The 57,671-nt window shown below is 54.0% G+C and carries 48 protein-coding genes (2 of these 48 cut by a window edge); 17 read left to right on the top strand and 31 right to left on the bottom strand.

Going from position 1 to position 57,671, the window contains the following annotated elements:
• The 5 genes from ACQKLP_RS25205 to rlmD all read right to left on the bottom strand — a co-directional run.
• Positions 1 to 891, bottom strand: partial view of an endonuclease/exonuclease/phosphatase family protein gene (locus ACQKLP_RS25205; protein WP_427325866.1) — the 5' portion only. It extends 231 nt beyond the left edge of the window; the window shows 891 of its 1,122 coding nt (coding positions 1–891); its start codon is at positions 889 to 891; its stop codon lies off the left edge, out of view.
• A gap of 125 nt (positions 892 to 1,016) precedes the next feature.
• Complete coding sequence (locus ACQKLP_RS25200; RefSeq protein WP_427325864.1) at positions 1,017 to 2,087, bottom strand: endonuclease/exonuclease/phosphatase family protein; 1,071 nt, start codon at positions 2,085 to 2,087, stop codon at positions 1,017 to 1,019.
• 73 nt (positions 2,088 to 2,160) lie between these two features.
• Positions 2,161 to 3,105 carry a rhomboid family intramembrane serine protease gene (locus ACQKLP_RS25195; RefSeq protein WP_427325863.1) on the bottom strand — a complete coding sequence of 315 codons (945 nt, stop codon included), beginning with the start codon at positions 3,103 to 3,105 and terminating at the stop codon, positions 2,161 to 2,163.
• Positions 3,106 to 3,150: 45 nt separating this feature from the next.
• Entirely contained in the window at positions 3,151 to 3,921 is a 771-nt protein-coding gene (locus tag ACQKLP_RS25190) for a rhomboid family intramembrane serine protease (protein ID WP_427325862.1), read from the bottom strand.
• Between the two features lie 113 nt (positions 3,922 to 4,034).
• Complete coding sequence (gene rlmD / locus ACQKLP_RS25185) at positions 4,035 to 5,441, bottom strand: 23S rRNA (uracil(1939)-C(5))-methyltransferase RlmD (RefSeq protein ID WP_427325860.1); 1,407 nt, start codon at positions 5,439 to 5,441, stop codon at positions 4,035 to 4,037.
• A 42-nt stretch (positions 5,442 to 5,483) separates the two neighbouring features.
• Here rlmD and ACQKLP_RS25180 point away from each other — a divergent pair, with 42 nt between their 5' ends.
• The 4 genes from ACQKLP_RS25180 (at position 5,484) to ACQKLP_RS25165 (ending at position 9,403) form a co-directional block, all read left to right on the top strand.
• Positions 5,484 to 6,887: a redoxin domain-containing protein gene (locus tag ACQKLP_RS25180; protein WP_427325859.1), complete on the top strand. Its 1,404-nt coding sequence runs from the start codon at positions 5,484 to 5,486 to the stop codon at positions 6,885 to 6,887.
• A 97-nt stretch (positions 6,888 to 6,984) separates the two neighbouring features.
• Positions 6,985 to 7,683 carry a porin family protein gene (locus tag ACQKLP_RS25175; protein ID WP_427325857.1) on the top strand — a complete coding sequence of 233 codons (699 nt, stop codon included), beginning with the start codon at positions 6,985 to 6,987 and terminating at the stop codon, positions 7,681 to 7,683.
• An 81-nt stretch (positions 7,684 to 7,764) separates the two neighbouring features.
• Positions 7,765 to 8,379, top strand: coding sequence for a porin family protein (locus ACQKLP_RS25170; protein ID WP_341841985.1), 615 nt, complete (start codon positions 7,765 to 7,767; stop codon positions 8,377 to 8,379).
• A gap of 322 nt (positions 8,380 to 8,701) precedes the next feature.
• Positions 8,702 to 9,403, top strand: a complete 702-nt coding sequence (locus ACQKLP_RS25165) for a porin family protein (RefSeq protein WP_427325855.1) — start codon at positions 8,702 to 8,704, stop codon at positions 9,401 to 9,403.
• A gap of 202 nt (positions 9,404 to 9,605) precedes the next feature.
• On the opposite strand, the gene metF is transcribed toward ACQKLP_RS25165, so the two are convergent.
• Entirely contained in the window at positions 9,606 to 10,559 is a 954-nt protein-coding gene (gene metF / locus ACQKLP_RS25160; RefSeq protein ID WP_427325854.1) for a methylenetetrahydrofolate reductase [NAD(P)H], read from the bottom strand.
• 148 nt (positions 10,560 to 10,707) lie between these two features.
• Here metF and lptB point away from each other — a divergent pair, with 148 nt between their 5' ends.
• The 5 genes from lptB (at position 10,708) to ACQKLP_RS25135 (ending at position 17,092) form a co-directional block, all read left to right on the top strand.
• Positions 10,708 to 11,475, top strand: a complete 768-nt coding sequence (gene lptB / locus ACQKLP_RS25155) for an LPS export ABC transporter ATP-binding protein (protein ID WP_341841982.1) — start codon at positions 10,708 to 10,710, stop codon at positions 11,473 to 11,475.
• 29 nt (positions 11,476 to 11,504) lie between these two features.
• Positions 11,505 to 13,028, top strand: a complete 1,524-nt coding sequence (locus ACQKLP_RS25150; protein ID WP_427325853.1) for a GH3 auxin-responsive promoter family protein — start codon at positions 11,505 to 11,507, stop codon at positions 13,026 to 13,028.
• 64 nt (positions 13,029 to 13,092) lie between these two features.
• Entirely contained in the window at positions 13,093 to 13,842 is a 750-nt protein-coding gene (gene fabG / locus ACQKLP_RS25145; RefSeq protein WP_427325851.1) for a 3-oxoacyl-[acyl-carrier-protein] reductase, read from the top strand.
• A 192-nt stretch (positions 13,843 to 14,034) separates the two neighbouring features.
• Entirely contained in the window at positions 14,035 to 15,555 is a 1,521-nt protein-coding gene (locus ACQKLP_RS25140; RefSeq protein WP_427325850.1) for a sulfatase, read from the top strand.
• Between the two features lie 7 nt (positions 15,556 to 15,562).
• Positions 15,563 to 17,092 (top strand): sulfatase family protein, encoded by a 1,530-nt coding sequence (locus tag ACQKLP_RS25135; protein ID WP_427325848.1) that lies wholly within the window; start codon positions 15,563 to 15,565, stop codon positions 17,090 to 17,092.
• Here ACQKLP_RS25135 and ACQKLP_RS25130 read toward each other — a convergent pair.
• Positions 17,087 to 17,971 (bottom strand): SMP-30/gluconolactonase/LRE family protein, encoded by an 885-nt coding sequence (locus ACQKLP_RS25130; RefSeq protein ID WP_427325847.1) that lies wholly within the window; start codon positions 17,969 to 17,971, stop codon positions 17,087 to 17,089. The two genes, ACQKLP_RS25135 and ACQKLP_RS25130, sit on opposite strands and share 6 nt — an antisense overlap.
• A gap of 57 nt (positions 17,972 to 18,028) precedes the next feature.
• Here ACQKLP_RS25130 and ACQKLP_RS25125 point away from each other — a divergent pair, with 57 nt between their 5' ends.
• The gene (locus ACQKLP_RS25125) at positions 18,029 to 19,078 is read left to right on the top strand and encodes a nucleoid-associated protein (protein WP_341841976.1); all 1,050 of its coding nucleotides are present in this window, start codon (positions 18,029 to 18,031) and stop codon (positions 19,076 to 19,078) included.
• Between the two features lie 3 nt (positions 19,079 to 19,081).
• Here ACQKLP_RS25125 and ACQKLP_RS25120 read toward each other — a convergent pair whose 3' ends face one another.
• The 9 genes from ACQKLP_RS25120 to ACQKLP_RS25080 all read right to left on the bottom strand — a co-directional run bounded on the left by ACQKLP_RS25120 (position 19,082) and on the right by ACQKLP_RS25080 (position 31,897).
• Positions 19,082 to 20,581 carry a rhomboid family intramembrane serine protease gene (locus tag ACQKLP_RS25120; RefSeq protein WP_427325845.1) on the bottom strand — a complete coding sequence of 500 codons (1,500 nt, stop codon included), beginning with the start codon at positions 20,579 to 20,581 and terminating at the stop codon, positions 19,082 to 19,084.
• A gap of 21 nt (positions 20,582 to 20,602) precedes the next feature.
• Positions 20,603 to 22,249: a regulatory iron-sulfur-containing complex subunit RicT gene (gene ricT, locus ACQKLP_RS25115; protein WP_427325843.1), complete on the bottom strand. Its 1,647-nt coding sequence runs from the start codon at positions 22,247 to 22,249 to the stop codon at positions 20,603 to 20,605.
• Between the two features lie 254 nt (positions 22,250 to 22,503).
• Positions 22,504 to 23,640 carry an ATP-binding protein gene (locus ACQKLP_RS25110; protein WP_427325841.1) on the bottom strand — a complete coding sequence of 379 codons (1,137 nt, stop codon included), beginning with the start codon at positions 23,638 to 23,640 and terminating at the stop codon, positions 22,504 to 22,506.
• A gap of 25 nt (positions 23,641 to 23,665) precedes the next feature.
• Positions 23,666 to 24,190, bottom strand: coding sequence for a glutathione peroxidase (locus ACQKLP_RS25105; protein WP_427325840.1), 525 nt, complete (start codon positions 24,188 to 24,190; stop codon positions 23,666 to 23,668).
• Between the two features lie 79 nt (positions 24,191 to 24,269).
• Positions 24,270 to 24,893, bottom strand: a complete 624-nt coding sequence (gene recR, locus ACQKLP_RS25100) for a recombination mediator RecR (RefSeq protein ID WP_427325839.1) — start codon at positions 24,891 to 24,893, stop codon at positions 24,270 to 24,272.
• Positions 24,894 to 24,915: 22 nt separating this feature from the next.
• Entirely contained in the window at positions 24,916 to 26,385 is a 1,470-nt protein-coding gene (locus ACQKLP_RS25095) for an Ig-like domain-containing domain (RefSeq protein WP_427325838.1), read from the bottom strand.
• A 56-nt stretch (positions 26,386 to 26,441) separates the two neighbouring features.
• The gene (locus tag ACQKLP_RS25090; protein ID WP_427325836.1) at positions 26,442 to 29,600 is read right to left on the bottom strand and encodes an ATP-dependent helicase; all 3,159 of its coding nucleotides are present in this window, start codon (positions 29,598 to 29,600) and stop codon (positions 26,442 to 26,444) included.
• The gene (locus tag ACQKLP_RS25085; protein ID WP_427325835.1) at positions 29,597 to 30,739 is read right to left on the bottom strand and encodes a DUF3298 domain-containing protein; all 1,143 of its coding nucleotides are present in this window, start codon (positions 30,737 to 30,739) and stop codon (positions 29,597 to 29,599) included. The genes ACQKLP_RS25090 and ACQKLP_RS25085 overlap by 4 nt, the downstream gene beginning before the upstream one ends.
• A 48-nt stretch (positions 30,740 to 30,787) precedes the next feature.
• Positions 30,788 to 31,897 carry a DUF3298 domain-containing protein gene (locus ACQKLP_RS25080; RefSeq protein ID WP_427325834.1) on the bottom strand — a complete coding sequence of 370 codons (1,110 nt, stop codon included), beginning with the start codon at positions 31,895 to 31,897 and terminating at the stop codon, positions 30,788 to 30,790.
• A gap of 100 nt (positions 31,898 to 31,997) precedes the next feature.
• Here ACQKLP_RS25080 and pdxH point away from each other — a divergent pair, with 100 nt between their 5' ends.
• Positions 31,998 to 32,645 carry a pyridoxamine 5'-phosphate oxidase gene (gene pdxH / locus ACQKLP_RS25075; protein ID WP_427325832.1) on the top strand — a complete coding sequence of 216 codons (648 nt, stop codon included), beginning with the start codon at positions 31,998 to 32,000 and terminating at the stop codon, positions 32,643 to 32,645.
• Between the two features lie 84 nt (positions 32,646 to 32,729).
• Here pdxH and ACQKLP_RS25070 read toward each other — a convergent pair whose 3' ends face one another.
• From ACQKLP_RS25070 to ACQKLP_RS25045, 6 genes are all read right to left on the bottom strand, one after another.
• Complete coding sequence (locus ACQKLP_RS25070; protein ID WP_126244800.1) at positions 32,730 to 32,849, bottom strand: 30S ribosomal protein THX; 120 nt, start codon at positions 32,847 to 32,849, stop codon at positions 32,730 to 32,732.
• A 129-nt stretch (positions 32,850 to 32,978) separates the two neighbouring features.
• Positions 32,979 to 33,248 carry an HU family DNA-binding protein gene (locus tag ACQKLP_RS25065; protein WP_126244677.1) on the bottom strand — a complete coding sequence of 90 codons (270 nt, stop codon included), beginning with the start codon at positions 33,246 to 33,248 and terminating at the stop codon, positions 32,979 to 32,981.
• A gap of 296 nt (positions 33,249 to 33,544) precedes the next feature.
• Complete coding sequence (locus ACQKLP_RS25060) at positions 33,545 to 33,847, bottom strand: DUF4286 family protein (protein WP_427325829.1); 303 nt, start codon at positions 33,845 to 33,847, stop codon at positions 33,545 to 33,547.
• Positions 33,844 to 34,614 (bottom strand): exodeoxyribonuclease III, encoded by a 771-nt coding sequence (locus ACQKLP_RS25055; protein ID WP_427325827.1) that lies wholly within the window; start codon positions 34,612 to 34,614, stop codon positions 33,844 to 33,846. The genes ACQKLP_RS25060 and ACQKLP_RS25055 overlap by 4 nt, the downstream gene beginning before the upstream one ends.
• A 329-nt stretch (positions 34,615 to 34,943) precedes the next feature.
• Positions 34,944 to 35,168, bottom strand: a complete 225-nt coding sequence (locus ACQKLP_RS25050) for a hypothetical protein (protein WP_427325825.1) — start codon at positions 35,166 to 35,168, stop codon at positions 34,944 to 34,946.
• A gap of 69 nt (positions 35,169 to 35,237) precedes the next feature.
• Positions 35,238 to 35,519: a hypothetical protein gene (locus ACQKLP_RS25045; protein WP_427325823.1), complete on the bottom strand. Its 282-nt coding sequence runs from the start codon at positions 35,517 to 35,519 to the stop codon at positions 35,238 to 35,240.
• A 387-nt stretch (positions 35,520 to 35,906) separates the two neighbouring features.
• On the opposite strand from ACQKLP_RS25045, the gene ACQKLP_RS25040 reads away from it, so the two are divergent.
• Positions 35,907 to 37,847, top strand: coding sequence for an ATP-binding protein (locus ACQKLP_RS25040; protein WP_427325821.1), 1,941 nt, complete (start codon positions 35,907 to 35,909; stop codon positions 37,845 to 37,847).
• 969 nt (positions 37,848 to 38,816) lie between these two features.
• Positions 38,817 to 39,491 (top strand): hypothetical protein, encoded by a 675-nt coding sequence (locus ACQKLP_RS25035; RefSeq protein ID WP_427325819.1) that lies wholly within the window; start codon positions 38,817 to 38,819, stop codon positions 39,489 to 39,491.
• Between the two features lie 4,215 nt (positions 39,492 to 43,706).
• Here the strand turns inward: ACQKLP_RS25035 and pyrH are convergent.
• The 6 genes from pyrH to ACQKLP_RS25005 form a co-directional block, all read right to left on the bottom strand.
• Positions 43,707 to 44,420, bottom strand: coding sequence for a UMP kinase (gene pyrH, locus ACQKLP_RS25030; protein ID WP_126244662.1), 714 nt, complete (start codon positions 44,418 to 44,420; stop codon positions 43,707 to 43,709).
• A 134-nt stretch (positions 44,421 to 44,554) separates the two neighbouring features.
• On the bottom strand, positions 44,555 to 45,379 hold the full coding sequence (tsf, locus tag ACQKLP_RS25025; RefSeq protein ID WP_427325817.1) for a translation elongation factor Ts: 825 nt from the start codon (positions 45,377 to 45,379) through the stop codon (positions 44,555 to 44,557).
• A 128-nt stretch (positions 45,380 to 45,507) separates the two neighbouring features.
• Positions 45,508 to 46,545, bottom strand: a complete 1,038-nt coding sequence (rpsB, locus tag ACQKLP_RS25020) for a 30S ribosomal protein S2 (RefSeq protein WP_427325815.1) — start codon at positions 46,543 to 46,545, stop codon at positions 45,508 to 45,510.
• 3 nt (positions 46,546 to 46,548) lie between these two features.
• A complete protein-coding gene (rpsI, locus tag ACQKLP_RS25015) occupies positions 46,549 to 46,938 on the bottom strand; it encodes a 30S ribosomal protein S9 (RefSeq protein ID WP_427325813.1) in 390 nt (129 codons plus the stop codon).
• Between the two features lie 13 nt (positions 46,939 to 46,951).
• A complete protein-coding gene (gene rplM, locus ACQKLP_RS25010) occupies positions 46,952 to 47,395 on the bottom strand; it encodes a 50S ribosomal protein L13 (protein ID WP_126244656.1) in 444 nt (147 codons plus the stop codon).
• Positions 47,396 to 47,641: 246 nt separating this feature from the next.
• Entirely contained in the window at positions 47,642 to 48,316 is a 675-nt protein-coding gene (locus ACQKLP_RS25005; protein WP_427325811.1) for a zinc metallopeptidase, read from the bottom strand.
• Between the two features lie 551 nt (positions 48,317 to 48,867).
• On the opposite strand from ACQKLP_RS25005, the gene radA reads away from it, so the two are divergent.
• Together radA and ACQKLP_RS24995 are read left to right on the top strand one after the other, a co-directional pair.
• Positions 48,868 to 50,235 (top strand): DNA repair protein RadA, encoded by a 1,368-nt coding sequence (gene radA / locus ACQKLP_RS25000; RefSeq protein ID WP_423737059.1) that lies wholly within the window; start codon positions 48,868 to 48,870, stop codon positions 50,233 to 50,235.
• 41 nt (positions 50,236 to 50,276) lie between these two features.
• Positions 50,277 to 50,960 (top strand): ComF family protein, encoded by a 684-nt coding sequence (locus tag ACQKLP_RS24995; protein ID WP_427325809.1) that lies wholly within the window; start codon positions 50,277 to 50,279, stop codon positions 50,958 to 50,960.
• Positions 50,961 to 51,205: 245 nt separating this feature from the next.
• Here the strand turns inward: ACQKLP_RS24995 and ACQKLP_RS24990 are convergent, their stop codons facing one another.
• Positions 51,206 to 51,391 (bottom strand): hypothetical protein, encoded by a 186-nt coding sequence (locus tag ACQKLP_RS24990; RefSeq protein ID WP_427325808.1) that lies wholly within the window; start codon positions 51,389 to 51,391, stop codon positions 51,206 to 51,208.
• Positions 51,392 to 51,844: 453 nt separating this feature from the next.
• Between ACQKLP_RS24990 and ACQKLP_RS24985 the strand changes: the two genes are divergently transcribed.
• Both ACQKLP_RS24985 and metH read left to right on the top strand, forming a co-directional pair.
• Positions 51,845 to 52,861 (top strand): homocysteine S-methyltransferase family protein, encoded by a 1,017-nt coding sequence (locus tag ACQKLP_RS24985; RefSeq protein ID WP_427325807.1) that lies wholly within the window; start codon positions 51,845 to 51,847, stop codon positions 52,859 to 52,861.
• A gap of 18 nt (positions 52,862 to 52,879) precedes the next feature.
• Entirely contained in the window at positions 52,880 to 55,579 is a 2,700-nt protein-coding gene (metH, locus tag ACQKLP_RS24980) for a methionine synthase (protein ID WP_427325806.1), read from the top strand.
• 69 nt (positions 55,580 to 55,648) lie between these two features.
• Here metH and ACQKLP_RS24975 read toward each other — a convergent pair whose 3' ends face one another.
• Positions 55,649 to 56,188 carry a hypothetical protein gene (locus ACQKLP_RS24975; RefSeq protein WP_427325804.1) on the bottom strand — a complete coding sequence of 180 codons (540 nt, stop codon included), beginning with the start codon at positions 56,186 to 56,188 and terminating at the stop codon, positions 55,649 to 55,651.
• Between the two features lie 303 nt (positions 56,189 to 56,491).
• Positions 56,492 to 57,671, bottom strand: partial view of a (E)-4-hydroxy-3-methylbut-2-enyl-diphosphate synthase gene (gene ispG, locus ACQKLP_RS24970; protein ID WP_427325802.1) — the 3' portion only. The gene runs 758 nt beyond the window's last position; the window shows 1,180 of its 1,938 coding nt (coding positions 759–1,938); the start codon falls outside the window, past its right edge — the gene reads right to left on this strand; its stop codon occupies positions 56,492 to 56,494.

Raw genomic sequence — 57,671 nt, 5'->3', positions numbered from 1 at the left:
GTTGAAATCGCCGCAAACCACCACGGGGTGCGGGCTCGTCCGGATGAAGTCGGCTACGATCACGGCCTGGCGGCTCCGGCGGACGTACGCGTCGCGCATTTTGTAGAGGATGCCGCGCGTGGCCACGAGCCCCGTGTCTTTCTGGGCTTTCACCTTGTTGATAGACTGGTAATCTTCCTTGTTGAACCGGAAAGATTCGAGGTGCATGTTGATGATGCGGACCGTGTCGTTTCCCTTAACGATATCGGCGAAAATGAGGCTTTCGCCCAGTGGGCCGCTCGATAATTTCACTTTGTCGGAAAGGATGATGGGGAATTTCGAGAAGATGATGCTCCCCCAGTGCTGGGAACCGTTTCTGTTGAAATCGCTCGAAAAGAAACGGTGGGGCATATCCAGTTCCCGCGAAATATCTTCCCGGTTATTGAAATCGTTCTTTTTTTCGGAAGTATAAAAATCCTGCAGGCACAGCACATCCGGCTCATACCGCTCTATCAGCCTGAAAATGGAATCGCGCACGGGCTTGCTGTTCTTGGTGCTGTACAGCCCGAACAGCGCCACGTTGAAACTCATGACGTTGAAGCTCCCGTCGGGCCGGTCGGCCGTGTCCCAGTTCTGCGGCCAGCGGATCGCCACGAAGGAGGAAACCGACTTCCAGCCGAGCAATAACGCTACCAGCGGGATGAGCGCGTATTTGGGATGAAAGATGAGCCAGAAAATGAGAAAAAGCCCCAGGATGGCCAGCAGGAAAGGAAACCCGAGGGTCAGGAAACTGATCGGCCAAAACCGTACCGGGGAAATGAAAGGGACCAGGCAGGCCAGTAGGAAAAAAACAACAACAAGGATGTTCACCGTGAGGAAAAACCCTTTTGTAAAAAGTCGTAAAAATTTCAACAGGTCAAATGTTTGGCTGCTATAAATTTAAATCATTAATTGACAATACGTTAATAAATGTAATGCCAGGTTGTGGAACAGCCGGTTTCGTATGCAAAATCTCTTTATTGTGTGACGGACCCGCTTTACCGGCGCAAAGATAAACGCGCTGAAAGGGGAAAATGTTGCAGCAGTCGGCTCCGGTACACTTTCACGTCTTCCACCAAAAAACGCTCGTCGGGCAGCACGTAATCGATCCGCAAGGTGGGCGAGATGGAGGAGAAAGTCCTCCCCAGCCCGAATCCCCGTTCCAGCCAGGCGTCCTGCAGCCGGTTGCCGCGAACGGTGTGGTAGGTGTAGGAAAGGGGAACGTCGTTGAAATCGCCCGTCACGATGACCGGTCCGGGTATTTTTTCCATTTCATCTTTCAGGATATTGGCCTGATGCGCGATGAGCCTTTTGGTGAGCCTCCGCCCGCTGAAGGGCAGGATGGCCCTGCGGAAGTTGTACTGGTCGCTGTTGAGCTGGTACGACGCGAAGTGCGCCACCAGCAGGCTTACCGTATCGCCATGCACGAGGAGCTGCAGCCGCAGCAAATCTTCGTCGCGGCCATAACCGCCTTTGAACGGGATGCGGGCGGAATCGATGATGGGGAAGCGGGAAAAGACGATGGTGCCGTAATGCCAGGTTTTCCAGTTCACGAAATGCGGGGCGAAGTAATGGTAAGGATATTTGCCGGCTTCGCGGATGCGCTGGAGATGCCGGTCGCGGTCGGGCCGGGAATTGGTGTAAAACTCCTCCATGCAAAGGATGTCCGGCGAAGCTTCGCGGAGCACTTCATCGATTTTGCCGACGACGGGCGTATCGGTTTTATAGTTTTTCAACCCCATGCTGGAGGAGTTGAAAGTCATGACGGTGAACGATTTCGCGGAGGCGTCCACATCGCCGCGGATGCCGCCGAACGCGAAATACGGGATGATGCCGCGGATAGACAGAACCAGTGCCAGCAGCGGGATGCGCCAGTACCGGCGTTGCTTTTTCCACAACACGGCCATCAGTATGATAACGATGACCCAGAGAACGGGAAAGGCGAGGCCGGCGAAGCCGAAGGGCATATAATTTCTCGGTCTGGCAAGCGGCAGCCAGGCGGAGGCAACAAGCATCAGTGAAATGACGTAGGTCGCAATGCGAATGTTGAAGAGTCGGGATAACTTCATAACAGGCGATGGGGCATGGGATGTTGAACAGCTAAAATAATAAAGCTGCTGCGCATTTTCTGTAAAATCCGTGTTATTCTTCGTCGCGGCTGGCGCGGATGAGGATTTCGCGATCTTCGGGCGAGAGGCTTTCCATGCCCTGGTCGTTGATCTTGTCGAGGATTTCGTTGATGCGGTGTTCCGGTACCTGGCCCACTTTTACGTAGGGCAGGGGCGTGTTGCGGGAAGGCGGCTCGGGAAAAGTGGCGCTTTCCTCAGCTTTGCGGCCCAACTTTTTTTTTGGATCGAAAATATGGGTGATGTTGTAGAAGAGGTCGAAAGATCTGTCTCCGAAGCGGCTGCCGTTCCGCAGCGCCAGTGCGATAACAGCGCCGGCGATGGCGCCCCCGGCCATGTAAGCCAGGTTGGTCATGCTGCCGTCTCCCATCGACACCGAAGCGATGTGTACCACGAGGAAAATCCCGAAGAAGATCCATACGGGCACCCCGCCCCGCCAGAGCTGGGGGAACACGCGGAGCCCCGGGGAAAGGAAGGTGATACCGGCGGCCAAAGCCATCACGCCGGCATGCGCGCCCATGATGCCGGAACCGGCGGTTACGGGCGGGAAAACGCCGGGCAGTAAATTAACGGCGGCCATATAAGTGGCGTATCCGGCGAAGCTGCCGAGCACGTAAACTACGGGAATCTGTTTGTATCCGGCGCGCTGTTGCAGGATGGTGCCGAACACGAAAAGCCAGACCATATTGCTGAAAATATCCCAGAAGTCGAGATGCGCGAACATCGCCGTGAGCAGGGTCCAGGGTTTGGCAAGCAGGGTACCCGGTGAGGCGGACACCATGGTGTTGGTCATGATATCACGAACGAAATGCTGCTCCTGGTACCCTTCCATGAAGAAAATGATCTTGATGAAGTACAAGAGGATGAATACGGTAATGTTCACTAGCAGAAGCTGGGTTACCATGTTCTTTTCTTCTCCGAGGGACAGGCCCGGGGTCCGCTCTTTTTCTGCTACTTCCATGGCACTGGTGTTTGTATGCAAAAATACGATTTTTTTAAAAGGTCATTAACTGCGGGGATCGCTTCGCTCGCCCCAAATCTTCAACAGGATGTAGGCGAAAAGCGCTCCGCCCAGGTGCGCGAAATGCGCTACGTTATCCCCCGCCTGGTTCTTGAACCCGACATACAATTCCCACAAAATGTACCCGCCGATGAAATATTTAACCCGGATCGGGAACGGAATGGGAATGATGAACAATTGTTGATTGGGATACAGGTACCCGAAAGCCAGCAATACCCCAAAAACCGCACCGGATGCCCCTACCGTGGGAATATTTTTAACTTCTTCCACGAAAACGGACACGAAATGTTTGGTTTGCCAGACCAGTTGATCTGAGTCTGCGGGCAGCCGCTGCCAAGCATCTACGAAGCTCTGCATCTCGTTGATCCCGTATTTGTCGACGATCACCCGGAAATTATCGAGCGTCGGATGATCGTAAAATGCCTGTGCGAGTTTGGAGAGCTGCATGTTCTCGTACGTGAGCACGGATTCGTGGCAAAGCGCCGCGCCGAGGCCGCAGATGAGATAGAAATTCAGGAAGCGCTTCGGCCCCCAGCGGTTTTCGAGCGTGGAGCCGAACATCCATAGGGCGAACATGTTCGAGAAAACATGGAGGAAATTGCTCTCGTCGTGCAGGAAAAGATGCGTGATGAACTGGTGCGGCCGGAAGTATTCGCTCCCCCAGTACCGCAGCCCGAGATAATCGCTCAGCTTGAAGCCGTACATCTGCAACAGCGCCACCTGGGCCAGCCAGACAGCGACGTTGATGATTAACAAATATTTGATAACCAGTGGTAAATACCGGAAACCTCCGGGTCTCATCTCACTCATGACCGTTACTTATTCGTGATGGTTACTGTCAATCTCTTTTACCTCTTCACGCTGCAATATTAATATCTGCGCTGCAGCAGCACTACGTTCTCGATGTGGTGGGTGTGCGGGAACATGTCTACCGGCCTCACCCGTTCGATGGTATATTTTTCGGCCAGCAGGGCGAGGTCGCGCGCTTGCGTGGCGGGGTTGCAGGATACGTACACGATGCGCGGCGCGGCTACTTCGAGCAGTTTGGCCGTCAGTTTTTCGTGCATGCCTGCGCGCGGAGGGTCGGTAATGATCACGTCCGGCGCGCCATGGGCGGCAAAAAACGCATCGTCGGCGATGTCGATCACATCCCCCGCGAAAAATTCCGCATTCGTCACGTTATTCATGGCCGCATTCTCTTTCGCATCGGCGATGGCTTCGGGGATGAGCTCGATGCCCACTACCTTGCCCGCCTGCCGCGACACGAAAATCCCGATGCTGCCGGTACCGCAGTACAGATCGTACACCGTTTCCTTACCGGTCAGTCCCGCAAATTCGCGCGTCACTTTATACAGTGCCTCGCCCTGGAACGTATTGGTCTGGAAAAACGATTTCGGCCCGATCTTGAAGGTAAAGTCCTCCAGTTTCTCTTCCACATATCCTTTGCCAAACCAGGTTTTCGGCTCGAGATCGAAGATACTGTCGTTTTTCTTCGGGTTGATGGTGTAAAGCAGGGTCGTGATGGCGGGAACCTGTTCCAGCAGGTGATCGAGGAGGCCTTTCAGGGCTTCGTCTTCATGATGGACCACAAGGTTGGCCATTACTTCGCCGGTGGAGCAGATGCGCAGCACGAGGTTGCGCAGCCAGCCGGTTTGCTGGCGGATGTCGTAATATGACAGGTCATGCTTTTCGGCATAAGCCCGGATGGTGTTCTTGATCAGGTTCGCCGGTTCCTCCATGAGGTGGCAGGTCTTGATATCCAGCACCTTATCGAAAAGGCGCGGAATGTGGAAGCCGATAGCGTTGCGGCGGGGGATTTCTTCCCCTTTGGCCGGCATTTCCGCATCGGTCAGGTACGCCTTGTTGGAAAAGGTGAATTCCAGCTTGTTCCGGTAACGGCGGATGTGTTCCGCGCCGAGGATGGGTTCCAGAGGCGGGAATTCGAGGTGGCCGATGCGTTTGAGATTATCTTCCACCTGCTGTTGTTTGTAAGCCATTTGCTGGTCGTAGGGCAACATCTGCCATTTACAACCTCCGCAAATGCCGAAATGTTCACAGAAAGGCTCCGTTCGTTGGCCGGAATAGCTCCGGATGTGGGTGGCTTTGCCTTCGGCCCAGTCTTTTTTGCTTTTCGACAGCCGAACGTCTACCACATCGCCGGGCACTACGCCGCCTTCGATGAAGATCACCTTGCCGTCTACCCGCGCAAGGGCTTTGCCTTCAGCGGCATAGCCGGTTACGGGCACATTTTCAAGTACTACATTTTTTTTCCTCACGGGTGCAAAGGTAGGACGGTTTTATTTACTTTTATTCCTCCTATGCAAAAACTGCTAACTCTCCTGCTCGGCTGCCTTTGCAGCACTTTATCCCTTCATGCGCAGGGCTACCAGATCACCGTCAGTTTCCGGGACCTGCCGTCCGGCACGCTGTACCTCGGCCATTATATGGGCAAAACCACTTATGTAATGGATTCCGCGAAGATCAACGATAAAGGCACCGCCGTGCTCCAGGGCAAGGAAGCCCTCCCCGGCGGCATTTACCTGGTCGTATTGCCCGGAAAGCAAAAGTATTTCGAGATTTTGCTCGATAAAAAGCAGCAGTTTTCCATCCAGGCAGACACGGCCGACCTCCTGGGCAACACGGTTTTTACCGGCAGCCCGGACAATTCCCTGTTCTCCGACTACAACAAATTCATTCTCCAGAATAGCCGCGAGCTGCAGGCCAAAGCTTCGGCCGCCCGTACCGCGGCAGACTCCGCGGCGCTCCGCCCCCTGTCAGACGCCTTCGGCAAGCAGCTCCAGGATTACCGGGCCAACGTCATCTCGAAACATCCCGCATCGCTGCTGGCCGCTATTTTCAAAGCCATGCGCGAACCGCAGGTCCCCCCCGTTCCCCGGCGTGCCGACGGAACGGCCGATTCCACCTACCCGTACTTCTATTATAAAGGACATTATTGGGACGATGTGGATTTAGGCGACGGGCGCCTCGTGCGCACGCCCATCCTCGAAGCCCGCCTCGAACGCTATTTCAAGCAGCTCGTGGCGCCGGTGCCCGATTCCGTGATCCTGGAGGCCGACAAAATCGTCGCCAAAACACGGAAAGACAAGGAATCTTTCAAGTTTGTGGTCTGGTGGCTGACGCATACCTATGAAACGAGCCCGGTCATGGGGATGGACGCGGTTTTCGTTCACCTCGTGGAAAAATATTACGTGACCGGGGAAGCGTTCTGGTTGAGCGACGAGCTGCGCGACAAGATCATCAGCCGTGCCTATACCATCGCGCCGAACCTCATCGGGCAGCAGGCGGCGCCGCTGGAACTGAAGGATACCTCCGCCCGTAAAACCAGCCTGTACGACATCAAATCCAAATACACCGTGATCGTTTTCTGGGACCCCACCTGCGGCCACTGCATCACCGAAGTACCGAAGCTCGACTCCGCCTGGAAGGCCAGCTGGAAAGATAAAGGGGTTACGATGCTGGGGGTCCGGACGGACGGCACGCGCGAAGAATGGACCAAATTCATCCGCGACAACAAAATGACCGGCTGGGTCCACGCCTGGGACCCCGAATACAAAACGAACTACCGTAAATTCTACGACGTATACGCCACACCGGTCGTTTACCTGCTCGATGAACGGAAGAAAATCCTGGCAAAACGTCTCGGCGTCACCCAATTAGATGAATTTCTGAAACGGGCGACGGGCGGCGATAACCAAAAGTAGTTGAACGTATCTTGATGGTTTTCAGTTTGTTGAATAGCCAATTGCTTCCTTTGGCACGTTCTTTGGAATCAACCTGTCATCACCAAAACTATAGGTTATGACGAAAAAGATGATGTTAACTTGTGTGGCGATCGGCATGTCGGTTGCTGCAATGGCCCAGGTAAGAGTAGGTGTAAAAGGCGGCTGGAACGTGGCAAACGTTTCGGACGCAAACAGCGGTTCGGTCGATAAAAGCCGTTCCCTGAATTCATTCCACATCGGCGCGATCGCGGACCTTCCGCTTTCTCCCGTCCTCTCTTTGCAGCCGGGCGTATTTTACACCGGTAAGGGCACAAAACTCGAACGTGGCGAGTCTGACGGCCTCAACTACTTCAAAACAACGACCGGCCCCCGCTACATAGAGGTTCCCGTAAACTTCGTAGGTAAAATCCCCGTTGGGCAAGACACCCGCATTTTCCTCGGCGCCGGCCCGTACGCAGCATTCGGCGTTGGCGGTAAAAACAAATGGGAAACCACCGTGGCCGGTATCAAAACTTCCGGCGAAAGCAATATCAAGTGGGACGACGATACCCCGTTCAACGATGGAGATCCCAACAAAGGGTACGATAAATTCAAACGGTTCGACTATGGCGGTAACCTCCTCGCCGGTATCGAATACAAGAATTTCCTGCTGTCTGCCCAGTACGGCCTCGGCTTCGGTAAAATCCTTTCCGGGACAGACAACAGTTCGGACGACAAGGGTAAAAACCGGGTCTGGAGCTTTTCCGTCGGCTACCTGCTCGGCCGCAGCAAGTAAACAATTTGGACCGGATGGCAGTTTATTAGTCAACACTAACATCCGTAAAGCAACATTTTCCTAAAACAACAAAAACATATCATGAAAAAAGTTCTCTTGTCCGTTGCAGCCATGCTGATGGCAGGCGCCACATTTGCCCAGGTTAAATTCGGGGTGGTGGCAGGACCGCAGTTTTCCAGCCAGACGTATAAATTGAACGGCAACAAGGAAACCAGCGATTTATTGACCGGTCTTCGTGGCGGTGTTACGGTAGATCTTCCGCTGGCCGACGAATTTGTTATCCAGCCGAGCCTGCTGTACTCCGGCAAGGGCGGTAAGGAGAAAAACGGGAATTTCGAAGGTAAGATGCGCATCCACTACCTGCAGCTGCCGGTCAACTTCATGTTCAAGCCGGAAGTAGGATCGGGTAACCTGTATCTCGGTGCTGGTCCGTACTTCGCCATGGGCTTGGGCGGTAAGCTGGAAGGCCAGGCGTTCGGCATCACGGGCAGCCGTGATATCGACTGGGACAACGACATCAAGCGTTTCGACGCGGGTGCCAACCTCCAGTTCGGTTATGAATTGCCCCAGGGCCTGAACTTCGGGCTGTATGCAGACCTGGGCCTGGTGAATATCCAGCAGAACGGTAACAGCGACAATTCCCGCCGCAACACTTCCTTCGGCGTCACCGTAGGTTACAAGTTCGCGGGCCGTTAACCGGCGCTTTCATCGCAACAATCAATATTTAAAAAGTCAGGCGTGGACCGAGTCCATGTCTGACTTTTTTTTTGTCGCCTACGGGGCTCACTATCAACGGTTCAGCAGCCAAAACGGCGCTTTGGGACCTGAAATCGGAAATTTAAGTTAACAATTGGTTATTACGGACGTTTATACAATGAAACTCAATCTTCTTTGTAGTAGCTTGCGACCGCATTACAAAGGACAGTAGACGACGATTACAGGACCCCTAACCGAATTACGCTCCAATTTTTTCGATTATGCCAGCCTTAGGATCGTCGGGCCCCCTAAAACTATATCCATGAAGAGAGCTTTAATCGTGTGCATGCTCATGTATGTAACCCCCGTTGTATTTGGACAGGTCAGTGTAGGCGTGAGGGGAGGGATGAACGCATCCAACATTGAATTCAGCGGAGATGCCGCCGACATTATCGGCAAAGGTTACATGGACCCGCTCTATGGCTGGCATGCCGACCTGTTGCTGAACATCCCGTTAGCGAACAGGATTTACCTGCAGCCGTATTTCCGATACATCCGGAAAGGCGCTACCATTCGTGATCAGCCCTGGCTGAAACCGGACGTTCCGGGGACGCTGGTTTCCAAAGGCCGGCGGATGGAGCTGAATTATCTTGAATTACCGTTGAACGTTGTGTATAAATTGCCTGTAGGAAAAGGTTACCTCACCGGCGGGCTGGGCCCCTACCTGGGTTATGGCCTCAGCGGGAGATATACTTACCAGACCACGCGCGATGGGCAAGTGCAGAGCCATGAGTACCGGAAAGTAAGGTTTTCGGGTGGCGGGGACGATGCCGACGTCATCCGGATGAGCCGTTGGGACGCCGGTGCGCATTTTTCAGTAGGGTACGAGTTCTTCAGCTCGCTGACCATCGCCGCCAACTGCAATATCGGGATGAAAGATGTGGACCGCAGCGGTTTTACCCGCAGCCGAAACCAGTATGTGGGGCTGAGCGTGGGTTTCCTGTTCAACCGGGAAGATTATTAAGGGATTATCGATACCAGATAAAAGAGAAGGGACCACCATGCGGTGGTCCCTTCTCTTTTTATTTTTTATACCCGGGTAGGGGTAAGGTGAATGGCAGGCGTCATAATACCAAGCAATACATCACCAATAAGTTTTCTAAACAAAGGTGTGACAGTTATAGGGAAACACAGCCATTGCGTATCCACGCAATGGTTTTCCATTTTTACTGGATGGCCGAAACCACCGCCTGTACCACTTTGGGTTTGCCGAGGGTGTAATAATGCAGCACGGGGATGCCGGCGGCTTTCAGTTCCTTCGACTGCTGGATGAGCCATTCGGTGCCAACCAGTTCCACGTCTTTATCGGTTTTGCATTTCAGCACCTCGTTGGCGAACTCGTCGGGCATATCCACGTGGAAGATGCGCGGGAGCACGGTCAGTTGTTTTTTGGAAGTGAGGGGCTTGAGACCGGGGATGATGGGCACATTGATGCCGTTTTCGCGGCATTTGGCCACGAAATCGAAGAATTTTTTATTGTCGAAGAACATCTGGGTAACGATATAATCGGCCCCGCCGTCTACTTTTTTCTTCAGGTAGTTCATGTCGGTCTGCAGGTTGGGGGCTTCGAAATGCTTTTCGGGATAGCCGGCCACGCCGATGCAGAATTTGGTTTTGATGCCTCCCTGGAGGTCTTCTTCGAGGTACATGCCGTTATTCATCTGTACCACCTGCTCGAGCAGTTCGAGGGCGTAGCGGTGGCCGTTGGGATGGGCTTCGAAGAAGGTTTCGTTTTTGGGTGCGTCTCCCCGGAGCACGAGCACATTGTCGATCCCGAGGAAGTTCAGGTCGATGAGGGCGTTTTCCGTCTCCTCCTTGGAGAAGCCGCCGCAGATGAGGTGGGGCACGGCGTCTACCTTATAATGGTTCATGAGCGCGGCGCAGATGCCCACGGTGCCGGGGCGCTTGCGGATCTCCACCTTGTCGAAACTCCCGTCGGCCCGCTTCTTGAACATATGCTCGCTGCGATGGTAAGTGACATTGATATATGCCGGCTTGAACTCCATCAGCGGGTCCAGGTGGTCCCAGATGGAGTCGATGCTTTTCCCTTTCAGCGGTGGCAGGATCTCGAAGGAGATCAGGGTGTCTTTCGCCTGGGCGATATGTTCGGTGACTTTCATTGTTGGTCTTTGCTTTTTGAAGCCCCGCAAAAATAATATATCCCCCAATAATTAGCTAATAGCCAATAAATGGTTAAAATCCTTCATCTGATTGGCGCAAAACCCTTGTCCATTCGCTGATTTTATTATTTTTGCCGAGATTCTAACTATGGCATTAAGGATACATACCCAGCAATTGGTGAAACGCTACCGCAGCAGAACGGTGGTGAACCACGTTTCGGTGGAGGTGACGCAGGGCGAGATCGTAGGGCTGCTGGGCCCCAACGGTGCGGGCAAGACCACTACTTTCTATATGGTAGTGGGGTTGATCAAGCCGGACGAGGGCGAGGTATTCCTCAACGATCTGAACATTACCAAACTGCCCATGTACAAACGGGCCCAGATGGGCATCGGGTACCTGCCGCAGGAAGCCAGCGTTTTCCGCAAGCTCAGCGTGGAAGACAATATTTCCGCCGTGCTGGAAATGACGAAGCTGACCCGGGCGCAGCAGAAGGAGAAACTGGAAAGCCTCCTCAGCGAGTTCCGCCTCCAGCACGTCCGCAAAAGCCCCGGCGATGTGCTTTCCGGCGGCGAACGGCGCCGTACCGAGATCGCAAGGGCGCTGGCCGTAGACCCCAAGTTCATCCTCCTCGATGAGCCCTTCGCCGGCATCGACCCCATCGCCGTGGAAGATATCCAGGGCATCGTGGCCAAACTCAAATACCGCAACATCGGCATCCTGATCACCGACCACAACGTGCAGGAAACACTTTCCATCACCGACCGCGCTTACCTCCTTTTCGAAGGCAAAATCCTCAAAGCCGGGTCTGCCGAAGAACTCGCGGAAGACGAACAGGTAAGAAAAGTGTATCTTGGCCAGAATTTCGTGCTCCGAAGGAAAGATTACCTCGACGAAGCAGCAAAACAAGTAGAATAACCTATAACAAAACCCTGCTATAAACCGGTATGAAGATATTAAGTCCAGCCCTGTCGCAATTGGCCAGACTACGGATGGGGCGCATAGAGCACTTTATGCAGTACCCCCTGCAGGTTCAGCAGCAGGTCTTCCAGAGCCTGCTGAGCGCCGCGCAGTACACCGAGTTCGGCAAACAGTACGGATTCTCCAAAATATATAAAGTCGAAGAGTTCAAGCAAAGAGTGCCCGTTCATTCCTATGAAACCATGAAGCCCTACATCCAGCGCGTCATGGAAGGAGAACAGAACGTCATCTGGAACACGCCCATCAAATGGTTCGCCAAATCCTCCGGGACCACCGCCGATAAAAGCAAGTTCATCCCCGTATCCGTCGAAAGCCTCGACGAATGCCATTACCGCTCCGGCCGCGACGTGTTTTCTTTATATTATAATAATTACCCGGACTCCGACGTGCTCACCGGCAAATCGCTCGTGATCGGCGGCAGCCACCAGGTCAACAAACTTTCCCCCGATTCCGACAGTTATTACGGCGACCTGAGCGCCGTGATGCTCCAGAATATGCCCTTTTACGGCAACCTCCTCCGCACGCCCGACCTCTCCATCGCCCTTATGGACGAATGGGAAGAAAAGATCGAACGGATGGCCAGCACCGTGATCCACGAAAATGTCACCAACATCGCCGGGGTACCCACCTGGACGATCGTGCTCATCAAACGGATCTTCGAGCTGACCGGCACAGACAACCTGGCCGACGTGTGGCCGAACCTCGAAGTGTACATGCACGGCGGCGTGAGCTTCACACCTTATCGCGAACAGTTCAGAAAGCTCATCCGCAAGCCGGATATGAGCTACCTGGAATCGTACAACGCTTCGGAAGGCTTCTTCGCCGCGCAGGACGTGATCGGGCAGGAAGGGCTGCTCCTGTTCCTCCAGCATGGCATTTTCTACGAATTCATGCCGATGGAAGAGCTGGGGAAGGAATTTCCCCACACCCTGCAGCTGCACGAGGTGGAGCTGGGCAAGAACTATGCGCTCGTGATCAGCACCAACGGCGGCCTCTGGCGGTACCTGGTGGGCGATACCGTGCAGTTCGTATCCCTCGCGCCTTACCGCATCCGGGTGAGCGGGCGCACGAAGTCTTTTATCAATGCGTTCGGAGAAGAACTGATCGTCGACAATTCGGACAAGGCCATCGCCGAAGCGGCCGCCGCAACAGGCGCCGTGGTGAACGATTATACGGCTGCGCCGATCTATTTCAGCGACGGCGATTGCGGCGGGCACGAATGGCTCATCGAGTTCGAACAGCAACCCGAAAGCCTCGACGCGTTTATCGACATCCTCGACCGCTCGCTCAAAACCATCAATTCCGATTACGAAGCCAAACGGCATAAAGACATGGCGCTGCGCCGGCCCACGATGCACGCCCTCAAGCCGGGGACCTTCACGGAATGGCTGAAAAGCAAGGGCAAACTGGGCGGACAGCACAAAGTGCCGCGCCTCAACAACGAAAGGAATGTGCTGGAAGAAATTCTCCGGTTTATTGAAAAACAATAGGGAAAGGTGTAATTTTCAATACCTTCACTCATCATCAGACTAAAGTTAAAACTACACAGTTACAATGAAATTACTGGACAACAAAGTAGCCATCGTTACAGGTGCCAGCCGCGGGATCGGTGAAGCGATCGCGCTGAAGTTCGCCGAACAGGGCGCACATGTCGCTTTTACGTATGTAAGCTCCGATGAAAAAGCCAAAGCGCTCGAAGCCAGACTGCAGGCGCTCGGCGTGAAAGCAAAAGCGTACAAAAGCAACGCCGGCGTGTTCGAAGAATGCGAAGCGCTGGTAAACGATGTGGTGAAAGAGTTCGGCACTGTTGATATTTGCGTGAACAACGCCGGGATATCCAAAGACAACCTGATCCTCCGCATGAGCCCCGAGCAGTGGGACGAGGTGATGGACGTGAACCTGAAAAGCGTATTCAATATGACGAAGCTGGTGGTGCGCCCGATGATGAAAGCCAAAAAAGGCAGTATCATCAACATGAGCTCCATCATCGGGATCAAGGGCAACGCGGGCCAGAGCAGCTACGCGGCTTCCAAAGCGGGGATCATCGGCTTCTCGAAATCCATCGCGCAGGAGCTGGGCAGCCGCAACGTTCGCGTAAACTCCGTGGCACCGGGCTTCATCGAAACCGATATGACCCATTACCTGAAAGACGGCGAAGGCGCCAAAGCTTACCTCGACAAAATTCCTTTGGGTAAATTCGGCTCCCCCGACGATATCGCCAACGTTTGCCTCTTCCTCGCTTCCGATATGAGCGCCTACGTTACCGGCCAGACCTTGAGCGTTTGCGGCGGTCTTAATACTTGATAATCAATTCATTGAAATATGATGAAGGCGGGCCGGAAACGGTCCGCCTTTTTTTGTCGGCAGATGTATGCGGCAGAAAAAGAGGAAAATTGCGGGAACAGGGATTATATTGGTGGACGGAAATCCGCCGGTGCCAGGCATCCCGCGGACAGATATTGCATGTATGATATAGCGAATCCTAAAGAACGACACATGAAACTATCGTTTATCGGCCTGATCGCCGGACTGCTGCTCCCGGTAACGATGCAGGCGCAACAACGGCCCAACGTCATCGTTTTTCTCGTCGACGATATGGGGTGGATGGATACCTCGCTGCCGATGGGCGACAGCGCTTACCCGCTGAACAAACGGTACTATACGCCGAATATGGAAAGGCTGGCGGCGGAAGGGATGAAATTCTCCCAGGCGTACGCCACGCCGGTGTGCACCCCCACGCGCGTAAGCCTCATGACCGGTATGAACGCCGCCAGGCACCGCGTCACCAACTGGACGTCGCCGGTGAGGGACCGGTCTTCAGATAACCCCGACGATCAGTTCGGGCCGCTGGACTGGAACATCAATGGCTGCAGTCCGGTACCGGGAGTCCCGGGAACCGTATATGCCACACCGTTACCGCAGCTGCTCCGCGATGCGGGATATTTTACGGTGCACGTGGGCAAGGCGCATTGGGGCGCACAGGGCACGCCGGGCGCCAATCCTTATAATTTCGGGTTTACGGTGAATGTGGCGGGCCATGCGGCGGGGCATCCGCAGAGCTACCTGGGAACGGAGAACTACGGCAATATCCCCGGAAAGGCAAGCGTGCAGGCGGTCCCGGACCTTCAGCAGTATCACGGAACGGATACTTTCCTCACAGAAGCCCTTACCCTGGAAGCCCTCAAATCCATCGAAACGCCCGTCAAAAACAAACAGCCTTTCTTCCTGCATTTGGCGCATTACACCGTGCATGTGCCCATACAGGGCGACAAGCGATTCCTGCAAAGGTACCTCGACGCCGGCCTCGATACCCTGGAAGCGAAATACGCATCGCTGGTGGAAGGGATGGACAAAAGCCTCGGCGATATCATGGATTATCTGAAGAAAAAGAACATCGACAGGCAGACAGTGATTATTTTTATGAGCGACAACGGGGGCCTGAGCCTGGCCCCTCCGCGCACCGGCGCGCCGCACACGCAGAACGCGCCCCTGAAAGCGGGAAAAGGGTCTATGTACGAAGGCGGCATCCGCGAGCCGATGATCGTGAAATGGCCGGGCGTAACGAAAGCCGGAACAATGGCGAAGCAATATGTGATGATCGAGGATTTCTTCCCGACGATCCTTGCCATGGCCGGTGTGCGGTACAAAACCGTGCAGCAGGTAGACGGAAGAAGCTTTGTGAATATCCTGCAGAACCCCCGTTCCGCCGACTCCACCCGCCCGCTGGTGTGGCATTATCCCAACAAATGGGTCCCGCGCGACGGGCCGGGCATCAACTACAAATCCACGATCCGCCAGGGCCGCTGGAAAATGATCTACAACATGCGCGACGGGAAAAAGGAATTGTACGACATCGAAGCAGATCTTCGCGAATCGAACGATCTTTCCGCCGCCAACCCGGCGAAGGTGAAAGCCCTTTCCGCACTGCTGTCTGACCGGCTACGTGAATGGAACGCGCAGATGCCGCCGCTGAAAAATACCGGGAAAGCCGCGCCTTTCCCAGACGAAACCGAATAACAACACTATGCAGATACAACGACTGGCGGCCGCTGCGGCCCTGCTGCTGGGGCTTTCCGGCACGGCAATGGCGCAGCGCAAGCCCAACATCATCCTCATCGTTTCCGACGACCACGCCTTCCAGGCCATCGGCGCCTACGGCGGGCAGGAGGCACGAACGCCCAACATCGACCGCATCGCGCGGGAAGGCGTGAGATTCAACCGCGCCTACGTCACCAATTCCATCTGCGGGCCCAGCCGCGCCGTGATCCTGACCGGCAAGCACAGCCACCGCAACGGGTTTAAGGATAACGAGCATTCCCGGTTCGACGGCAGCCAGAACACTTTCATCAAAGAGCTCGGCAAAATCGGCTACAATACCGCGTGGATCGGGAAGTGGCACCTGGAAACCCAGCCCCAGGGCTTCTCGTACTGGCAAGTGCTCCCCGGGCAAGGGTCCTATTACAACCCGGACTTTCTCATGATGGACGGATCGAAGAAAAGATTCGACGGATATGTCACCAACGTCATCGAAGACGAAGCCGAGAAATGGCTCGACGGGCGCGATACCACCCAGCCTTTCTGTTTGGTCATCGGCCACAAAGCCACCCATCGCACCTGGATCCCCGACACCGCCGACATGGGCGCCTACGAAAACACGACGTTCAACCTGCCGGCGAATTTCTCCGATAAGTATGAAGGCCGGAAAGCCGCTGCCGTTCAGGATATGAGCGTGTCGAAATCCATGATCATGGGCTACGATCTGAAAATGTTCGGAGACAGCGCCGAAGCCAGCCGCGACGGCAACATCAAACGCATGAACCCCGCACAGCGCGCGAAGTTCGACGCTTTCTACGGCCCCATTTCCGACGGGCTCAAAACCGTCCGTTTCACCGAAGAAGGCTTCGCACAGTGGAAATTCCAGCGGTACATGCGCGATTACATGAGCACCGCGCTATCCCTCGACCGTAACATCGGCCGCACGCTCGATTACCTCGACCGCCACGGGCTCAACGATAATACCATCGTGATTTATATGTCTGACCAGGGTTTCTATCTCGGGGAGCATGGTTGGTTCGACAAGCGTTTCATGTACGAGGAATCTTTCCGTACGCCCATGGTGATGCGCTACCCCGGCGCCGCGAAGCCCGGTTCCGTCAACAACGATTTCGTCATGAACCTCGACATCGCACCAACTTTGTTGCAGGCCGCCGGCGCGAAAATCCCAGCGGATATGCAGGGAGCATCTTTCCTGCCGAGGCTTTCGGGGAAAGGCAAATCCCGGAAGGCGATGTATTACCATTATTATGAAAACGGCGAGCACGCAGTGTCTCCGCACTTCGGAGTGCGCACGGAGCGCTACAAGCTTATCCGGTTCTACAAGCGTGTGGAAAGCTGGGAATTGTACGATCTGAAGAAAGACCCCTCAGAAATGAAGAACCTCTACGGTCAGAAAAAATACCAGAAAATCCAGGCGAAACTGGTAGCCGAGCTGCAAAACGAGATCGGGCACTATGGCGATACAGACGCCATGGCCATCATGCGGAAAGGTTTATAAACCTTTGCCGGGAATCTCCGCACGGAAGTATTCCATGCATTTGCGGTCCTGCAGCGTCACGTACACGGTACGGCCATCGTGCCCGCCGAATACGAGATTGCTGCAGGATTTTCCTTTCAGGGGAATTTCCCGGTAGATTTCACCCTCCGGCGTGATCATGACGATCGTGCCTTTGCCGTAGCGGGTAACGTAAAGATTGCCTTCACGGTCGGTCTTCATCCCGTCGAACCCGAAATCGGGGAACTCGGCGAAAAGTCGTTTGTTGGAAATATTTCCTTCGGCGCTGACATCGAATTGCCAGATTTTGCGCTGCACGCTTTCGTTGACGTAGAGTGTTTTTTCATCGGGGCTCAGGCAGATGCCGTTGGTGGTGCCCATATTCCCATCGAGTAGGGTGGGGGTGCCATCGGGATCGATGCGCCAGATCTGGCCGGTGCCGGCTTTCCAGTTGGGATCGGAGGCGAAGAGCTGGCCTTTCCCGTTGATGCAGAAATCGTTGGGCTGGTTGAAGCGGTCGGAATGGCAGAAAACGCTGATATTCCGGGTTTTCATGTTCACTTTCAATATATTATGACCGATAAAGTCGGCCAGCAGCATATTCCCGGACTTGTCGAAAACGATGCTGTTGGCGATGCTGCTGTCTGGCAGGGTCACGAACACGTTGCCGCGGCCCGTAACGGTGCTGATGAGGCCCACGGTGCCGTCGCGCTTGAAATTCACCACGAACAACTGGCCACGGGCGTCGAAATTCGGGCCTTCGATATTGGTGGAAAACATGTTTTCCTTCGTAAGGTCGCGGGCAACATAGGGGATCTGGGCTTCCTGGCCGAGGGCCACGGTGGCAGACAGTGTCAATAGCGCGGTGATCAGGCGTTTCATACCGGTAAATTAATTTTTTTGACGGAAAATGGGAAATGCCCCTAATTTGCAGCCCGTATGATTCACGTATCGGATATCAAAGACCTGGAACTGCTCACGATCCATAAGGTGGGCAACGGCAATAACGACGAGCCTCTCGTGCTTTCGCAGCAACCGCTCGAACTGCAGGACGAAACCATCGGCACCCTGCTCCTCAGCTACTTCATCCAGCCATTCGCCAACATGGCCGAATATTTCCGCTTCACCCACGAAGCCGATATCCAGCTCAATGAAGTCTACAAATATTGCAGCCTCATCTTCGAAAATAAAGACAACTTCCAGGAGCAGTCCGTCAACATCGCCAAACACCTCTACAAACATTCCACCCACCCCAAAATCAAGGGCGGGGAACTGTATATCACCCATTTCTCGAAATGCCAGGTAGACGGCGAAGAAGTGGAAGCGATCGGGATTTTCAAGTCGGAAACCCGCGATACCTACCTGAAAGTGTTCCTCAACGACGAAAACTACCAACTGAATTACGACGACGGTATCAACATCAATAAACTCGATAAAGGCTGCCTCGTTTTTAATATCGAGTCGGAAGAAGGGTTCAAGGTCAGCATCGTAGACAGCAACAGCAAACAGGAGGCCGTGTACTGGAAAGACGCGTTCCTGCAGGTGGAGCGCCGCGCAGACAGCTACCATCAAACCGAAACGATGGTTGACCTTTGCCAGCAGTTCATCCAGAAAAAACTGCCGGAGGAGTTCGAAATGAACCGGATCGACCAGATCGAGCTACTGAAAAAATCCGCCACTTATTTTAAAGAGAAGGAAGAATTCAAAATGGAGGAATTTGCGGAGGAAGTGCTTGGCCATCCCGATGCCGTAGACGCCTTCCGCGAGTACCGCGATCATTACCGCGACGAATACAAGCTCGACGTGCCCGACGAATTCGAGATCAGCAACCCGGCTTTCAAAAAAGGCCAGAAATTCTTCAAGAGCATCCTCAAGCTCGACCGCAACTTTCACGTGTATGTGCACGGCAACCGCGAAATGATCGAGCGGGGGTACGACGAAGAGCGGAGCATGAATTATTACAAATTGTATTTCGAGGAAGAGAAGTAAGCACTAGTAATCCAGCTGCTGCTGCAGGCTGTCGAGTTGCTTGAGCGCGCGGAGGATCTCCGTGTCGTAGGGATTTTTTCCTTCGGACAGCGTTTTATAATTCCAGACGAACAATTGTTTCTGCGTGGTGTAAATCTTGCGCAGGATGCGGTTCTGCCTGCGGGAATCCTGTGCCAGGTGGAGCTTGTCGACCTCGTCCATGATGCGCAGGTTTTCGTCCATATAATAAATGGCGTAATTCTTCAGCCATTTCATCCTTTCTTCGTTGGTGCGGGCGGTGTAGGCGCCAGACGCCATGAGGTAATTCTCGTCCATTTTCGTCCTTTTTTCCAGGTAAACATTCACATCGCGCGGGGCGAGGAAGTAGGCGGCGGAGAAGATGATACCGCAAACGGCCAGTCCCAGCACCGTGAAGCCCGTTTTCCGTTTTGGGGAAGCGGTGGGGCGGAGGCCGGGAAGCCATAAAAGTCCCATGAGCAATCCGCAGAACAGTCCGCCGAAATGCGCGGCATGGTCGTAATTGGTGGAAAAGAAGATGGATGCGAGGTTCATGACGAGATAAATCCCGATGCTGACGAGCAGGGCTTTCCGCTCGCGCGGCTCGATGAATTTATGCAGCAGCAGGGCGAGGATGAACCCGAACAGCCCGAAAACCGAAGCGGACGCTCCGAGGGAAGGCGTGATATCGTACCACCAGAGCCCTGCGAGGGCGCCGCCGATGCCGGTGAGGAGATAGACGAGGGCGAAGCGGGCCCTTCCGAGGAGGGGTTCCAGGTAAATGCCGCACATCATTACCGCGTACATATTAAAAAACAGATGGAACCCGTTGGCATGGAGGAACCCGGCCGAAACCAGCCTCCATGGCTCGCCGAAGAGCGTGAGCGGCTTATAGTTGGCGCCTACGGCGTTGAGTGCTTCGCCGGCGGGCGTCCAGCCGCTGCTTTGCGGGAACAGCCATTTGTTGGTGGTGATGAGGAATATGAGGGCGTTGAGGACGATGAGGATCGGCGTCACGAAATAGCCTTTCACCGGCTTGAAAACCTGCGTGAAACCGTTCACGACCCTGCGGCTCCGGGTGAGGTGGACCGTTTCCCCTTCCGGACGGATGAGGTGCCTGCGCTCCTGGATCGCTGCTTCCAGTTCTTCCGGCGCAATGGCGGCGTCGATGGAATGGAGCGCCCTCAGCAGGCGGATCACGTTCTGGCGGTTGCGCCCGAAGTCTAGGACCTGCACACCGGTGGATACACTGAATAGTTCGATCTCTTCCTGGGAGAAGTCGATACTGACCTGTTCGTTCCAGGATTTAAGGCTGAAGTGGGTGAAAGCGGTGAGGCTATCGGGTGTGGCGGTGCCTACTTCCCATTCGAGGCTTTCGGCGGCGAGCCAGAAAAGGACGAGCCGTTCCTCCGTGCTGCGGTGGGAGAGAGAAGCGTAGGTGCTATATCGGGGTGGGAATCCGATCATGGTACAATAAAGAGAGACGCACCGGAATGCGTCTCTCATGTATACGAAGTTACTCGAAAATTATTGATTGTTTTCGGGCCTCGGCTCGCGGGGTTCCCTGGGTTCCCTGGGCTTTTGATCGCCGCCGCGGTTTTCGCGGGGTTCTCTTGGCTTTTGTTCGCCACGGGGCTCGCGCGGTTCGCGGGGTTTTTGTTCCCCTCCGCCACGGTTTTCGCGTGGCTCACGGGGTTTCTGATCGCCGCGGGGTTCGCGGGGCTCCCTGGGCTTTTGGTCTCCACCACGGTTTTCGCGGGGTTCTCTTGGCTTTTGGTCGCCACGGGGCTCACGGGGCTCGCGGGTTTTTTGATCGCCGCCGCGGTTTTCGCGGGGTTCCCGGGGTTTCTGGTCGCCACGGTTTTCGCGGGGCTCCCGGGGTTCCCTGGGTTTTTGGTCGCCGCCGCGATTGTCGGGCCGTTGTTCGCGGGGTTTCTGTTCTCCGCGGTTTTCGCGCGGCTTTTGTTCGCCGCCGCGGTTGTCGGGCCGTTGTTCACGGGGTTTCTGATCGCCGCCGCGGTTGTCTGGCCTGGGCTCGCGGGGTTTTTGATCTCCGCGGTTTTCGCGTGGCTTTTGGTCGCCGCCGCGGTTGTCGGGCCGTTGCTCCCGGGGTTTCTGATCGCCGCCCTTGCCTTTGTTCTCCTTCTGTTGCTGCTGTTCCTTCTGCTTTTCGCGGCTTTTGGCCTTGCGCTTCTGGGACGCTTTTTCGAGGGAGCGGAGACTGATCTGGCCTACCACGTCGGCAAACCCGAGATCGGCTTCCTTATTCGGTTTGGACGATACCACTTCCACCGCCTTCAGCTCGTCCGGACGGATGCCCTGGATATTGAGCTGGCGGATTTCCTTCACGCGGGTGATGGTGAGGGGGTATTGTTTGTTGCTGTTGTCGTAGGAGTACCACATCAGGTTCTTGAAGATGTCCCTTTTCTGCAGCGTGGCTTTGCCTGTGGAGGTTTCGATCACATCGCAATCGTCGGGGAAATCTTTCAGGGCGTCGAGATAGGTATCCAGTTCGTAGTTGAGGCAGCATTTCAGACGGCCGCACTGGCCGGAAAGCTTCGCCTGGTTGATGGAGAGGTTTTGGTAACGGGCTGCAGTCGTGTTCACCGATTTGAAGTCGGTCAGCCAGGTGGAGCAGCACAATTCGCGGCCGCAAGAGCCGATGCCGCCTACTTTCCCTGCTTCCTGGCGGGCGCCGATCTGGCGCATTTCCACCTTCACACGGAATTCGGAGGCGTACACTTTAATAAGTTCACGGAAATCGACACGGTCGTCTGCCGTGTAGAAGAAAGTCGCTTTCCGGCCATCTGCCTGGATTTCCACTTCTGCGAGCTTCATTTCCAGGCCCAGGTTGCGGGCAATGGCGCGCGCCTTGATCAGCGCGTCGCGCTCACGGTTCTTGTTCTCCGACATGCGGTGCATATCGTCGTTAGACGCGCGGCGGAGCACCTTTTTCACTTCGGGCGTATCTTCCACCCGTCTCTTCTTCATCTGCAACTTCACCAGTTCGCCGGTGAGGTTGACCATGCCTACGTCAAAACCGCTGATCCCTTCCACTGCCACCATTTCGCCCTTCTCGAACTGTTGTTTGGTGGAATTTCTGAAGAAATCTTTGCGACTACCGTTATTAAAACTTACTTCTAAAATATCGAATGGTGCTAAACTATCACTCAAGGGAATATTGGAAAGCCAGTCGAAGACGTTGAGGCGGTTACATCCGCCACTGCTACAGCCTCCATTGCTCTTGCATCCCGTCGGCTTCCCCTCTGCACCCGTACCACATCCGGCACAAGCCATATTATTCGGTTTATTAATTTAAAAAATGTTGATCCCTGGTACCCCAGGTCACTAAAAGTACATATTAACTTCCAGATTCAAAAGGGCGTATAGGGAAATAGCCGGACAAAGGTACGTTAAATAGTTGACAGCTAAACAGGCAGCGGACGGCCCTTAAAGACGTACTGAAGCCTGATGGAGAGCGCATGGAACAGGATTTTCCCGTTAGCATTCCGCTCGATGTGATAGTACGCATTGTCCAGTTCTTCCATGATCTGGCCCATTTGCCCGAGGTTGGCCAGTTTTTTCAGTTTTTCCGCGAAATCGATCTCTTCCTGCGTGAAAGCGAGCTGCGAGGGGTCCATATATTGAACGCGGAGACTGTGCTCCAGCACGTTGATGAAGTACCGGATGAACTGCTTCTGGTTTTCGCGGCCCATTTTGGCGCTGGCCATATGGTCTACCCACTCCTGGAGCCCCGCCCTGTTTTGCATAAAGATGGCATTCAGCCAGTTACGCAAAAGTTCGTGGTAATCGTTGTCGGAATGGTTGAGCAATTGCACCGCTTCACGATAGTTCCCCGACGCGATCGTCGCGATCTGGCGGGCGCGCGTTTCGGGAACGGCGTTCCGCTGGGTAAGGGCTTTCACGATCTCCTCTTTTGGCAGCGGATTGATCTTGATGAGCTGCGTTCTCGACAGGATGGTCGCCAAAATCTGCTCCTGGTTTTCCGCCACGAGGATGAAAACCGTATTGGCCGGCGGCTCCTCGATGAGCTTCAGCAGCCGGTTGCCCTCGTTCCCGAGGTACTCCGGCATCCACATGAGCAATATCTTGAAAGGGCTTTCGAAGCTCTTCAGGTTCAGTTTCCGGATGATGTCCTGGCACTCATGGGCCGTAATATTGCCCTGTTTGTTCTCCGCCCCGATGAACTGCAGCCAGTCGTACGCGTTGCCATACGGCTGTTGCGCCACGAATTCGCGCCACTCGGCGGCGTAGTCGGTGCTGACCGGTTTGTCGCCCGATTTGCGGGGGATGACCGGGTAGGAGAAATGAATGTCGGGATGGATATACTTCTGCGCTTTCACACAGGCGGAACACTGGCCGCAGGAATCGTGCCCCTGGCGGTTTTCACATACGAGGTATTGCGCAAAGGCCAGCCCCATGGGCAGCCCGCCCGCACCTTCGGGGGCCAGCATGATCATGGCGTGGCTGAGCCGGTTGTTCTCAACCGCATGCAAAATCTGGTCGCGCGTGGCTTCCTGTCCGATGATATCCGCGAAAAACATGGCGGTAAAAATACGGGATAATTGGTTATTTCCCTTCGATCGCGGCGGTCACTTCCGGACTAAAAACCGAAGTACGCGGTTTGAAAACGGCGATCAGTTCCCCTTTTTCGTTCAGCAGGTACTTCTGGAAGTTCCAGGTCACCTCTTCCGGGGCGAGCTGTTTGGCTTTCGCTTCTTCCGTCAGCCATTTGTAGATCGGGTGGATGTCTGAGCCTTTTACGGAGATTTTCGCCGCCATGGGGAAGGTTACGGCGTATTCCTTCGTGCAGAATGCCTTGATTTCGGCGTTGGTACCGGGTTCCTGGCCGCCGAAGTTGTTGGCGGGGAAGCCCACGATCACCAGTTTGCCATGGTATTGCTTGTACAGCTTTTCCAGCTCGGCATATTGCGGCGTGTTCCCGCATGCCGACGCGGTGTTGACGATCAGGATCTTTTTACCCTTGTATTTCGAGAAATCGATCTTGCCGCCTTCGATGGCGTCTACCTTAAAATCATACACATTCCCGAAAAGGAAGGGGAAAAGTGCGGAAAGCAGAAATATTTTGAACATGTTCAGACAGTTTTGAGGGATGGTTAAAAACTCGGTGTTGTCTATCCAAATATACGTTTCAACGCACAAAAAGCAAGCCCTATTTGCCTTGCTGCAGGTAATTGTCGAGCGGGAGGCGGTTGGTGAGCGACCGGGCGAGCGTCATTTCGTCGGCATATTCCAGTTCCCCGCCGAAAGCGATCCCCCGGGCGATGGTGGTCACTTTCACGGGATAGTCCTTCAACTTCTTCGATAAATAATAGATGGTCGTATCCCCTTCGATGGTAGGGCTCAGGGCCATAATGACCTCTTCCACACCGTCCCGCTGCACCCGCTCCACGAGGGAATGGATCTGCAACTGGTCTGGCCCGATCCCGTCGATCGGCGAAATAATGCCCCCCAGCACATGGTACACCCCATTGAATTGCTGGGTATTTTCAATGGCGATCACGTCGCGGATGGATTCCACGACGCACACTACTTTATGGTTGCGGGAAGCGTTGGCGCAAATGGTACAGGTATCTTCGTCGGAAACGTTATGGCAGGTTTTGCAGAACTTGATCTGCCGGCGCATTTTGGCGATGGCCTCCGCAAACAGTTCCACCTGGGCTGTATCCTGCTTCAGCAGGTGCAGCACCAGCCGTAAAGCCGTTTTCTTGCCCACGCCCGGCAGCCGCGCAAACTCGCTGACTGCATTTTCTATCAATGCGGAAGAGAAGATCATACGGCAAAATTACGGATATTGACTATAGTTTGACGTTAGTGGGGACCGTCCAGTTCTTTTTAACGTTGATGGGATCTTTAAAGGTAAACACCGTTTCAGGCTGCTTTTTCGGGTTGCGGTAATAAATGCCCGTATCCCAGCGCCCGTTGAAGTTCCGGTCCACGATCACGCGGATTTCGTACTCCCCGGGCTGGATGAGCCCGCGTTCCCATTTTCCATTTTTCACGACGCCGGTATATTTCACTTCCTTTCCGCCCTGCACCAGCTGCACCACGAACTGGTAACTGCTGTCGCTTTCGGGGAGGATGTGGCGGGCGCTGTCGCTCACGGTGAGGTTCACGGTCACGGTGCCGTAATCGTCCAGCTGTTTGGCTTCGAAACGGATGGTATCCGCCTTCGCCGTTTGCAGCCCGGTGGTATCGGTGGCGAAACCGGCAGGCAGGATCAGCTGGTAAGGCTTGCCGGGTTTCCAGTTATACGACATTTTGAACTGCTTCATGGTGGTATCCGCCACGGTCAGCCCGAAGCGCACGCGCTGGAGGGTCGTATCTTCCAGCAGCGAAATGGCGGAAGAATCGAGGCTGCGGATGGGGAAGTTGAAAGACAGGGTAAGACTGTCACCCAGTTCCTGGCGCCCGCCGCTGAGCTCGGCGCTCGCGATCAGTTTGGGTTTCTTCTTGTCGTCTTTCTTCTTTTCTTCCTGTTGCGGCTGGGCTTCTTCCGGCACGGCCAGGTCGTCGTATTTCGGCCGGAGCGAATCCGGCTCCTTGAAGAGCGACATATTTACATCCGCCATATTTTCCGACAGATCGAGCGGCGCATCGTAATAGGCGATGAGCTCGTCGGCTTCCGTATACTGGAAGTCGCGGTTTTCTTCTTTCAGGGCGAAAATCTTGTAAGTGCCCGGCTTGAGGTTCTTGAACCGGAATGTGCCGTTGCCTTTGGTTTTGGCCAGGTACAGCGGTTTTTCCTTGGACACCACAGAGTCTTCCGTGATATTGGAATACAGCATCACGGCCACGTTACTGTCCGGCTTGCCGGTTTCGGCGATGAGGATGGTGCCCGACAGGGTGATGGAATCGAGGTAATCGCCGGTAGACACCACGTACTGGAAATCTTCGATCGGGTTGCGCTCGTTCACGTCCTTCACGGCGTCTCCCAGGTTGAAAGTGTAAGTGGTATTGGGTTGGAGGGAATCCTTGATCACCATGGTCACCGTGCGCAGCTTGGCGGTGATCACGGGCGTGCGCTTCAGCGTGGGCGACACGATGAGCTTTTCCAGCACATTGTCCAGCTCCACGTATTCATTGAACCGGAACGTGACGCGCTGTTCGTTGAAATTGAGGGTGGAATCGGGCGGGGAAACGGACAGGACCCTCGGCGCCAGGGTATCCCGCGGCCCGCCGCCGGGCGGCACGATGTTGGCGCAGCCGGAAAAAAGATAGCCGCAAGCCAAAAGAACGATCCCAAAGCCACGCATTATATGATTCATGATTCCTTTTCGCTGAATTTTTATGATTTGCAAACTTACTGTTTGTTGGCCATTAATTATTCTTCCTCCTCCACCAGGGTGTGCAACGCCACCTCCAGCTTATTGTCTTTCACGAAGTTGCACCATTTGCAGTCGTCTTTCCCGCAGCCGGTATAAAACTCCTTGTTCTGGATGCGGACCCAGGTGTCGCGGATCTGCTGGCTCACCGTCGTTATATCTTCGGGGAGGATGTCGATCTTCTCCTTGAAATACTCCTTCTGCTTGTTGGGCTCCACGAAATCGAACTCGGTGCTCACCACATGCCAGTTCTTCTGCTTATAATTATCGAGGAGGATTTTATAGAAAACCGCCTGCCGCCAATAGTCGCCCCCGTTGGGATTGCGATCGTTGGGCCGGTCGAATTTTTTGTACTCCTTCTTCGTTTTCTCGTAATCCCCGGTTTTGTAATCCACCACGTTCACGTTGCTGCCGTCGAATTCGAGCTTGTCGATCTTTCCTTTCAGCGGAACGCCGTTCACCACCACGTTCCGGATATTCCGCTCGATGCTCACGATGCGGTTCCAGACGGGGAGGTATTTGTCGTAATAATTGGAAAGGATCTCTTCGCCGTATTCCATCCGCCGGTTGAAAGCCTCTTTGGTAAAGGCTTCCCGGCTGCGCAGCATGCTGTACCGGAAATCTTTGATAAACTCCTCTTTCGGCGGGAACTCGTTCTTCCTTTCCTGCATCTTCTGGAAAAGCTTCTCCAGCGCAAAGTGCACCGCGGAGCCGAATTCCGTGTTTTCCGACCGGCCGGATGGCACGCGGAGCAGGTTCTGGTAGAAAAACGCCAGCGGACAATGCAGGTAATTATTCAACGCTGTCACGTTCATCGTAAACCCGCTCAGCAGCGTGTCGATAAACAGCTGGTCCACTTTTTCGATCTCCGGCGCCTGTTCTTTTCCGTATTGCAGGATCTCGAAATGGAACATGGTTTCGTCGTCCATGATGACCGGCTCCACGTCCAGATTGTGCACCTGCTGGATTTCGGCCACGAACACACTGGGTACCAACGGTTTGCCGTCCTGTTTATATTCCGGATAACTGATGTAGAGATATTTTTCGGCGCGGGTGATGGCCACGTAAAACAGCCGGCGCAGCTCCTGCTGGTCGGTAGAAGTGGCTTCGGTGGTGAAAACGGTGTCGGGGAAAGAGAACCCGCCCGACATCTTTTTCTTGTCTTCCCAGATATTGGACGTCACCCCCGCGATGAACACGTATTCGAATTCCAGGCCTTTCGAGCCGTGGGCGGTGAGTAAATTGACGCCCTTTTCGTTGCCCGACACCTGGATCAGGGGGATAGACAGCCCGTTGGATTCCATCAGGTCGATGGTTTCCATAAGTTTTACCACGTTCATTTCGGGCCGGCGGCGGGTTTCGTCTTTCACGAAATCGAACAGCGCCTGGAGCACTTTCATGAGCCAGATTTTTTCCGGGCTGGCGAGGATGTACTGCAGGATGCCGCCTTCGCTGATGATGGACGAAAACAGCTGTTGCAGGGTGATGTTATGGGCATCGCCGATCCATTTTTCGAGGAGGCGCCCCAGCCGCAGGGCCTCGTCGTGCGGGGCGAGCGAAAACAGCGTGGGGTTGCGGGTGTTCACCCATTCCTGGAGGTATTTGCGGATGGAGGATTTTTCCGCGTACCCTTTTTCCGCTACTTCAATGCTGATGCGCGCCGTTTCGATGGGCGGCACTTTATAAAAATCGTAATGCAGGAGCTCGAAGAGGATATCGTCCCCGCTGTACGGCGTTTCCAGCTCGCGGGCAATGTACCGCACGATCTGCAACACTTTTTTGGCGAAAGGGATCTCGAAGAGGTTCTGGTTGCGTTTCGAGAAGAAAGGCACGCCCTTCAGCCGGAAATACTGGGCCAGCTCTTCGCCGTAACGGTTCTCTTTATATATGACGGCGATTTTCCCCGGGTTCACGCCGTGGGCCAGGAGGCGCTCCACTTCGAGGGTGATGTGGGCCATCTCGTCGCGGGGGGTGTTGTACCGGCGGATCACGGGCGGCAGGTCCAGCGGCGTCAGTTTGTCGTTGGAGGCTTTCAGCTGCTTGCTGAGCCCGGGCAGCTTGTCTACCAGCCGCGAGCCCTCGTTATGCGCGATCACGGACATCGACACGTCGAGGATGTTCTGCACGGAACGGTAATTCTGCGTCAGCACCACCGTCCGCAGGTCGTGCGCGAGGTGGTCGTTGGCGAATTGCTCCATGTTTTCCACGTTGGCGCCCTGGAAGCGGTAGATCGACTGGTCATCGTCGCCCACCACGAACACGTTCGGCTTTTCCTCGCCGGAAGTGAGCAGGCCGATGAGCATGTTCTGGGTACCGCTGGTATCCTGGTATTCGTCTACCAGTATATATTGAAACCGTTCCTTATAGTCGAGCAGGAGGTTGGGATGTTCGCGGAACGCGCGGATCACCCAGTTGATCATATCGTCGAAATCGTAACGGTTCGCTTTGTGCATGAGTTGCTGGAACACGTCGAATTGCTCCACGGCCGCGAGGAGCCGGGCCATTTTTTCCCGTTCCCCGTTCAGTTTGTCCTGCTTCAGGTCGCCTTTTTTGAAGCGGCCGGAGTTGCGTTGATAGATGTATTCGGTGCGTTCTGGCAGGGATTCCACGTAGGCTTCCACGCGTTCGCGGATGAAGGGGACCGTCCAGCCCTCGCGCTTCATCGTCGAGAAAAGGCCCGCCAGGTTGCGCATATCGAAATACACATCGCCGCGGTAACGCTTGAGTGGATTGTCTTTGGAAAAGCCGTCGATGAGGGTTTTGAGGAGCTGGATCTTTTCGAGATCGGAGATCGGATCGAGCACGTTTTTCTCAAAAAGCGACAGGTTGTCCTGGATCACTTCGTTGCAGAACGAGTGGAAAGTATGGATATTGACACGATAGGCGTCTGGCCCGATGAAGTCGGTGAGCCGCTTACGCATGGCCACGGTGCCGGCGTCGGTGTAGGTGAGGCAGAGAATGTTGTGGGGAAGGAAGTCGGTGTCGCGGAGGATTTTGCCGATGCGCGACGCCAGGATCTGGGTTTTGCCCGTTCCCGGCCCGGCGATCACCATTACGGGCCCTTCGGTATTGTCCACCGCTTCGCGCTGCGCGCTGTTGAGGCGGGCGTATACTTCCTCGTACCGTTGATTATATTGTTCCTGTTGCGGATTGATCATGTTTTTGGTAAATATGCCGGTTGTACGACGGAGCGGATGTCGCTCCAGGGTACGAACAGCGAGATTTGTCCCACTGCGTACGCGGCGATTTCGTAAGGGATAAAGTTAAAAACGACCCCCTTACCGGTCGGGTAAAAATTTTCGTTCGGCACGATGTGCGGCTCGAAGAGGAACCCCTTGTCCAGCGGTTCCGATGCCGGCACGCGGAACTGTTTGCGGAAGGCTTTCTCCAGCGCTGCGCCCACCACGGGTTTATATCCCGGCTTGAAAACGTCTTTCGCCGTGAGCTTTTTCTTCGCGGCGAGGTCGTATGCGTCAAAAGTAGTGCCGTAGTTGCCGTGCGCGCCGCCGCTGTAATCGTAGCTGAAATGGGCGATCACCAGCAGGGGGTATTTATTCCAGACCACGCTTTGCGACTCCTGCGACTCCCAGTTCCAGGTAGCCCCGGATCCTGATGCGAGCTCGGAGGAGTCGAGGGTTTTCGAATTGTCCTGGTAACCGGAAAGGTACCCCAGCGCCGAAGACTTCAACGCCTGCAAAGGCATATCCCCCGGTTTCATCTCCGGCTGCATCGCCTTGCGGAGGAACGTGATGATGGCCGCGTCCGCCCCGCCAGAAGGCCAGACCATCTCCGCGCTAAATTGCGCCATGGGAGAGGAGGCATCGTGCGGTCGCAACTTCGCCGAATCCGACAAAGTATACGTTTCGAACGTTATGGCGCTGTCCATATCTTCCTGCAGCTCGAATCCGAACGATTTTTCGTTGCCCGTCCAGATGCCGCGGAATTGCGACCCGTCGAAAGTGCCGCGAAAGACGTTCTCGTTGTTCGGCCCCGCAAACTCCGCGAAAATGAGGCTGTCTGCCGTTTCGCGGGAAAGCGAAAGTCCGATGGGCTCGCCCTTCTTATCATAAAGGTACCAGGCTTCATAATCGCCGGGCGCATATTTGACGAGCTGCATCGTAACCGGCTGGCCGGCCAATGTGCCCTTGAGCTGTTTGTAAAAGGATGGGGCGACGGGTACTTTTACCGCCGCAACGGTGGCGGCGGCGGTGCTATCCAGGGCGGCAGGCTTCTTTTGCCCGGACTGGCACGCACACAGGGGCGCCAGCGCCGTAAGCATACAGATCAACATTCTCATGATGCCGGAGATTACGGACGAAATTACCACAAAACCGCGAAACGGAAGCTATCGTGCGTAGCCTTCCTGCACAACCGTTTTGATGTCGGCCCAGGGAACGAACAGGGTGATCTGCCCCATCGCATAGGCGGCGATCTCGTAGGGCGTATAACTGAATACGACGCCGTGTGAAGTGAGGAAGAAGTTATCGTTCGGCTCGATCTTTTTCACGAAAAGCCCCGCTTCTTCGAGCGATTTCACCTGGTATTTTTTCAGGTACGATTTGCCGAGCGCGGCGGATACGACGGGTTTGTAGTTGGGCTTGAAAACGTCTGCCAGGGTGAGTTTTTTCTGTTTGGAAAGGTCGTAGGCGGAGAAGTTCGACCCGCCGTTCCCGTGCGCCCCGCCGGTGAATTCGTAGGTCCAGTCTTCTATGGCGAGCAGGGGCCACTGGTTCCAGGCTACTACCGAGCCCGATTCGGTGCTCCAGCTCCAGGAGGCGCCCATGCTGGTGGAATCGAAGTCTTTGGCGTTGCTTTTATAATTGGTGAAGAACGTGTCTACGCCGTTTTTGAGGAGGGAGGCCGGTGTGGAGCCTTGCGGTACCCCGGGGCCGAGGGTTTTCTGTAAAAACGCGACCGTGCTTTCGCCGCCGCCGGTGGGCCAGACGGTGTACGCGGAAGCCGTGGCTACCGGGGAATTCGGCTTGTCGGCCAGGAGCCGGGTGGAATCGGCGTAGGCGATCACGGAGAAGAGCACGGCGCTGTCGTTATTTTCGGCCAGGTCGAAGTCGAAAGTATTTTTCGCGTTCACCCATTTCCCCTTGAAATGCCCGTCGGCGCTCACGGTGCCGCGGAAAACACCGTCGGTTTCCGTGTAGCCTTCGTTGACGATCACGCTGTCGTCCGTCCTTTTCTCGCCATAAAACGGTCGTAAAGCGATGGGCTCGCCATGGGCATCATAGACGTACCATCCGCGGAAATCGTTTTGACCGGCTTTTTGGAGCAGGAGCGTGATGTTTTGTCCGGCCAGCGAGCCTTTGAAGCGTTTAGCCCAGGTGGCGGGCAGTTCGGTGGAAGCGGGAACGGCGGTGCTGTCGGCGTTTCCGTCTTTTTTTGGGGCGGATTGGCAGGCGGCCAGGGTGAGAATAGCCGCGGGAATGAAGAGGAGTTTATGCATGGTGTATTTTTTTCGGATTGATGGAAATTACCAGTAATAGAGACAATCGTCAGTCTCCGAAGGTTCAATATCCCGTAATTTTGCAAAAAAGAAGCCGAAAATGATCAATCAGAAGATAGCAGACCTGCGGCAGGATTATCGCCGCGCCACGCTCAACGAGCGGGAAGTAGCCGCTCATCCCGTGCAGCAGTTCGACCATTGGTGGCAGGAAGTGCTGGCGGGGGAGATCGAAGAGCCGAACGCCATGACGCTGGCAACCTGTACGCCGGAGGGCATGCCATCTGCGCGGATCGTATTGTTGAAGAGCTTCGACGAAAAGGGATTTATGTTCTTTACGAACTACGAAAGCCGGAAGGGGCAGGAGTTGGCGGAGAACCCCAGGGCCACGCTGCTTTTCTTCTGGAAGGAGCTGGAACGGCAGGTGAGGGTGGAAGGCCGGGTGGTGAAAGTAGCGCCGGCGGTGAGCGACGAATACTTCGATTCCCGCCCCGTGGGGAGCCGGATCGGGGCGATCGCGAGCCCGCAGAGCCGGGTGATACCGGGGAGGGAAGTGCTGGAAGAAAAGGTGAAATCCCTGGAAGCGCAATACCTGCAGCATGCGCCGCAGCGCCCGGAACATTGGGGCGGGTACCTGGTGGTGCCGGAGAAAGTGGAGTTCTGGCAGGGGCGGAGCAGCCGGCTGCACGACAGGTTGCTGTATACCCTGGAACCCGCTGGTGGCTGGAAGATCGAGCGATTGGCGCCCTGATCAGGGGGTGAAAATAATAAAGGGGATACCGGTCATATGCCTTGGCGGCATTGCCTGGTATCCCCTTTTATTGTCTGCGTGCGATTAAGCTTTCTTAGCGGCGGCTTTAGCAGCAGTGGCTTTCTTGGTTTTAGCCGGACGGCTTTTGCCAAAAGATCCGTTGGAGATCTTGCCTTTCTTGGTTTTGATATCACCTCTACCCATGGTCGAATGATTTTTTATTGATGAATGATAATGGGAAGTTGCCTCCGGTGGGAGGGCTTCCGGCTGCAAAAATAAAAAAAGCAAGAAACATTTGATGTTCCTTGCTTAATAAAGTTGGGTCGCCAAGTGTTAGATCTTGTCGGACAGCGCTTTACCGGCTTTGAATTTAGCCACTTTCTTAGCTTTGATCTTGATGATCTGGCCAGTCTGGGGGTTTCTACCGTTACGTGCAGCGCGTTTGCTAACAGAGAAAGTACCAAAGCCTACCAGGGTAACTTTACCACCTTTTTTCAGGGTATCGGTAACTGCTTTGGTGAATGCGTCCAGAGCGTCGTTTGCCTGGGTTTTGGTAATACCGGCGTTTTTTGCAATGACTTCTACTGCTTCGGCTTTGTTCATAGTTAGTTAAGATTTAACTAGTGAGAAAATGTTTGATGTGAGCAAATATAAAGCCTTTTACAAGATTACCAAATTACCGCAAAACTTTTTTACCGGCTGAAAAACCCTACAGGTAACGTTTACAGCAGATTGGGATATGCAAAAACGGAAAGCCGGCGATTTGTCCGTTCAGCTGAAATGCGCTACTGCATTGAGTTTGAATGCTATTCGTGCTGAAAGGCCCGTCCCTGCCAAGTTTTGTGCCAAATACCCACCCCTTTGAAAACAGTGGATTACCTGTGGATAAGTTATGTGGATTATACCACCTGCATCACCGTTCTGAAGGCCACGAACTGGTCCCCGAACAGCTCAAAAGCCTGCTGCCGCAAGCGCGGAGCGTGCTCCTGGATGTAGGTATTATAGTTTTCCAGGGTGTCTGTGAAGTACTGAACGGTATACGTCGGCCCGTCGGAATCGTCCTGGTCCAGCAGGCGGCACATGCGGTAATCATGGAAAAATCCGGTGCCGATGATGGTGGGGATGTGTTCTTCCCGCATCCATTGCAGCCACCTGGCGTGGATTTCGGGCGTTACTTTGGTGGTGACGTTATATATGATCATGCTTGCTTGAGTTTGAGGTAAACGGGGCAATGGTCGCTGTGTTTCACATCCGGGCGGATCGCTGCGTCTTCGATGCGTTGGCGGAGGGGATCGGAAACGGTGATGTAATCGATACGCCAGCCTTTGTTATTGGCGCGAGCGTTGGCGCGGAAGCTCCACCAGGAGTAATGGTCGGGGGCCCCGGGGTGCATGGCGCGGAAGCTGTCCGTGAACCCGTTGCTGAGGAGCTTCGTCATCCAGGCGCGTTCCTCGGGCAGGAATCCGGAAGAGTCCTTGTTGGAAACGGGATTGTGGATATCGATCGCTTCGTGCGCGATGTTGTAATCGCCGACTACCACCAGGTTCGGGCGCTCCTTGCGCAGTTGCTGGAGGTATTCGTAGAACTCGTCGAGCCACTGGTATTTATAGGTCTGCCTTTCCTCGCCGGTGGTGCCGGAGGGGAAATAGGCGTTGATGAGGGTGAGGTCGCCATAATCGGCGCGGATCACCCTTCCTTCGGCGTCGCTCTGCATATATCCGTTCCCGTATTGCACGTTGTCGGGTTTGAATTTGGAGAGGATGGCCACGCCGCTGTACCCTTTTTTCTGGGCGGGGTGCCAGTAATCATGGAAGCCGAGTTCCTCGAACTGCTGGTAGTCCACGTTATCGCGGTGGGCTTTTACTTCCTGCAGGCAGATCACGTCTGCCGGGTCGGTTTTGAGCCATTCCGTGAATCCTTTGGTCATGGCCGAGCGCAGGCCGTTGACGTTATAAGTGACGATCCTCATGTAATAATGTTTGCGGCAAAAATACAGGATTCGGGGAATGGATGGATGACCGCGGGCCGGTAAGATTTTTATGGGGATGGATAAACGCACTGTTTAGGGGTGCCCGCGGCCGGCGGACGCTGGTTGGACAAAGTTTGGATGCAGAGTGGCGGCTGCTGTAATGGGGATGCACACCGTTTTGAGGGGGATTCGCTTGGGATCGGATACTCGCTGGCCGGGTAATTCGGGGGAAAAGGTTGGGCGGACGGGGCAATAGAAAAAGCGGCTGCGCATGGGAGCGGCAGCCGCTTGTGATGCTTAGGAGGAAAGTGTGGTCCTCCGCCGGAGCATTAGAGGGGCCTTACGATCCCGCCGAGGCTGCCGAGGAGGCTGTTGAGGAGGTTGGTAACGGTGGACAGGAGACCGCCTACGGGGTTGCCTTCGCCGCCGCCGAGGATGCCGCCGAGCAGGCCGTCCAGCAAGCCGCTAAGGTCCAGCAGGCCGCCCTGGGTGTCTACGGCTTCGATTTGGGTCAGTTCTTCGCAGCCCAGTTCTTCGAGTTTGAAGTTTTCCATGTGTTCAGGTTTATGGTTAAAAGAATAGTGGCGCCCAGTACCGCGGGCGCCACCAGGGTTCAGGTACGACTAGCGCAGCAGACCGCCGCCGAGGCCGCCGAGGAGGCTGTTCAGCAGGTTGGTCACGGGAGACAGGAGGTCGCCCAGGCCACCGAGGCCAGGCAGGCCGCCGCCAGTGCCGGGCAGGCCGGGCAGGCTACCCAGTAATGCGTTGGTGTCAAGTTGTGCTCCAAGGGTAATTTTACCGTTTACATTAGAAAGGCCGAGGGAAAGGAAGCCCCCGTTTACTTCCTGGGCAGTAGTTGCGTCGAGTTCCTGGCAACCGAAATTTTGAACTTGCAAGTTTTCCATGATTATAGGAGGTTTGGTTAAAAAGCACGTTATGTCTTTAAGGTGTCGGCAGTACTTCTCCCGGATGATTTCTTCGGCGGCAGGCAAACATCGCGCGGGGAAACGCATTTCCGTTAACGGCCGTAAATTACGGAGCTGCAATCGATCGACGGCCGTTCATTTCTGTTCATTTTCAACGGAATAATTGAAAAATCCGTTCATTTTTTGAACAGAGGGGGTATTTGCAAACCGTTAACATAAAATCCGGCTGGCAAACGGCATATTGAAATAGCCGGATTTTGCGTAAATTATATATGTAGCAGCGCCATGTTACCGGCCGGAATCACCTCCGGGTTCACACACAGCAATATGACCAGCCTCGCCCCTCTTCCCTCCCCAAACCCCCTGATGCCCTCCCGGAAGGGCCTCTGCCTGCTTTTGTGCCTTTGCCTCGCCGCTTTCGGCTCCTTCGCCCAGGCTTCCCTCATCCAACGCCTCAAAACCGAACTGCACCGTACGAAAGACAGCACCGCGTATAACGATCAGCTCAACGTCCTCAGCTCCATATACCTCGTCACCCATCTCGACAGCTCCCTGCGATACGCCGAACGCGCGCGCGACCTCTCCCGGCGCATCCATTATCAAAAAGGACTGGCAGACGCGTCCGTCAACCTGGGCGCCTGCTTCACTTTCCAGAACAACTCCAACGTAGCGCACCGGCTTTACATCGAAGCCCTCAGCCTGTACCGCACCCTCGGCGATTCCACCGGCGTTTGCACCGCGCTCTACTGCATCGGCGGTTATTATCACTACGAAGGCAACCTGCCCCAGGCACATCAGTACATGGAATCTGCCATGGGCGTAGGTAGCAGGCTGCTGAAGGATTCCATCTGGTCAACGATGCTCGCCAACTATTACATCGTTTTCTCCTCCGACTCCGCCAAGGCAGACTCCGCAAGATGGGCGCTGCATAAAGCGCGCGACATCGCCGTTCGTTATCACGACGATCGCATGATCACCTACACCGGCCTTTTCCTCGCGCATGAAAAAGTCCGCGAGAACAAGCTCGACTCCGCCATGCTGGAACTGCAGATGCTGACGGCGCATGCCGGCGCGGAGAAAATGCATTACCTCGATCTGTACGGGAACGCGCAGATGGTCATTTACGCCACATGGTCGAAGCTCCCGGATTCTACCCGATACCGGCAGCGCGTACTGGATGCCGCGACGGCCGGCGGGTACAGGAAGCTCATGATCAAGCCCGTCATTGCGCTGTACGAATTCTATAAAAAGTCCGACCCCGTCAAAGCCCTGCAGTACGCCGATATGCTCGAAGAGATCGCTTCGCACCAGGAGAACCTCCGCTCGCGGCAGGAGCAGGATTACATGGAATCTTTCCTGCGCGACCAGGAGCTGAACAATTACCGTTTGGATAAACAATTGCGCGAACAAACCGAAACGTACGACCGGATGGAAAGCCGCAACCGGGCCACGGTATTCGTTTTCATAGCCGTGTGCCTGGTGCTTTCCGCGATATTGCTGTACACGTGGTACCGTGCGCAAAGGGAGAACAAACGCATTAAAAAGCGCATCAGTACGATCAACCGGATGGTGATCGAGAAGAACCAGTTGCTGCATCATCACGACGATTTCAAGAATAAGCTGTTGACCATCCTCGCACATGATTTCCGTTTGCCACTGAGCCATATCATCAATGTGGCGGAGCTTTTCAGGCAGAAAGACCTGCGGCCGGCGCAGTACCAGGAGATCGCGAACACGATAGCCGCCATGGCGGCGGATACGCTGCAGCTTTTCGAAACAGTGCTGAGCTGGATACGATCGCAGTTGACGGGGTTCGAGTATAACCCGCTGCCGTATTCGCTGGAGGAGCTGTGGCAGGAGGTGCTGGACCTTTACGCTGCCGATATCCGCGACAAGGGATTAGTGCTGGAAATGGCCATACCGGCGGGTATGCAGGTGAAGGGCGACCGGGAGATGATGCAATTCGTGCATCGGAACCTGCTGCACAATGCGATCAAATTTTCGCTGAAAGCGAGTGCTGTGAGCATCCGTGCGTCGAAACAAAAAGAGCGTGCGGTCATTTCCGTTACGAATGGTGGTTCGGGTATTTCGGATGTAGACATTTATCACATCTTCGAATACAAGGTGCCGGGTAAGTATTCTCGGGAAGGTAATAGGGGAGCGGGTTTGGCGCTGATCATCTGTAAAGATTTCATCGAGAAAATGGAAGGATCGATTACCGTCAAAAGCGACGGGAATTCCTATACGACGTTCGAATATACGCTAATGTTGGAGGATGAAGGTATTAATACCATACCTATAAACTGAATAAAATGAACGATCGATATATCAATTTCTCCGACTAAATTGCAGGCATTGTTTGACACACCAAATATCAAATTGATGATGCAGAAGTCAAAATGATTGAAGCGGAACGGATCACGCGTTAGCCCCGATGATCGTTCTTCCCGGCGGAAAGTGCCGGACTTACACCAATACAGCGTTTACCGAACAAAAAAGCCAACCATGGCGCCAATGCTGCCGACAGCTGGATGCTCCTGATACTACAGGTGTGCCGGTTTTTGGTACGGTGCCCGTCTTGCCACAAACCCAACGTGGATATTTATGGAACGCATAAAAATCATGCATGTATGTAAAACATATAGCCAGGTCAGCTTTGCCTTTCATCTATTGATGAGTTAACCCGATGAGGTGCCGGCGTGCTGTGTGGCAGAGTGTTTCGGCTTTGCCACGCAGCCGGTGCCTGCAAACGGGGCCTGCAACGGGACCTGCTCAGGTTTTCCGGCATTGCCGGATGACTTTTGCCTGCCGGCGGGTTTGTAACCTGATTGGAGAGCAAACGTAGTGAGAAACATAGAATTATTCGGTTATGTCAAAACATATAGCCAGGATCGCCGTCTGTTGACGAAGTGGCCCGATCAGTGCTGTGGTGCTGCGTGAAAGGGGGTTTCGAGCCGGACAGGCAGGAGGTACCGGTACGTTGTAGCGCACGAACGATTTGCGCGTTTGCCGGATGCCTATTTTTTGCCAGCGAGTGTAGGCCCGAAGTTTTGGCACCCGATGAAGCGCAAACATATTGAAAAACATAAAATTATGTGGTTATGTAGCCGTGATCGCCATCTGTTGACAAAGTGGCCCGATCAGTGCCGTGGTGCCGCGTGGCGAGGCATTTCAAGCGGGCATGCAGGAGGTTCTTATAAGTTGAAGAGCACATAGGTTGCGCAGGGTGTTTTAAGCCTGCCGGCCAGTTTGGACCCAAGTTTTTGAAATCTGTTTATGAGCAAATTTTACCCAATAAAACAACCCGGCTGCGTCCAGTTGATGACAGCCTGCTGTTACAAAGGCCATCCTTTGTTGCGCGATGACCGGTATAAGCAGTTCGTAATGGAGGGCCTGACGTTCATGGTGGCCCAGCAACGGATTTGGCTGTATGGTTATGTGTTGCTGGAAGACGAGTTTCATGCCATGTGGCAGCAACGGCCGCCCTGGGAGAAGGCCAATGTCCGCCAGCCGCTGCTGCGGCACGTCGCCCGGCGTATCAAGTACGATATGCGGGCAAAGGGCCCCGGAGCGCTGGAGCTTTACCGGAGCCACCTGGCAGACCGTGTATTCCAGTTCTGGGAGAAGCAGAAGATAAGGGTGGAAATCACCAGCTTTTCAACTGCCGGAGAAATGTTGGAAAACATGCATCAGGCACCGGTTAATTCCGGGTTGTGCGGCGATCAGATCGAATATCCCTATTCCAGTGCCTGGTTTTATGGGGATCGGGTTCCGCCGGTGAATATTCCTGTACCGGAGCTGACCGATTTTTCAAATGCGTTCCAGCGCCCGGAATCCATGATCGTTAAACCGGAATCCGGCCGGGTCAGAAAGCGGTTCATCCGTAGCAAGGGAGGATTGTTGTTGCCCAAGCCGCCAGGTAGCAGGTTGTCCGGCCCGGAAGACGAATAGTTGTCTGTCCCTTTGCAGACAGGAACAGGTAAAGTTTTTGTTGGCCACGCTCGCTCGTTTATGCAAATAAGCGGGAACGGGAGCGCTATGCCGGAAGGCTACCTGTGCACGTTGGACCGTATTTCGAAAACGGTGTTCGGAGAAACGGTGATTCACTGCCTGGAGGTTCCGCAAATGTGCATCTCGTTGCGCGTTGCGGGGAAGGCTCCGGGATAAGGCCGGCAATTTTTTGAATGAGGGGAAGGCGTCCCTTGCCGAAAGGTTCCGTCAGGCACATTTCGTTGTGCGGTGCGGGGAGAACATCGGGCACGGTCAGATGCTTTGCCGATCGATAAATGTCTCGAATTCGGGATAGGGCATCCTTTGCCGGAAGGTTCCGCACCTGTGCATTTCGTTGTGCTGTGCGGGGAAGACTCCGGGAGTGGTTTAATGCTTTGCCGCTCGATTATGTTCCGTTTTTGGGATTGGATCCCTTGGAAGGAGGTTCGCATCGCGGCATCTGGCTGGGTGCTGAGGGCGAGCCTCCGGAAGAGGGGCTGTAAAGGTAAAATAGTTGCGGTCTCAAACGCACGCGTTTGTAAACACATACGGGTTTGGGATTCGCATGTGAATAAGAGCGCCCGGCTCATTGCGGAAAAGTGAAACAGCACTTTTTAAGGAGCCAGGAAGCGGGCTCCTGCGGAAAAGCGCCGGGAATCGGGCAACAAATGCGATTTACAATGGAGTAGCATAATGCGCTATGGGTGTATTCGTAGCGATTGGTTTCACAGACAGTCCGTTTGATTCTCCAAATGGGGCCGGAATCCCTCTTTCGGAGTGCTCCGTTCTGTCCGCAGGGTTAGGCGGGCGAGCGGAGCTCCGGGAGGGCCGGGATCAAAAAAGCATGTACCGGTGCCGATCGATGTGATGATAAAGAAATTAAAGAATACGCATGATGGATGCACACTTTTGAAAGGGTTAAAACGGGGTGGGGATTCTTCCTCTGGCCTTGGACTTTTCCAGAATGTTGCAACCGCCGGCCGTTGGAATGAATGGAGTTAGCTGTACCGGCCTGAATGACGGGTTCGGGGCCGAATGGAGCCACGAGGCCCGAGGGCCTGAAACAGATGATCGGGCGATTGCATGCGTATTGACCGGTGAAGCCATACCGGACAAAGATTTGAAAGGTTCTAACATGTGGGTATTAACGAACCAACCAATGGGAATAAAACGGCCTGGGGATTCTTCCCCGGGCGCTATTTCCAACAAAAAGTTCTTTGAAAGGCGGAACAAACCAGGATGATTAACTATGGGGTTATGTCTGAAAATGCAGTTTATCTGTACACAAGTGATAACCGGCCGGGGATTCATCCCGGGCTGCAATTTTATCAGGCATTCCTGCAGCATAAAATATCAGGATAGGTCAAATTCATACATTTTCCATTATTACCGGTCTGGGGATTCCTCTCCGGGCTCATTTCATAAGCAGTTCAGCTGTATGTAAGATTTTACGGGGTTGTAAATTCTTAATGGTTAACTGTAGGTGCAAGCCAGGGGATTCTTCCCCGGCATTTTAATGACAAAATGAACACGAGAGCAGACACCTTCTTCTCTGAATTCCTTCAATAACGCAAATGCCAGATTAACAACGCCTGGGGATTTCTCCCCGGGCAATGTTTTTCGACCGGAGGAGTTTGCCCGGGAATTGCCTCCCGGTGCTAAAGATGACAATGTTGAAAAGATAGGCTGGTGTATCCGGATTTGATCAGATATGAATCTTGATTGATACGGAAGAAAAAAAGGGCTGGGGGATTCTTCCTCCGGCACATACGGTGAAGTTGTCGGGAATCAGGCAATGCAGCGATGCGCAGGAATAGGTGGGTAAAAATGCAATACTGATTCTTTGACTTTGATGAAATGAAACCCGGGGAATCTTCCCTGGGTGGAATTTTCCCTTACTTACGCAGTGGTAAAATCAGGGGCAGGATAATGCTGCGTAGCGCGGAAGTTGACATGAAACGAAATAGATGTTGATCGATTCATTTTCATTGGATGAGATTTCCTACCTGGGGATTCTTCCCCGGGTATTTTCGTCTTCCTTCACATATGGCAGGCATGTTTATCATAAGTGCTGTAATGGGATGAGGAGAAGTTAACCGAAAAAGGATGCAAAACGAATTGCGTCAGGTTGGCGCCAGTGGCGGCTGTAAACGTACTTTTTGTTCGAGAACGCTCGGCCTGGGGATTCTTCCCCTGGGCCTTTTCTTACTCTGATCAAATCGGAGTATTCCGATTGCCATCATTGAAGTTCGCAAACTTGATTGAGTTCAGCAGCATGAAGCGCATGAAATTATCCGCAACAGATACAAAATGAATTACGCCAAGTTAGCGCCAGTGCCGGCTGTGAACGATTTTTTTGTTCAAGAACGCTCGGCCTGGGGATTCTTCCCCTGGGCCTTTCTTACTCCGATCAAATCGGAGTATCCCGATTGCCATCATTGCAGTTCGCAAACTTGATTGAGTTCAGCAGCATGAAGCGCATGAAATTATCCGCAACAGATACAAAACGAATTACGCAAAGTTGGCGCCAGTGTCGGCTGTAAACGTATTTTTTGTTCGAGAACGCTCGGCCTGGGGATTCTCCCCCTGTGCCTTTTCTTACTTCGATCAAATCGAAGTATCACGTTTGCCATCATTGAAGTTCGCAAACTTGATTGAGTTCTGCAGCTTGAAAGCGCATGAAATTATCCGCAACAGATGCAAAACGAATTGCGCCAGGTTGGCGCCAGTGGCGGCTGTAAATGTATTTTTTGTTCGAGAGCGCTCGGCCTGCGGATTCTTCCCCTGGGCCTTTTATTCCAGAACAGTTGGAGCACAATCAAAAAAGATACTCCTTACCGATTCGACATACGCTCGCTTGAGCAAACGGGCCTGGGGATTCTTCTTCAGGCATTTTTTACACCGCAGCGCGGATATAACCCTGCTGCGTGTCGTCGGATTTTTCGGTAATCAATCGTTCAGCTTCGTCTGTACGATACGGTAAGTACAGGATAAATTGGGTGAATGAAATTTAGTTGCTTTTTAAACTGGGGTTAGAGTTTAACAGAATGGATGTTCGGGCCGGGGATTCTTCCCCGGCCGTTTTCCTGGCCTTCTGAAATTTCATAGCTGTGCAACGGTCATTTCACAAGCCCATATTAAATATTCAAACAGATTAGTACAACGATCCATTAACAATTAGACAGGCCATTTTGCTTTTGAATTCAATGTCGATTGCATGATCAACCTCCCTGGGATTCTTCCCGGGGTACTTCCTTTATTCCTTTACCATACAATATTTCAACTTTCAATCTACACAGTTACTAATGGACACATGAAATGAAGCCCGGGGATTCCTCTCCAGGCAAACTATGGTAGGGGAAAGCCCTTCAGGAGTTAATTACCGGTGCTTGTCTCAATTGTCTTGTAACGGGCCATTGCCCCAAGGGTAATTTTTTCAGAAAAAGCCACTTGAACGGCTGAGTGATAATAAACCTTACCGCATAGAATTCTCTGAAACTCAGTTAGGGTTTTCCTGAAAGATTGCTAATAATCAAAGTTATCGTCAACTCCCGTGGGCATATTGTTCACTTAATGAATAACGGCTGGCTTGCATATGCTTGCTGCCTTCATTTTCCAAATTGGAGCACAGGACGGATTGAATAGCCGCTCTGTCCCTTTGGTTCTGCCGACAGCATCCTGTGTTTCCAGAGCGCCTGATTTTTGTGAAATCAGAAGTCCTAAGGCTCAAGCCCAATCCCCAGAACCCCTAATCCAAGCATACCGAACCTCCCCTAAGAAAAAGCCCCAGCCCCATTCCTCCAACCTGAACCACCTCAAAATCCCTTAGAACCCCTAATCCAAGCACATCAAGCATAACTTAAGAAAAAGCCCCAGCCCCATTCCTCCAACCTGATCCACCTCAAAATCCCCTAGAACCCCTAATCCAAGCATACCGAACCTCCCCTAAGAAAAAGCCCCAGCCCCATTCCTCCAACCTGATCCACCTCAAAATCCCTTAGAACCCCTAATCCAAGCACATCGAGCATAACTTAAGAAAGAGCCCCAGCCCCATTCCTCCAACCAGCCCCGCCACAAAATCCCCAGGACCCCAAAAAATCAAAAGCCGGAAAGCACTCGCTTCCCGGCTCACAAATTTCCCGGAGCCACCTTAAGGGGCATCCAGTCAATATTTTATCACCCTTTCACCAGGGTCCCGACGTTCCGGCCCATGATCACATGAAGCAGGTTACCGGGTTTGTTCATGTCGAACACGATGATCGGCAACTTGTTCTCCTGGCAGAGGGTAAACGCCGTCATGTCCATGACATTCAATGACTTCTGATATACTTCAGAAAAAGTAATGGTCTCAAATTTAGTGGCGGTCGGATCTTTCTCCGGGTCTGCGGTATAAATACCATCTACGCGGGTACCCTTGAGGATCACGTCGGCCTGGATCTCGATCGCGCGGAGGGAAGCCGCGGTATCCGTAGTAAAGTACGGATTACCGGTACCTGCGCCAAAGATAACCACACGCCCTTTCTCCAGGTGGCGGATAGCCCGGCGGCGGATATAGGGCTCGGCGATCTGTTCCATCTTGATAGCGGATTGCAGGCGGGTATACATACCCTCTTTCTCCAGGCCACTTTGCATTGCCATGCCGTTGATCACGGTGGCGAGCATACCCATATAGTCGCCCTGTGCCCGCTCAATACCGGTTTCTGCTTCATTCATCCCCCGGTAAATATTGCCGCCACCGATCACGATGGCCACCTGGACGCCCAGGTCGGTCACCGACTTGATATCGTGTGCATATTGGGCAATCACCTTCGGGTCAATTCCATAATTACTATCTCCCATCAGAGATTCACCACTCAGTTTGAGCAGAATTCGTTTGTACTTTGGCAACATGTCAACTATGATTATGAGTAATTCGCAGAATTTGTTAAATATACAAATCTGCCTCAAAATTATCCCCTGTAATCGTAAGGGCAAAAAAAAGGAGAGAAATTTTCATTCTCTCCTCTATATTTTGCTAAAAGCGATTAACCTAAAGCTACGCGTTTGAAGGCGGTAACCTTCAGTTCAGCGTCGACTGATTTCAGATGGTCGGCTACGGTTTTGTTGCCGTCCTTCACGAAAGGCTGACCCAGCAGAGTGCTGTCTTTCAGGAATTTGTTGATTTTACCGGCAGCGATTTTCTCGGCCATTTCGGCGGGTTTGCCTTCGGCTTTGATCTGCTCGATCGCGATTTCTTTCTCGCGGGCGATGGCTTCGGGGGAGATACCGTCTGCGTCTACAGCTGCGGGATTCATAGCTGCGATCTGCATGGCGATGTCTTTACCTACTTCCTCGTTTACGGCTTTGCTCAGACCCACCAGTACGCCCATACGGTAGTTACCGTGGATGTAAGCGGTTACGCTGGCGGCATCTACTCTTTCGAAGCGGCTCAGGGTGATTTTCTCACCGATTTTAGCCACCTGGTCGTTCACCTTGTCGGCAACGGTAGCGCCGTCGAGGGGAGCTGCGTTCAGCTCTTCTACGGTCTGGGTATTGTTGGCCAGCGCCAGGTCGGCGATGGATTGCGCGAATTTTACGAAATCTTCGTTCTTGGCCACAAAGTCGGTTTCGCAGCTCAGCAGTACCACAACACCGGATTTACCGTCTGCAGCAGTCTTTGCGATTACAACACCTTCTTTGGTTTCACGGTCGGAACGCAGGGCGGCCACTTTCTGACCTTTCTTGCGGAGGTAATCAATTGCTTTCTCGAAATCACCATCGGTTTCAACGAGTGCTTTTCTGCAATCCATCATACCGGCTCCGGTTTGCTGACGCAGTTTGTTTACATCAGCTGCTGTAATTGTTGCCATTGTATATAATTCGTTTATATGTTAACGTTTATTGAAATTTCCAATGCAGGGAATCTTTATAACCGTAAATCGTGAACGATTTTTGGTCATTCACGATTTACGTATAGTTATGTTGACTTGGTCAATGCTTAGCGAGCGCCACCGGGTCTGCCTGCACCGGAGGGACGGAATCCGCCACCACCGCCAGGACGATTACCGCCAGAGCGGCCACCACCGCCACCAGGACGGTTACCACCGCCGGAACGGCCACCACCGCCACCAGGACGGTTGTTACCACCACGACCGCCGGGGCCACCAGGACCGCGACCGCCCGGGCCACCAGGACCACCAGGTTTACGGCCTCTTTCGCCACGCTCGTCACCACCTTCCAGTTCGAACTTGCGGATTTTGCTGTCGGCTTCTTCTTCTTCAACCTCGTCGGTTTTCTCAACGGCGCGCTCAGCCAGGCCTTCTGCGATAGCTGCAGCGATGTAGCTAACGATGATGGCGATGGATTTGGTAGCGTCGTCGTTCGCAGGGATGGCGAAGTCTACCTTGGTGGGGTCGGAGTTGGTGTCAACCATACCGAAAGTAGAGATACCGAGACGTTTTGCTTCTGCCATAGCGATATGCTCGTGGCTGATGTCTACGATGAACAGGGCAGCCGGAACACGTGCCAGTTGAGCGATACCGCCCAGCACTTTTTCCATTTTGTCCTTATCGCGGGAGAGCGTCAGGCGCTCTTTCTTGGTAATGTTGTCGAAAGTGCCGTCTGCCAGCATTTTCTCGATGCTCTGCATCTTCTTCACGCTCTTGCGGATCGTGGCGAAGTTGGTGAGCATGCCACCCAGCCAGCGCTCGGTAACATAAGGCATGTTTACGCGCTTGGCAGCTTCGGCTACGATTTCTTTCGCCTGCTTTTTGGTAGCAACGAACATGATCTTTTTACCGCTTTTGGCGATGGATTTCAGCGCAGCGGCTGTCTCCTGCAGACCTTCAACGGTTTTGTTCAGGTCGATGATGTGAATACCTTTCTTCTCAGCGAAGATATAAGGCAGCATCTTGGGGTTCCACTTCTTCTTCAGGTGACCGAAGTGTACACCGGCTTCCAGTAACTGCTGCTGTAATGAAGTATTATTTTCCATGTTGTTTTTGTCGAATTGATGGTCAAGAATTGAATGATACAATCATTAACGTTTAGAGAACTGGAAGCTTCTTCTGGCTTTAGCTTTACCGGGTTTCTTACGTTCTACTGCTCTCGGGTCACGTTTCAGCAGGCCTGCAGCTTTCAGCGCAGGACGGAACTCAGGGTTGATCTCGCACAGTGCGCGCGCAATACCCAGTTTCACCGCTTCCGCCTGACCTTTGATGCCACCACCCTGTGCATTCACCTTAACATCGAACTTGTCAAGCGCGTCAATGGTCTTCATCGGCGCTTCTACCTGGTTCTGCAGGTAAATCAGCGCGAAATATGTTTTATAGTCCTTGTCGTTCACCAGGATGGTGCCGGTACCTTTGCTCACATATACGCGGGCAACTGCTTCCTTACGACGACCGATAGTATTTTTTTGTTTTTCCATTATTCAGGCGATATTAGAAAGTTAAAGACTTCGGTTGCTGAGCGGTATGCGGATGCTCGGCACCGGCGTAAACGAAGAGTTTCTTGTACATGGCGCGGCCCAGACGGTTCTTCGGCAGCATACCTTTAACAGCACGCTCGATCACCACTTCCGGACGACGTTTCAGCAGGTCTTTCGCAACCTCTGCTTTCTGACCGCCGGGGTAACCGGAGTAGGTCAGGTATTCCTTGTCGTTCAGTTTGTTACCGGTGAATTTAACCTTCTCAACGTTGATCACGATGATGTTGTCGCCGCAATCAGTATGAGGAGTGTAATAAGGCTTGTTCTTGCCTCTGAGGATCGCCGCAATTTTGGCGCTCATTCTGCCTACAGTCTGGTTGGTAGCGTCAATAACGTACCAGTCACGCTTTACGTAAGCGTCGTTAGCAGATTTTGTTTTGAAACTTAAAGTATTCATTGCTTATTGATAATAAAAATTAAAGTCTCGCCCAGTTATGGGAGTGCAAAGCTAAGTCGATATTTTATATAAACCAGCAAATGGGGAGGGTTTTTTCGGAAGGGGCTTTGCAAGTTGTTGATTTTCAATAAAAAATTTGTATCGCTATTGAAATCATTCTACTTTTTCCTTGATTTTCAAGGGTTTCCGTACAGCAAAAAGGACCGGTTGCCCGGCCCTTCTGCATTTGCTGCTATGTTGATCAGCTTAATCTCGGCGGCTGGCGCCCAGATATATCATTAAATATTGTAATAGAATTACCACGGAAGATACGGCTGCCACCACATAGGTCATCGCCGCCCACCAGAGCGCATCCTTCGCCTGGTCGTGCTCTTTCTTATAAGTAATGCCGGCACCGTCCAGCCACGCGAGGGCGCGTTTGGAGGCGTCGAACTCCACGGGCAGGGTCACCACGGAAAACACGGTGGTCACCGCAAACAGGCCGATGCCCAGCAGGAGCAGGTTCGGCCAGATATTGACCATCAGGATGCCCGCGATCAGCACGATCTGCACCAGGTAAGAGCTCACCTGCACGGCCGGCACCATTTTGGAACGGAACTGCAGCCAGGTATAGCCCGTAGCGTGCTGCACCGCGTGCCCGCACTCGTGGGCGGCCACCGCAGCGGCAGCCACACTGGCCGAATTATATACGTCCGGGCTGAGGTTGACGGTCTTGTTGGCCGGGTTATAGTGGTCGCTGAGGAAGCCCTCGGCGGATAATACCTTTACGTCGGTGATGCCATTGTCGCGGAGCATCTTTTCCGCGATCTCCCTACCGGTCAGCCCCGAAGAGGTCGGCACTTCGCTGTATTGCTTGAACTTGCTCCGCAATCGCCAGCTGACCAAAGCACTGATCCCTACAAAAACAAGGGAAATTATCATGATTGATGGTGTCATCTGAGTCCTGGTTTAATTTAATGCTGTTTGTAAATGTACTTATTTCCTATCAAATCCCTTACCAGCCGGCCCGAAGCTGACAGCCGGCCGAAAGATGGACGAATTTGTCCGGATTTACCGGTTTTCCGAAATTTAACACTGACAGTTTGGCGTAAAAATCGGGCGATTTACCGATTTCGCATGCTTATATGTAAATTAATTAATATTCATAATATATTCAAAAAATCATATGTGATTATCCGCTTTAGCGTCCCTCGCTATCAAGGATTTATGATCGCCCGCCGAAAATGAACTGCAAGCGAAATAGGCGTCGATAGTGGCTTCCAGCCGACCGACTGCCAAAACAATTAACACTTTAAAAGTTATCAACATCCATCAAATAAACTTTTTTATTCTCATCCCATTTAGTAATTTAGTCCTGAATTTAATGGGTTAGTAAGTAGAAAGAGTCAGCGGAATCATCCGTTGGCTCTTTTCTCATTTTTACGCAAATCCGAATTTCCCTCCGTCAATTTTTTTTCCCTTTATTTTGTTCCATGAGCAAAATCAGAACAGCTTTTTTTTGTCAGAACTGCGGATATGAATCAGCGAAATGGACCGGAAAATGTCCGGCGTGCAATCAATGGAACACATTCGTGGAAGAAAAGGTACAAAAAGAGATCCCGCTAAGACAACAAGGCTGGAAATCGGACGACGCGCGCGCACCTAAAACCATCCATCTTTCCGATGTAGAAACGATGGAAGAAAAACGCCTGCACACGCCCGACAACGAGCTTAACCGCGTGCTCGGCGGCGGCATCGTTGCCGGTTCGCTGGTACTTGTCGGCGGCGAGCCCGGCATCGGGAAATCCACCCTGTTCCTGCAAAACGCATTGCTGCTCAAAGGCGTGCGCACACTGTATGTCAGCGGAGAAGAAAGCGAACAGCAGATCAAAATGCGGGCAGACAGGCTGCAGATACAAAACGATGAATTTTACCTGCTGACGGAAACCTCCACGCAAACGATCTTCCAGGAAATCAGGAAGCTCGAGCCGCAACTCGTCATCATCGATTCCATACAAACCCTGCAATCCCCGCTGATCGAATCCGCGCCCGGCAGCGTGTCGCAAATCCGCGAAACGGCCGCTGAAATGCAACGCTTCGCCAAAGAGTCCAACACACCGGTATTCCTCATCGGGCATATCACGAAAGACGGCTCCATCGCCGGGCCCAAAATACTCGAGCATATCGTTGACACCGTACTTCAATTCGAAGGCGATCAGCACTATGCTTACCGCATCCTCCGCACCATCAAAAACCGCTTCGGCTCCACGGCCGAACTAGGCATTTACGAGATGACCGGCACGGGGCTCCGGCAAGTGAGCAACCCTTCGGAAATCCTCATCTCCCAGCGCGACGATATGCTTAGCGGCGTAGCGATCGCAGCCACCATAGAAGGTTTGCGCCCGATGCTCGTGGAAGTGCAGGCCCTGGTGACGCAATCGGTGTACGGTACCCCGCAGCGGACGGCCACCGGCTTCGACCTACGGCGCCTGCAGCTGTTGCTGGCGGTACTGGAAAAACGCGGCGGCTTCCATTTCGGCGTGAAAGACGTTTTCCTCAACATCGCGGGCGGCCTGCGGGTCGAGGACCCGTCGATCGACCTGGCGGTACTTTGTGCGTTGCTATCGTCTTACGAAGACGTGGGTATTTCGCACAAGGTTTGTTTCGCGGGAGAGGTGGGCCTCAGCGGGGAGATCCGTGCGGTGAACCGCATCGAGCAGCGGATCGCGGAAGCGGAGAAGCTCGGTTTCGAAAAAATATTCATCTCCCGGTATAATAAAAAAGGCCTCGATTTCAGTAAGATGAACATCGAAGTGGTGCCGCTCGGGCGGGTGGACGAAGTGTACCGGTTGCTCTTCTGACCGGGCGCTTCGCGTATTTGTTAACCCAAAAATCACCAATTATGTTGCGAGCACTTTTGCAGCTGCTCTATCCGCATGCCTGTGAGCTTTGCGGGCGCGACCTTTCGCCGTCCGAACAGCTGTTGTGCCTGCGCTGTTCCATGCGCATGCCGGTTTCCGGTTTTCATGCCGTTCGCGGTAATCCGGTTGAAAGATCGCTTTGGGGGCGGGTGCCGGTGGAATTCGCTTCTGCGGGGTACGTGTTCAGCCGGCATTCCGGTTTGCAATCGCTCATTCATTTGTTCAAGTACGGTGCGCGCCGCGATGTGGCGGTGCACCTGGGCCGGCAGCTGGGATTGCAGTTGCGGGAGCAGGGCGTGAGCCGGGAATGGACGGGTGTTTTGCCGGTGCCGCTGCACCCGGCGAAGCTGCGGAAGCGCGGTTATAACCAGGCCGAGGCGCTGGCGGAGGGTATCGCCGGCGTGGAAGGGATGCCGGGGCTGGTGAAGGGGCTCGTGCGCCAGGTGGCGGCGGAATCGCAAACGAAGCGTTCGCGCATCGGCCGGTGGGAGAACGTTTCCGCGGGATACGCCTGGCGTGGCGCATTGCCCCAAACCGGTGCGCATTTGTTGCTGGTGGATGATGTGCTGACGACCGGGGCAACGATCGAGGCTTGCGGGCGCGCGGTGCTGGAGGCTGCTCCGGAAACGAAGCTGAGCGTTTGCTGCCTGGCCTGGGCGGGCTGATGCGGATGGATGGCGTGAGTTGCGGTGGTCCGGGCTGGGTGGCCTGGATGGAATGGTGTTGCCTTGAAAGAAACGGATAGCCGGAGAAATCAGCGTGAGCAGTTGGTGATTGCCTGTCATACATCTGCGGAGAGATTTTTGCCGCAACGCAAAGGCACAAAAAAATACAGGTGTTCGAAAACACCTGTCTCTGGTAACTATTCCACGTTATGAATACGCAATTGTTGCATTATGTCAACTACAGCTTAAGAGGATTTATTCACCTTATGCTTGTGCTGGCGGGGCTTACCCTGTTTCTGCGCGGCAGAAGCGTTAGGGTTCACGTACACGATCCTGTATCCCCCGCCGGAAGCGGTGCGCTCGGCTACGACCTGTTCGAGGCCCAGCTTCGCGAGATGCCGGCTAAGCTGCCGGATGTCATTATTGTCCATTTGTCTGAATTTGCGGTTGCTGAATATGTTTCGGTCTGATGTGGGTTACGATCAGCTTCACATATAACAGCACCCAGCTGCCGAACGGCAGTGGTAGGAGTACGCCGCGGGGCGCGAGTCCGGTTCCGTTTTTCTTACTGGTAATAACATCGTCAATGAGTTTAATGGTTGGTCTTCGTTTCTGATTTCGTTGTATTACCCTACAAATATAGTAGACTAAATAGACTAACCAAAATTATTTTTTTGAAAGAATTGGAGTGTTGGGTGTATGTTGTTGTTATACAGTTGATTATGATGGATAAAAAAACGTTTTCATGGGATAGGGGATAACGCTTCGGCAGTCTTTCATTTATTATGTGGGAGTTTTCTATCTTTGCAAATGCCCGCGGGTGGATTTGTTTATTGTTCGGCCCCGGGTTTCATCTTGAAATGTAACTAATAAACGTACAAGCCATGAAATCTTTGCATCAATGCGCCGCAGAGCGCATCCTCATCATCGACGGTGCCATGGGCACCATGATCCAGCGATACAAACTCCAGGAATCCGACTACAGGGGCGAACGCTTCGCCGATCACCATTCAGACGTGAAAGGGAATAACGAGCTCCTCTCCATTACCCGGCCCGATATCATCGAAGCCATCCATCGAGAGTACCTGGAAGCCGGCGCGGACATTATCGAGACCAACACCTTCAGCGCCACCGTCATCGCCCAGGCCGATTACGACCTGCAGCACCTGGCGGCGGAAATGAACACGGCCTCCGTGAAAGTAGCCCGCAAAGCGGCAGACGACTTCACCGCCCGCAATCCCGAAAAACCCCGCTTCGTGGCAGGCGCCATCGGTCCCCTCAACAAAACGCTCTCCATTTCCCCCGACGTTAACAACCCGGGCTTCCGTTCCGTGACCTTCGACGAAGTGGTAGACGCATATTACGAGCAGATCAAAGCATTGACGGAAGCGGGTGCAGACATCCTGCTCATCGAAACCATCTTCGACACGCTCAACGCCAAAGGCGCCATCTTCGCGATCAAGAAATACTTCCGCGAATCCGGCCGCCCGCAGTTGCCCGTCATGATTTCCGGCACCATTACGGATGCTTCCGGGCGCACCCTCAGCGGCCAGACCCTCGAAGCGTTCTACATCTCCGTCATGCACGCAAAACCCTTCTCCATCGGCCTCAACTGCGCCCTCGGCGGCAGCCAGATGCGCCCGTATGTGGAAGAGCTCTCCCAGATCGCCAACTGCTACGTTTCCTGCTACCCCAACGCCGGCCTCCCCAACACCTTCGGGGAATACGACGAAACCCCGCACGAAACGGCCTGCATCCTGGAAGACTTCGCCAAAGACGGCTTCGTTAATATCGTTGGTGGCTGCTGCGGCACTACGCCCGATCACATCCGCCATATTGCCCAACATGTAAAAGATATTGCACCGCGCCCGCTCCCCATCGTGGAAGCTACGCTCGCATAAGACAGGGGACCTACCACCATGAGTACAACACATACGATCCGGCCGTTCCTGCGCCTCAGCGGCCTCGAACCGCTCGTAGTAAGACCGGAAACCAACTTCCTCAACGTCGGCGAAAGGACCAACGTTACCGGCTCCAAGAAATTCGCACGGCTCATACGCGAAGGCTTATACGAAGAAGCGCTCTCCGTTGCCCGCCAACAGGTGGAAAGCGGCGCGCAGATCATCGATGTGAACATGGACGATGCGCTGCTCGACGGCGAAAAGGCCATGACCACCTTCCTCAATCTCCTTGCCTCCGAGCCAGACATCTCCCGCATCCCGGTGATGATCGACTCCAGCAAGTTCTCCGTGATCGAAGCCGGCCTCAAATGCCTCCAGGGCAAATGTATCGTGAACTCCATCTCCCTCAAGGAAGGAGAAGAGAAATTCATCGAGCAGGCCATCATCTGCCAAAGCTACGGCGCATCCGTTGTCGTAATGGCCTTCGATGAAAACGGCCAGGCGGATACGCTCGAAAAACGCGTAACCATCTGCCAGCGTGCGTACGACATCCTGGTAAACCGCGTAGGCTTCGACCCGCAAGACATCATATTCGACCCCAACATCTTCGCCATCGCCACCGGCATCGAAGAGCATAATAACTACGCAGTAGACTTCATCGAAGCCTGCCGCCAGATCAAACAGCGCATGCCGCTCGCCAAAATCAGCGGCGGCGTATCCAACGTATCGTTCTCGTTCCGCGGCAACGACGTGATGCGCGAAGCCATGCACTCCGTGTTCCTCTACCACGCCATCCGGGCCGGCCTGGACATGGGGATCGTGAACGCCGGGATGATCCAGATCTATGACGAGATCAACCCGGAAATGCGCGAACTGGTGGAAGACGCCATCCTCAACCGCAGAGACGATGCTACCGAAAGGCTCATCGCCTACGCAGACACCGTGAAGGCGAAAGGGAAAGTGATCGAGAAAGACGAAACCTGGCGCAAAGGGACCGTAGAAGAAAGACTGAGCCATGCGCTGGTAAACGGTATCACCGATTATATCGAAGCCGATACAGAGGAAGCCCGCCAGAAATATCCCCGTCCGCTGGAAGTGATCGAAGGGCCGCTCATGGATGGCATGAACATCGTAGGCGACCTGTTCGGTTCCGGGAAGATGTTCCTCCCGCAGGTCGTGAAAAGCGCCCGCGTGATGAAAAAATCCGTGGCCGTGCTCACACCCTTCATCGAAGAGGAAAAAGCGAAATACGTGGCCGAAAACGGCGGCGTGGTCAAATCCGCAGGTAAGATCCTCCTCGCTACCGTGAAGGGGGACGTGCATGATATCGGCAAAAACATCGTGGGCGTGGTGCTCGGCTGTAATGGTTACGACATCATCGACCTCGGCGTGATGGTACCGGCGGAAAAAATCCTCCAGACCGCGCGCGACGAAAAAGTGGATATCATCGGGCTCAGCGGCCTCATCACGCCGAGCCTCGACGAAATGGTCCACATCGCCCGCGAACTGAAACGCCAGAACTTCGACATCCCGCTCCTCATCGGCGGCGCCACCACTTCCCGTACCCACACGGCCGTGAAGATCGCGCCGGAATACGATAACGGCGTGGTACATGTGCTCGATGCATCGCGCAGCGTAACCGTAACCGGCAACCTGCTCAATAAATCGCTGCACAAGAATTTCCTGTCGGAAGTAAAACACGAATACGACAAGCTCAACGAGCAATTCAGGAATAAAAAGCCCGTCAAACAGTACCTCACACTGGCAGACGCAAGGGCCAACAAAGTTCCCATCGACTGGAACGCTTTCACGCCCGTGAAACCCGCTCAGCCGGGGATCCACGAATTCCAGCATTACGACCTGGGCGAAATCGCGCAGTACATCGACTGGAACCCGTTCTTCATCGCCTGGGAACTGCACGGGAAATTCCCCGCCATCCTCAAAGATGAAGTGGTAGGCCAGCAAGCCTCCGATCTGTATAAAGACGCACAGGCCATGCTGAAAAAGATCATCGACGAAAAGTGGCTCACCGCCCGCGCCGTGATCGGCCTTTTCCCCGCCAATTCCAACGGACTGGATACCGTGACGGTCACTTCGCCGGACGGTGCGCAGGTACCGCTGGAGTTCCTCCGGCAGCAGATCAAGAAAGCGCCGGGCCAGCCGAACATCAACCTGTCCGACTTCATCGCTCCGGCATCAACCGGCAAGCAGGACTGGATCGGCGGATTTGCCGTGACAGCAGGCGAAGGCATCGAAAAGTGGCTGGATAAATTCAAAAAGGAGCATGACGATTATTCCAGCATCATGCTGAAGGCGCTGGCAGACCGCCTCGCCGAAGCGTTCACGGAATTGCTGCACGAAAGGGTGCGGAAAGAATTCTGGGGCTACGCGACGGAAGAGCACCTGTCCAACGACCAGCTGATCGCCGAAGAATACCTCGGCATCCGTCCCGCCCCGGGCTACCCTGCCTGCCCCGAGCACACGGAAAAATATAAACTGTTCGATCTGCTGGGGGCCACCGCATCTACCGGCATTACGCTGACCGAATCGCTGGCGATGTACCCCGCAGCGAGCGTGAGCGGCTGGTATTTCGCCAACCCGCAATCCAAATATTTCGGCCTGGGCAAAATCGAAAGGGACCAGTTGCAGGATTATGCGGAACGCAAGGGTTGGGACCTGGAAACGGCCGAAAAATGGCTGCGCCCCAATCTCGATTAGGCGTAACCGTTCAAATATTTACAGGCGCAGTTCTCCGGAGCTGCGCCTTTTTTAATGCTGTCAAATCCGCTATTTGGGCAAATCCGCGACATTGTATGAATGGAGCATGCGATCGCCGACCATGAAACGTATTTCCTTCGCTTCCGATTTGGGAATGGCGCCGAGCCAGGCCATCGCTTTGGTGTAGGTGGTTTTCGGGGCATCCACCTGGATGATGAAATCCAGCGTGAGCTCGTTTTCCGATCGCAGGACGCGCCTCAGCTCGATCGACTGTGTGAGCTCGCTGGGGCGCAAAACAACGGCGGCGAGGAGGTTCTGGCTGAAATCGATCGTGTCTATGGTGTTGTTCATCGTTTTGGCGACGCCGAAAACCTTTTTCATTTCTTCCGCATTGTTGATGACCCAGCATTGCACGCTGTCGGTAAATTTAACGGTATTGTTGACGAAGTAACCGCTGAGCGGGCGGATCACTACGTCCTTCTGCATGACGATACTCGTGGAATCCGTGCTCAGCGTGTCTTTCGACGAAGAATGCTCGTCGGAGCGCGAAGTGCCGGGGCCACAGGCGGCGAGGAACAGCAGTAAACCTGCCATGGATAAGCTTTTCATAATGATAGTTTTGGTGTTGCAGATGGGGAGGATACCGCAAACACGATACCGGGAACCCCGGCTTCTATAACATTTTCATGACAGAAGAAGTTGAAAACAGGAGAACCACGCAGGAAAATGCGTAGAATTACGCTTGAAAATACCCTCCGGAGGGTATTACCTTTGTGCTATGCAATTAGATGCATGTAACCCCAAAAAAGCAGTTCAGAAAGTTAAGGTACACACTGTTCAGTTAACCCCAGTTACAGTTTTAAGGCCGCCGGTAAGGGCGGCCTTTTTTATGTTCAAACTTGTTTGACAGGATTATTTAACGTCTACCCACATCCCGTTATCGCGGATGAGGTTGATAAGCTCGGTTACGGCCACATCGCTGGAGAGGCCGCGTTTCACGACTTCCTTCCCGCGGTACAGGGTAATTTTCCCCACGCCGCTGCCCACATACCCGAAATCGGCGTCGGCCATTTCTCCCGGACCGTTTACGATACACCCCATAATGGCGATTTTCACACCCTTGAGATGGTTGGTCACCGCGCGGATGCGGGCCGTGGTTTCCTGGAGGTCGAACAACGTCCGGCCGCAGGAGGGGCAGGAAATGTATTCCGTTTTGGAGATGCGCGAACGGGTGGCCTGGAGAATGCCGAAGGCAACGTTGTTCAGCGTGGCGGGAGAAGAAGATTTTTCGGCGGCCCTGAGCCACAGTCCGTCGCCGAAGCCGTCCAGCAGCAGCGCGCCGGTTTCGGTGGCGAAATGTATGAGATCTTCATCGGCGTTTTGATGGGCGCTGTTGCACTGGAGGATCACGGGGTGGGGGAGTTTTTGCTCCATCATCCCCACCAGTAACCGGCGTACCGATGCCATGGCGTGCGCGTTGCCGCTGGCCACCACCGGCACCACGTTCCCTTTCAATTGCGCCAGCGCGTCCAGCACGCCGTTGCCCAATTGGTCTGCGTCCACCTGCACGAAATTCACGATGTCGCTGGTCGCGGAAATGCTGTTGATATCGTGGAAATACGGATGGTATTTGGATTTGTCTTCCGCCTGCTGCCAGGTTTCCTGGTCCACGATCACCTGCAAGGTGCCGGGCAGCGCGAAGGGGAGGATCTGACGGCCGGTGAACAGGTAATCCGCCGCCGCGTCGCCGATGTTCCACTTGTCGGTTGCTTCATCGTAATGATACCCGATGCCTTCGAGGTGGGCTGGTGTGATGGCGGGAATATGACGGAGGTCCGCCACCACCACGGGCACCTGCTTGCCGCCGATGTTGCCGATGGCGACGGATGCGCGTTTGGCGAACTGGAAAGGCGAATACGGCAGTTTCTCCGGATCGGCGACAGGCGCAATGGGCGCATGGCCCGCGCGCTGGGTGTACCGGCGCACGAGGTCGCGGCAAACGGGCAGCTCGAACTCAGGATCTTCCGTGAGCGACACGCGGATCGTATCTCCCACGCCGTCTTCCAGCAAAGTGCCGATCCCCGCGGCCGAT

Origin of the sequence: Chitinophaga sp. NPDC101104 (assembly GCF_050277495.1) — a bacterium.
GTDB lineage: Bacteria > Bacteroidota > Bacteroidia > Chitinophagales > Chitinophagaceae > Chitinophaga.
Note: the sequence above shows the minus strand (reverse complement) of the source record. Positions and strands in the feature narration are given on the sequence as shown.

What these genes read in the sequence shown, in the direction of transcription:
- ACQKLP_RS25005 (WP_427325811.1), bottom strand. Translation starts at nt 48,316, where the DNA reads ATGATAATTTCCCTTGTTTTTGTAGGGATCAGTGCTTTGGTCAGCTGG.
- ACQKLP_RS25170 (WP_341841985.1), top strand. Translation starts at nt 7,765, where the DNA reads ATGAAAAAAGTTCTCTTGTCCGTTGCAGCCATGCTGATGGCAGGCGCC.
- metF (WP_427325854.1), bottom strand. Translation starts at nt 10,559, where the DNA reads ATGAAAGTCACCGAACATATCGCCCAGGCGAAAGACACCCTGATCTCC.
- ACQKLP_RS25200 (WP_427325864.1), bottom strand. Translation starts at nt 2,087, where the DNA reads ATGAAGTTATCCCGACTCTTCAACATTCGCATTGCGACCTACGTCATT.
- ACQKLP_RS25080 (WP_427325834.1), bottom strand. Translation starts at nt 31,897, where the DNA reads ATGCATAAACTCCTCTTCATTCCCGCGGCTATTCTCACCCTGGCCGCC.
- rpsI (WP_427325813.1), bottom strand. Translation starts at nt 46,938, where the DNA reads ATGGAAAAACAAAAAAATACTATCGGTCGTCGTAAGGAAGCAGTTGCC.
- rplM (WP_126244656.1), bottom strand. Translation starts at nt 47,395, where the DNA reads ATGAATACTTTAAGTTTCAAAACAAAATCTGCTAACGACGCTTACGTA.
- ACQKLP_RS25125 (WP_341841976.1), top strand. Translation starts at nt 18,029, where the DNA reads ATGATTCACGTATCGGATATCAAAGACCTGGAACTGCTCACGATCCAT.
- ACQKLP_RS25035 (WP_427325819.1), top strand. Translation starts at nt 38,817, where the DNA reads ATGAGCAAATTTTACCCAATAAAACAACCCGGCTGCGTCCAGTTGATG.
- ACQKLP_RS25050 (WP_427325825.1), bottom strand. Translation starts at nt 35,168, where the DNA reads ATGGAAAACTTCAAACTCGAAGAACTGGGCTGCGAAGAACTGACCCAA.
- ACQKLP_RS24990 (WP_427325808.1), bottom strand. Translation starts at nt 51,391, where the DNA reads ATGGACAATAATGACATCCGGCAGCTTAGCCGGCATCTCGCGAAGCTG.
- ACQKLP_RS25130 (WP_427325847.1), bottom strand. Translation starts at nt 17,971, where the DNA reads ATGAAACGCCTGATCACCGCGCTATTGACACTGTCTGCCACCGTGGCC.
- tsf (WP_427325817.1), bottom strand. Translation starts at nt 45,379, where the DNA reads ATGGCAACAATTACAGCAGCTGATGTAAACAAACTGCGTCAGCAAACC.
- ACQKLP_RS25045 (WP_427325823.1), bottom strand. Translation starts at nt 35,519, where the DNA reads ATGGAAAACTTGCAAGTTCAAAATTTCGGTTGCCAGGAACTCGACGCA.
- lptB (WP_341841982.1), top strand. Translation starts at nt 10,708, where the DNA reads ATGGCATTAAGGATACATACCCAGCAATTGGTGAAACGCTACCGCAGC.
- ACQKLP_RS25195 (WP_427325863.1), bottom strand. Translation starts at nt 3,105, where the DNA reads ATGGAAGTAGCAGAAAAAGAGCGGACCCCGGGCCTGTCCCTCGGAGAA.
- ACQKLP_RS25135 (WP_427325848.1), top strand. Translation starts at nt 15,563, where the DNA reads ATGCAGATACAACGACTGGCGGCCGCTGCGGCCCTGCTGCTGGGGCTT.
- pyrH (WP_126244662.1), bottom strand. Translation starts at nt 44,420, where the DNA reads ATGTTGCCAAAGTACAAACGAATTCTGCTCAAACTGAGTGGTGAATCT.
- ACQKLP_RS25165 (WP_427325855.1), top strand. Translation starts at nt 8,702, where the DNA reads ATGAAGAGAGCTTTAATCGTGTGCATGCTCATGTATGTAACCCCCGTT.
- ACQKLP_RS25150 (WP_427325853.1), top strand. Translation starts at nt 11,505, where the DNA reads ATGAAGATATTAAGTCCAGCCCTGTCGCAATTGGCCAGACTACGGATG.
- ACQKLP_RS25120 (WP_427325845.1), bottom strand. Translation starts at nt 20,581, where the DNA reads ATGAGAGACGCATTCCGGTGCGTCTCTCTTTATTGTACCATGATCGGA.
- ACQKLP_RS25175 (WP_427325857.1), top strand. Translation starts at nt 6,985, where the DNA reads ATGACGAAAAAGATGATGTTAACTTGTGTGGCGATCGGCATGTCGGTT.
- ACQKLP_RS25070 (WP_126244800.1), bottom strand. Translation starts at nt 32,849, where the DNA reads ATGGGTAGAGGTGATATCAAAACCAAGAAAGGCAAGATCTCCAACGGA.
- ACQKLP_RS25110 (WP_427325841.1), bottom strand. Translation starts at nt 23,640, where the DNA reads ATGTTTTTCGCGGATATCATCGGACAGGAAGCCACGCGCGACCAGATT.
- ACQKLP_RS25060 (WP_427325829.1), bottom strand. Translation starts at nt 33,847, where the DNA reads ATGATCATATATAACGTCACCACCAAAGTAACGCCCGAAATCCACGCC.
- ACQKLP_RS25040 (WP_427325821.1), top strand. Translation starts at nt 35,907, where the DNA reads ATGCCCTCCCGGAAGGGCCTCTGCCTGCTTTTGTGCCTTTGCCTCGCC.
- fabG (WP_427325851.1), top strand. Translation starts at nt 13,093, where the DNA reads ATGAAATTACTGGACAACAAAGTAGCCATCGTTACAGGTGCCAGCCGC.
- pdxH (WP_427325832.1), top strand. Translation starts at nt 31,998, where the DNA reads ATGATCAATCAGAAGATAGCAGACCTGCGGCAGGATTATCGCCGCGCC.
- ACQKLP_RS25065 (WP_126244677.1), bottom strand. Translation starts at nt 33,248, where the DNA reads ATGAACAAAGCCGAAGCAGTAGAAGTCATTGCAAAAAACGCCGGTATT.
- ACQKLP_RS24985 (WP_427325807.1), top strand. Translation starts at nt 51,845, where the DNA reads ATGAAATCTTTGCATCAATGCGCCGCAGAGCGCATCCTCATCATCGAC.
- ACQKLP_RS25180 (WP_427325859.1), top strand. Translation starts at nt 5,484, where the DNA reads ATGCAAAAACTGCTAACTCTCCTGCTCGGCTGCCTTTGCAGCACTTTA.
- recR (WP_427325839.1), bottom strand. Translation starts at nt 24,893, where the DNA reads ATGATCTTCTCTTCCGCATTGATAGAAAATGCAGTCAGCGAGTTTGCG.
- ACQKLP_RS25090 (WP_427325836.1), bottom strand. Translation starts at nt 29,600, where the DNA reads ATGATCAATCCGCAACAGGAACAATATAATCAACGGTACGAGGAAGTA.
- ACQKLP_RS24995 (WP_427325809.1), top strand. Translation starts at nt 50,277, where the DNA reads ATGTTGCGAGCACTTTTGCAGCTGCTCTATCCGCATGCCTGTGAGCTT.
- ACQKLP_RS24975 (WP_427325804.1), bottom strand. Translation starts at nt 56,188, where the DNA reads ATGAAAAGCTTATCCATGGCAGGTTTACTGCTGTTCCTCGCCGCCTGT.
- radA (WP_423737059.1), top strand. Translation starts at nt 48,868, where the DNA reads ATGAGCAAAATCAGAACAGCTTTTTTTTGTCAGAACTGCGGATATGAA.
- ACQKLP_RS25085 (WP_427325835.1), bottom strand. Translation starts at nt 30,739, where the DNA reads ATGAGAATGTTGATCTGTATGCTTACGGCGCTGGCGCCCCTGTGTGCG.
- ACQKLP_RS25140 (WP_427325850.1), top strand. Translation starts at nt 14,035, where the DNA reads ATGAAACTATCGTTTATCGGCCTGATCGCCGGACTGCTGCTCCCGGTA.
- ACQKLP_RS25055 (WP_427325827.1), bottom strand. Translation starts at nt 34,614, where the DNA reads ATGAGGATCGTCACTTATAACGTCAACGGCCTGCGCTCGGCCATGACC.
- ACQKLP_RS25105 (WP_427325840.1), bottom strand. Translation starts at nt 24,190, where the DNA reads ATGTTCAAAATATTTCTGCTTTCCGCACTTTTCCCCTTCCTTTTCGGG.
- ACQKLP_RS25095 (WP_427325838.1), bottom strand. Translation starts at nt 26,385, where the DNA reads ATGAATCATATAATGCGTGGCTTTGGGATCGTTCTTTTGGCTTGCGGC.
- metH (WP_427325806.1), top strand. Translation starts at nt 52,880, where the DNA reads ATGAGTACAACACATACGATCCGGCCGTTCCTGCGCCTCAGCGGCCTC.